The organism is Prochlorococcus sp. MIT2302 (genome assembly GCF_059772385.1).
In genome coordinates this window covers 1,861,438-1,918,144 of record NZ_CM186285.1, presented here as the reverse complement: position 1 = coordinate 1,918,144, position 56,707 = coordinate 1,861,438, and the positions used below count along the sequence as shown (strand labels likewise).

At 35.5% G+C, this 56,707-nt stretch carries 64 protein-coding genes and 2 tRNA genes (2 of these 66 running past the window's edge); 35 read left to right on the top strand and 31 right to left on the bottom strand.

Translation table 11 applies throughout. The features are described 5' to 3' along the window. The 3 genes from AC6EI2_RS11055 to AC6EI2_RS11045 all read right to left on the bottom strand — a co-directional run. Positions 1-1,280, bottom strand: the 5' portion of a protein-coding gene (locus AC6EI2_RS11055; protein WP_498462362.1) for a peptidoglycan D,D-transpeptidase FtsI family protein. 517 nt of this gene lie to the left of the window's left edge; 1,280 of the gene's 1,797 nt are visible here — the first part of the coding sequence; its start codon is at positions 1,278-1,280; the stop codon falls past the left edge of the window. An 8-nt stretch (positions 1,281-1,288) separates the two neighbouring features. After that, positions 1,289-1,699, bottom strand: a complete 411-nt coding sequence (locus AC6EI2_RS11050) for a hypothetical protein (protein ID WP_498462361.1) — start codon at positions 1,697-1,699, stop codon at positions 1,289-1,291. A 138-nt stretch (positions 1,700-1,837) separates the two neighbouring features. Then, the gene (locus AC6EI2_RS11045; RefSeq protein WP_498462360.1) at positions 1,838-3,184 is read right to left on the bottom strand and encodes a CPBP family intramembrane glutamic endopeptidase; all 1,347 of its coding nucleotides are present in this window, start codon (positions 3,182-3,184) and stop codon (positions 1,838-1,840) included. Between the two features lie 109 nt (positions 3,185-3,293). Between AC6EI2_RS11045 and AC6EI2_RS11040 the strand changes: the two genes are divergently transcribed. After that, the gene (locus AC6EI2_RS11040) at positions 3,294-4,622 is read left to right on the top strand and encodes a histidine phosphatase family protein (protein WP_498462359.1); all 1,329 of its coding nucleotides are present in this window, start codon (positions 3,294-3,296) and stop codon (positions 4,620-4,622) included. Positions 4,623-4,625: 3 nt separating this feature from the next. Continuing rightward, on the top strand, positions 4,626-5,900 hold the full coding sequence (locus tag AC6EI2_RS11035; RefSeq protein WP_498462358.1) for an amidohydrolase family protein: 1,275 nt from the start codon (positions 4,626-4,628) through the stop codon (positions 5,898-5,900). Here AC6EI2_RS11035 and lepB read toward each other — a convergent pair. The 5 genes from lepB to AC6EI2_RS11010 form a co-directional block, all read right to left on the bottom strand. Further along, the gene (gene lepB / locus AC6EI2_RS11030; RefSeq protein ID WP_498462357.1) at positions 5,875-6,567 is read right to left on the bottom strand and encodes a signal peptidase I; all 693 of its coding nucleotides are present in this window, start codon (positions 6,565-6,567) and stop codon (positions 5,875-5,877) included. The genes AC6EI2_RS11035 and lepB overlap by 26 nt on opposite strands. 82 nt (positions 6,568-6,649) lie before the next feature. Next, positions 6,650-6,997 carry a Spx/MgsR family RNA polymerase-binding regulatory protein gene (locus AC6EI2_RS11025; protein ID WP_498462356.1) on the bottom strand — a complete coding sequence of 116 codons (348 nt, stop codon included), beginning with the start codon at positions 6,995-6,997 and terminating at the stop codon, positions 6,650-6,652. Between the two features lie 52 nt (positions 6,998-7,049). Further along, entirely contained in the window at positions 7,050-7,577 is a 528-nt protein-coding gene (locus AC6EI2_RS11020) for an inorganic diphosphatase (RefSeq protein ID WP_498462355.1), read from the bottom strand. Next, positions 7,564-7,812 carry a hypothetical protein gene (locus tag AC6EI2_RS11015; RefSeq protein WP_498462354.1) on the bottom strand — a complete coding sequence of 83 codons (249 nt, stop codon included), beginning with the start codon at positions 7,810-7,812 and terminating at the stop codon, positions 7,564-7,566. The genes AC6EI2_RS11020 and AC6EI2_RS11015 overlap by 14 nt, the downstream gene beginning before the upstream one ends. Positions 7,813-7,911: 99 nt before the next feature. Then, positions 7,912-8,373 carry a DUF8631 domain-containing protein gene (locus AC6EI2_RS11010; protein ID WP_498462353.1) on the bottom strand — a complete coding sequence of 154 codons (462 nt, stop codon included), beginning with the start codon at positions 8,371-8,373 and terminating at the stop codon, positions 7,912-7,914. A 172-nt stretch (positions 8,374-8,545) separates the two neighbouring features. Here AC6EI2_RS11010 and AC6EI2_RS11005 point away from each other — a divergent pair, with 172 nt between their 5' ends. The 4 genes from AC6EI2_RS11005 to AC6EI2_RS10990 all read left to right on the top strand — a co-directional run bounded on the left by AC6EI2_RS11005 (position 8,546) and on the right by AC6EI2_RS10990 (position 13,275). Continuing rightward, on the top strand, positions 8,546-10,336 hold the full coding sequence (locus AC6EI2_RS11005; protein ID WP_498462352.1) for a proline--tRNA ligase: 1,791 nt from the start codon (positions 8,546-8,548) through the stop codon (positions 10,334-10,336). Between the two features lie 46 nt (positions 10,337-10,382). Continuing rightward, positions 10,383-10,817 carry a photosystem II protein Psb27 gene (psb27, locus tag AC6EI2_RS11000; protein ID WP_498462351.1) on the top strand — a complete coding sequence of 145 codons (435 nt, stop codon included), beginning with the start codon at positions 10,383-10,385 and terminating at the stop codon, positions 10,815-10,817. Between the two features lie 95 nt (positions 10,818-10,912). Further along, on the top strand, positions 10,913-12,226 hold the full coding sequence (locus tag AC6EI2_RS10995; protein ID WP_498462350.1) for an adenylosuccinate synthase: 1,314 nt from the start codon (positions 10,913-10,915) through the stop codon (positions 12,224-12,226). 41 nt (positions 12,227-12,267) lie between these two features. After that, positions 12,268-13,275, top strand: coding sequence for an adenosine kinase (locus AC6EI2_RS10990; RefSeq protein ID WP_498462349.1), 1,008 nt, complete (start codon positions 12,268-12,270; stop codon positions 13,273-13,275). Positions 13,276-13,286: 11 nt separating this feature from the next. Here the strand turns inward: AC6EI2_RS10990 and cutA are convergent, their stop codons facing one another. Beyond that, positions 13,287-13,610: a divalent-cation tolerance protein CutA gene (gene cutA, locus AC6EI2_RS10985; protein ID WP_498462348.1), complete on the bottom strand. Its 324-nt coding sequence runs from the start codon at positions 13,608-13,610 to the stop codon at positions 13,287-13,289. A 16-nt stretch (positions 13,611-13,626) separates the two neighbouring features. Continuing rightward, on the bottom strand, positions 13,627-14,439 hold the full coding sequence (locus AC6EI2_RS10980; protein ID WP_498462347.1) for a precorrin-6A/cobalt-precorrin-6A reductase: 813 nt from the start codon (positions 14,437-14,439) through the stop codon (positions 13,627-13,629). A 30-nt stretch (positions 14,440-14,469) separates the two neighbouring features. On the opposite strand from AC6EI2_RS10980, the gene AC6EI2_RS10975 reads away from it, so the two are divergent. Further along, positions 14,470-14,904, top strand: a complete 435-nt coding sequence (locus AC6EI2_RS10975; protein ID WP_498462346.1) for a single-stranded DNA-binding protein — start codon at positions 14,470-14,472, stop codon at positions 14,902-14,904. A 3-nt stretch (positions 14,905-14,907) separates the two neighbouring features. Here the strand turns inward: AC6EI2_RS10975 and AC6EI2_RS10970 are convergent, their stop codons facing one another. Next, entirely contained in the window at positions 14,908-15,099 is a 192-nt protein-coding gene (locus AC6EI2_RS10970) for a DUF8666 family protein (protein ID WP_498462345.1), read from the bottom strand. 53 nt (positions 15,100-15,152) lie between these two features. Between AC6EI2_RS10970 and AC6EI2_RS10965 the strand changes: the two genes are divergently transcribed. Genes AC6EI2_RS10965 through AC6EI2_RS10955 form a run of 3 tightly spaced genes read left to right on the top strand, consistent with a single transcriptional unit; the run spans position 15,153 to position 17,715 of the window. Next, positions 15,153-15,716, top strand: coding sequence for a DUF2854 domain-containing protein (locus AC6EI2_RS10965; protein ID WP_498462344.1), 564 nt, complete (start codon positions 15,153-15,155; stop codon positions 15,714-15,716). Then, positions 15,709-16,623 (top strand): acetylglutamate kinase, encoded by a 915-nt coding sequence (argB, locus tag AC6EI2_RS10960; RefSeq protein WP_498462343.1) that lies wholly within the window; start codon positions 15,709-15,711, stop codon positions 16,621-16,623. The genes AC6EI2_RS10965 and argB overlap by 8 nt, the downstream gene beginning before the upstream one ends. Continuing rightward, positions 16,624-17,715 (top strand): DUF3153 domain-containing protein, encoded by a 1,092-nt coding sequence (locus AC6EI2_RS10955; RefSeq protein ID WP_498462342.1) that lies wholly within the window; start codon positions 16,624-16,626, stop codon positions 17,713-17,715. A gap of 13 nt (positions 17,716-17,728) precedes the next feature. Here the strand turns inward: AC6EI2_RS10955 and priA are convergent, their stop codons facing one another. Next, a complete protein-coding gene (gene priA, locus AC6EI2_RS10950) occupies positions 17,729-19,972 on the bottom strand; it encodes a replication restart helicase PriA (RefSeq protein ID WP_498462341.1) in 2,244 nt (747 codons plus the stop codon). A gap of 414 nt (positions 19,973-20,386) precedes the next feature. Here priA and rpoD point away from each other — a divergent pair, with 414 nt between their 5' ends. Both rpoD and hemC read left to right on the top strand, forming a co-directional pair. Next, positions 20,387-21,649, top strand: a complete 1,263-nt coding sequence (rpoD, locus tag AC6EI2_RS10945) for an RNA polymerase sigma factor RpoD (protein ID WP_498462340.1) — start codon at positions 20,387-20,389, stop codon at positions 21,647-21,649. A 160-nt stretch (positions 21,650-21,809) separates the two neighbouring features. Further along, complete coding sequence (gene hemC / locus AC6EI2_RS10940) at positions 21,810-22,757, top strand: hydroxymethylbilane synthase (RefSeq protein ID WP_498462339.1); 948 nt, start codon at positions 21,810-21,812, stop codon at positions 22,755-22,757. Between the two features lie 13 nt (positions 22,758-22,770). On the opposite strand, the gene AC6EI2_RS10935 is transcribed toward hemC, so the two are convergent. Together AC6EI2_RS10935 and AC6EI2_RS10930 are read right to left on the bottom strand one after the other, a co-directional pair. Further along, positions 22,771-23,358 carry an inorganic diphosphatase gene (locus AC6EI2_RS10935; protein ID WP_498462338.1) on the bottom strand — a complete coding sequence of 196 codons (588 nt, stop codon included), beginning with the start codon at positions 23,356-23,358 and terminating at the stop codon, positions 22,771-22,773. 112 nt (positions 23,359-23,470) lie between these two features. Next, positions 23,471-25,000: a carboxypeptidase M32 gene (locus AC6EI2_RS10930; RefSeq protein ID WP_498462337.1), complete on the bottom strand. Its 1,530-nt coding sequence runs from the start codon at positions 24,998-25,000 to the stop codon at positions 23,471-23,473. 234 nt (positions 25,001-25,234) lie between these two features. On the opposite strand from AC6EI2_RS10930, the gene AC6EI2_RS10925 reads away from it, so the two are divergent. The 4 genes from AC6EI2_RS10925 to AC6EI2_RS10910 are packed head-to-tail and all read left to right on the top strand — an operon-like array spanning position 25,235 to position 28,690. Beyond that, complete coding sequence (locus tag AC6EI2_RS10925; protein ID WP_498462336.1) at positions 25,235-25,696, top strand: secondary thiamine-phosphate synthase enzyme YjbQ; 462 nt, start codon at positions 25,235-25,237, stop codon at positions 25,694-25,696. Positions 25,697-25,715: 19 nt separating this feature from the next. Beyond that, positions 25,716-26,003, top strand: a complete 288-nt coding sequence (locus AC6EI2_RS10920; protein WP_498462335.1) for a 4a-hydroxytetrahydrobiopterin dehydratase — start codon at positions 25,716-25,718, stop codon at positions 26,001-26,003. Between the two features lie 25 nt (positions 26,004-26,028). Next, complete coding sequence (locus AC6EI2_RS10915; protein ID WP_498462334.1) at positions 26,029-27,075, top strand: CobW family GTP-binding protein; 1,047 nt, start codon at positions 26,029-26,031, stop codon at positions 27,073-27,075. A gap of 55 nt (positions 27,076-27,130) precedes the next feature. Further along, the gene (locus tag AC6EI2_RS10910; protein ID WP_498463494.1) at positions 27,131-28,690 is read left to right on the top strand and encodes an ABC transporter permease; all 1,560 of its coding nucleotides are present in this window, start codon (positions 27,131-27,133) and stop codon (positions 28,688-28,690) included. A 9-nt stretch (positions 28,691-28,699) separates the two neighbouring features. On the opposite strand, the gene AC6EI2_RS10905 is transcribed toward AC6EI2_RS10910, so the two are convergent. The 4 genes from AC6EI2_RS10905 to AC6EI2_RS10890 form a co-directional block, all read right to left on the bottom strand. Then, positions 28,700-29,668 (bottom strand): lysylphosphatidylglycerol synthase transmembrane domain-containing protein, encoded by a 969-nt coding sequence (locus AC6EI2_RS10905; RefSeq protein ID WP_498462333.1) that lies wholly within the window; start codon positions 29,666-29,668, stop codon positions 28,700-28,702. After that, complete coding sequence (gene larC / locus AC6EI2_RS10900; RefSeq protein ID WP_498462332.1) at positions 29,668-30,894, bottom strand: nickel pincer cofactor biosynthesis protein LarC; 1,227 nt, start codon at positions 30,892-30,894, stop codon at positions 29,668-29,670. The genes AC6EI2_RS10905 and larC overlap by 1 nt, the downstream gene beginning before the upstream one ends. A gap of 46 nt (positions 30,895-30,940) precedes the next feature. After that, entirely contained in the window at positions 30,941-31,588 is a 648-nt protein-coding gene (gene patR / locus AC6EI2_RS10895; protein WP_498462331.1) for a heterocyst master regulator PatR, read from the bottom strand. Between the two features lie 70 nt (positions 31,589-31,658). Beyond that, positions 31,659-31,994: a hypothetical protein gene (locus tag AC6EI2_RS10890; RefSeq protein ID WP_498462330.1), complete on the bottom strand. Its 336-nt coding sequence runs from the start codon at positions 31,992-31,994 to the stop codon at positions 31,659-31,661. A 58-nt stretch (positions 31,995-32,052) separates the two neighbouring features. Here AC6EI2_RS10890 and xth point away from each other — a divergent pair, with 58 nt between their 5' ends. Then, positions 32,053-32,880 carry an exodeoxyribonuclease III gene (xth, locus tag AC6EI2_RS10885; protein ID WP_498462329.1) on the top strand — a complete coding sequence of 276 codons (828 nt, stop codon included), beginning with the start codon at positions 32,053-32,055 and terminating at the stop codon, positions 32,878-32,880. A 331-nt stretch (positions 32,881-33,211) separates the two neighbouring features. Next, positions 33,212-34,447, top strand: a complete 1,236-nt coding sequence (gene hemL / locus AC6EI2_RS10880; RefSeq protein ID WP_498463493.1) for a glutamate-1-semialdehyde 2,1-aminomutase — start codon at positions 33,212-33,214, stop codon at positions 34,445-34,447. A gap of 58 nt (positions 34,448-34,505) precedes the next feature. Here hemL and AC6EI2_RS10875 read toward each other — a convergent pair whose 3' ends face one another. The 5 genes from AC6EI2_RS10875 to AC6EI2_RS10855 form a co-directional block, all read right to left on the bottom strand. Further along, the gene (locus AC6EI2_RS10875) at positions 34,506-35,312 is read right to left on the bottom strand and encodes a prohibitin family protein (protein WP_498462328.1); all 807 of its coding nucleotides are present in this window, start codon (positions 35,310-35,312) and stop codon (positions 34,506-34,508) included. Between the two features lie 136 nt (positions 35,313-35,448). Then, positions 35,449-35,643, bottom strand: coding sequence for a DUF8662 family protein (locus tag AC6EI2_RS10870; protein WP_498462327.1), 195 nt, complete (start codon positions 35,641-35,643; stop codon positions 35,449-35,451). A 42-nt stretch (positions 35,644-35,685) separates the two neighbouring features. Next, positions 35,686-36,183 carry a YajQ family cyclic di-GMP-binding protein gene (locus AC6EI2_RS10865; RefSeq protein WP_498462326.1) on the bottom strand — a complete coding sequence of 166 codons (498 nt, stop codon included), beginning with the start codon at positions 36,181-36,183 and terminating at the stop codon, positions 35,686-35,688. 122 nt (positions 36,184-36,305) lie between these two features. Next, positions 36,306-36,824: a DNA recombination-mediator protein A gene (locus AC6EI2_RS10860; RefSeq protein WP_498462325.1), complete on the bottom strand. Its 519-nt coding sequence runs from the start codon at positions 36,822-36,824 to the stop codon at positions 36,306-36,308. A 39-nt stretch (positions 36,825-36,863) separates the two neighbouring features. Beyond that, positions 36,864-37,955: a phosphotransacetylase family protein gene (locus tag AC6EI2_RS10855; protein ID WP_498462324.1), complete on the bottom strand. Its 1,092-nt coding sequence runs from the start codon at positions 37,953-37,955 to the stop codon at positions 36,864-36,866. 186 nt (positions 37,956-38,141) lie between these two features. Here AC6EI2_RS10855 and AC6EI2_RS10850 point away from each other — a divergent pair, with 186 nt between their 5' ends. Then, entirely contained in the window at positions 38,142-38,852 is a 711-nt protein-coding gene (locus AC6EI2_RS10850) for an SDR family oxidoreductase (RefSeq protein ID WP_498462323.1), read from the top strand. Positions 38,853-38,871: 19 nt separating this feature from the next. Here AC6EI2_RS10850 and map read toward each other — a convergent pair whose 3' ends face one another. Further along, entirely contained in the window at positions 38,872-39,711 is an 840-nt protein-coding gene (map, locus tag AC6EI2_RS10845; protein WP_498462322.1) for a type I methionyl aminopeptidase, read from the bottom strand. Between the two features lie 301 nt (positions 39,712-40,012). Between map and rplS the strand changes: the two genes are divergently transcribed. From rplS to gltX, 5 genes are all read left to right on the top strand, one after another. Further along, entirely contained in the window at positions 40,013-40,501 is a 489-nt protein-coding gene (gene rplS, locus AC6EI2_RS10840) for a 50S ribosomal protein L19 (protein WP_498462321.1), read from the top strand. 60 nt (positions 40,502-40,561) lie between these two features. Beyond that, a tRNA-Trp gene (locus AC6EI2_RS10835) sits at positions 40,562-40,634 on the top strand. A 35-nt stretch (positions 40,635-40,669) separates the two neighbouring features. Next, entirely contained in the window at positions 40,670-40,858 is a 189-nt protein-coding gene (locus AC6EI2_RS10830; protein ID WP_006043540.1) for an SH3 domain-containing protein, read from the top strand. Positions 40,859-41,060: 202 nt separating this feature from the next. Continuing rightward, positions 41,061-41,134 (top strand) — tRNA-Asp (locus AC6EI2_RS10825). A gap of 21 nt (positions 41,135-41,155) precedes the next feature. Next, entirely contained in the window at positions 41,156-42,586 is a 1,431-nt protein-coding gene (gene gltX / locus AC6EI2_RS10820) for a glutamate--tRNA ligase (protein ID WP_498462320.1), read from the top strand. On the opposite strand, the gene AC6EI2_RS10815 is transcribed toward gltX, so the two are convergent. From AC6EI2_RS10815 to tsaD, 4 genes are all read right to left on the bottom strand, one after another. Continuing rightward, positions 42,542-43,786 carry a cation:proton antiporter gene (locus AC6EI2_RS10815; RefSeq protein ID WP_498462319.1) on the bottom strand — a complete coding sequence of 415 codons (1,245 nt, stop codon included), beginning with the start codon at positions 43,784-43,786 and terminating at the stop codon, positions 42,542-42,544. The two genes, gltX and AC6EI2_RS10815, sit on opposite strands and share 45 nt — an antisense overlap. A gap of 163 nt (positions 43,787-43,949) precedes the next feature. Further along, positions 43,950-44,417 (bottom strand): DUF1643 domain-containing protein, encoded by a 468-nt coding sequence (locus AC6EI2_RS10810; protein WP_498462318.1) that lies wholly within the window; start codon positions 44,415-44,417, stop codon positions 43,950-43,952. 104 nt (positions 44,418-44,521) lie between these two features. Further along, entirely contained in the window at positions 44,522-44,704 is a 183-nt protein-coding gene (locus AC6EI2_RS10805; protein WP_498462317.1) for a high light inducible protein, read from the bottom strand. 29 nt (positions 44,705-44,733) lie between these two features. Next, entirely contained in the window at positions 44,734-45,804 is a 1,071-nt protein-coding gene (tsaD, locus tag AC6EI2_RS10800) for a tRNA (adenosine(37)-N6)-threonylcarbamoyltransferase complex transferase subunit TsaD (RefSeq protein ID WP_498462316.1), read from the bottom strand. Between the two features lie 73 nt (positions 45,805-45,877). Between tsaD and AC6EI2_RS10795 the strand changes: the two genes are divergently transcribed. Together AC6EI2_RS10795 and psaJ are read left to right on the top strand one after the other, a co-directional pair. After that, on the top strand, positions 45,878-46,435 hold the full coding sequence (locus tag AC6EI2_RS10795) for a Photosystem I reaction center subunit III (RefSeq protein ID WP_498462315.1): 558 nt from the start codon (positions 45,878-45,880) through the stop codon (positions 46,433-46,435). 43 nt (positions 46,436-46,478) lie between these two features. Continuing rightward, positions 46,479-46,616 carry a photosystem I reaction center subunit IX gene (gene psaJ, locus AC6EI2_RS10790; RefSeq protein ID WP_498462314.1) on the top strand — a complete coding sequence of 46 codons (138 nt, stop codon included), beginning with the start codon at positions 46,479-46,481 and terminating at the stop codon, positions 46,614-46,616. A gap of 17 nt (positions 46,617-46,633) precedes the next feature. Here psaJ and gmk read toward each other — a convergent pair whose 3' ends face one another. After that, a complete protein-coding gene (gene gmk, locus AC6EI2_RS10785; RefSeq protein WP_498462313.1) occupies positions 46,634-47,194 on the bottom strand; it encodes a guanylate kinase in 561 nt (186 codons plus the stop codon). A 68-nt stretch (positions 47,195-47,262) separates the two neighbouring features. Between gmk and AC6EI2_RS10780 the strand changes: the two genes are divergently transcribed. From AC6EI2_RS10780 to tatC, 3 genes are all read left to right on the top strand, one after another. Further along, a complete protein-coding gene (locus AC6EI2_RS10780) occupies positions 47,263-48,966 on the top strand; it encodes an Rqc2 family fibronectin-binding protein (protein WP_498462312.1) in 1,704 nt (567 codons plus the stop codon). A 42-nt stretch (positions 48,967-49,008) separates the two neighbouring features. Then, positions 49,009-49,260: a hypothetical protein gene (locus AC6EI2_RS10775; protein ID WP_498462311.1), complete on the top strand. Its 252-nt coding sequence runs from the start codon at positions 49,009-49,011 to the stop codon at positions 49,258-49,260. 227 nt (positions 49,261-49,487) lie between these two features. Further along, the gene (gene tatC / locus AC6EI2_RS10770; RefSeq protein WP_498462310.1) at positions 49,488-50,207 is read left to right on the top strand and encodes a twin-arginine translocase subunit TatC; all 720 of its coding nucleotides are present in this window, start codon (positions 49,488-49,490) and stop codon (positions 50,205-50,207) included. Here tatC and AC6EI2_RS10765 read toward each other — a convergent pair. Beyond that, on the bottom strand, positions 50,173-50,535 hold the full coding sequence (locus AC6EI2_RS10765) for a DUF3067 family protein (protein ID WP_498462309.1): 363 nt from the start codon (positions 50,533-50,535) through the stop codon (positions 50,173-50,175). The genes tatC and AC6EI2_RS10765 overlap by 35 nt on opposite strands. 83 nt (positions 50,536-50,618) lie before the next feature. Here AC6EI2_RS10765 and petC point away from each other — a divergent pair, with 83 nt between their 5' ends. From petC to AC6EI2_RS10740, 5 genes are all read left to right on the top strand, one after another. Then, positions 50,619-51,155 (top strand): cytochrome b6-f complex iron-sulfur subunit, encoded by a 537-nt coding sequence (gene petC, locus AC6EI2_RS10760; protein ID WP_498462308.1) that lies wholly within the window; start codon positions 50,619-50,621, stop codon positions 51,153-51,155. 7 nt (positions 51,156-51,162) lie between these two features. After that, a complete protein-coding gene (gene petA / locus AC6EI2_RS10755; RefSeq protein WP_498462307.1) occupies positions 51,163-52,128 on the top strand; it encodes a cytochrome f in 966 nt (321 codons plus the stop codon). Between the two features lie 13 nt (positions 52,129-52,141). Further along, positions 52,142-53,053 (top strand): prolipoprotein diacylglyceryl transferase, encoded by a 912-nt coding sequence (gene lgt / locus AC6EI2_RS10750; protein ID WP_498462306.1) that lies wholly within the window; start codon positions 52,142-52,144, stop codon positions 53,051-53,053. Beyond that, complete coding sequence (gene cobM / locus AC6EI2_RS10745; protein WP_498462305.1) at positions 53,050-53,802, top strand: precorrin-4 C(11)-methyltransferase; 753 nt, start codon at positions 53,050-53,052, stop codon at positions 53,800-53,802. The genes lgt and cobM overlap by 4 nt, the downstream gene beginning before the upstream one ends. A gap of 120 nt (positions 53,803-53,922) precedes the next feature. Next, positions 53,923-54,423 (top strand): helix-turn-helix domain-containing protein, encoded by a 501-nt coding sequence (locus tag AC6EI2_RS10740; RefSeq protein WP_498462304.1) that lies wholly within the window; start codon positions 53,923-53,925, stop codon positions 54,421-54,423. 6 nt (positions 54,424-54,429) lie between these two features. On the opposite strand, the gene AC6EI2_RS10735 is transcribed toward AC6EI2_RS10740, so the two are convergent. Next, positions 54,430-56,064, bottom strand: coding sequence for a Ppx/GppA phosphatase family protein (locus AC6EI2_RS10735; protein ID WP_498462303.1), 1,635 nt, complete (start codon positions 56,062-56,064; stop codon positions 54,430-54,432). Between the two features lie 109 nt (positions 56,065-56,173). Here AC6EI2_RS10735 and AC6EI2_RS10730 point away from each other — a divergent pair, with 109 nt between their 5' ends. Next, on the top strand, positions 56,174-56,707 hold the 5' portion of the coding sequence (locus tag AC6EI2_RS10730) for a 4-hydroxybenzoate polyprenyltransferase (protein ID WP_498463492.1). 333 nt of this gene lie beyond the right edge of the window; only the first 534 of its 867 coding nucleotides appear in the window; the start codon lies at positions 56,174-56,176; its stop codon lies beyond the right edge, outside the window.

Sequence of the window (56,707 nt, the reverse complement as noted above, 5' to 3'; positions counted from 1 at the left end):
GCTACTGCAGGCTCTATAGGGTGATTTACAAAAATCTGCTTTGATTTTATTTGGCCACCTACTGCACCTGGAAGATCAGTTTCTGGGATTTCATCTATCCCTAATCGCCTTAACCATTGCCAGTAATTATTTGCATTCAATTTATTCATAATCTTAACCATAGCGACATTGCTTGAGACTTGTAACACCTCAGGATAAGTGAGTATTCCATTAGGTTTTCGATTCCAATTCGAGAGAGGCCATCCTCCGACCGTAATTAGACCATCATCATTTACTTCTCCATTGGGAGTTATAACTCCCTCTTCCAATGCCAAGGCTAAGTTGATGGGCTTAAAGGTAGACCCAGGTTCAAATAATTCTTGCACAGACCACTCTTTAAAAAGAGATGGCGAATAGTCCCAATACTTATTGGGATCATAAGTTGGGGTTGAAGCCAATGCTAAAAGTTCTCCCGTATTAATATCCATTACGATTACTACGCCTTTTTTTGCATTCCACTCCTTTACTTGCTTGCTTATTTCTTTAACTGCTACTTCTTGGAGCCTTACATCTAAGGTTAACTGGAGATTCAATTGGTCCTCATCAAATACGCCACGCTGAACTCCTACAGGCAAAGGTGTTCCATCAGCTCCTCTCCTGATTACACTCGCCTTTTCAAGACGTTTAAGATCTCTATCTAAACTTAATTCGAGTCCAGCCTGGGGCCTTCTATCTAAATCCAAAAAACCAACCACATTCGCAAAAAGTGATCCATGAGGATAAAGCCTTTGAGGATAAACCTCCAAATCAATACCACTTATTCCAAGTTTCTTAATTGCATTAGCCTGCTCTTGTGTTATCCCCTCTGCAAGTTTTACCCCTGAAGAATAATTTCCTAATTTATTTAAAATCTCATCAACACTTTTGGATAGTGGAATAGAAAGAATTTTTGCTACTTCAACTGGCTTCCGAATGGTCCCATATGAATCACCAGGAAAATTAAAATATCTGGGATGAGCCCAAATCTTAAAACGCTTCTCATCTATTGCGACAAGCTTTCCATTCCTATCAAAAATAGATCGACGTGTTCCTAGAGGGTTCTTTTGTTCCGTTTGAACTTCGCGTGCCAGTGCTCTTAATTGATCAGCCTGAAATAGTTGAAGCCAACCTACTCTTAAAAAAAGGCCGCCAAGTCCAAAGCATAATAAAGCAAATACAATCCTAAACCTTGACTGAGATAGAGGTGAAAGAGTTTTCGCTTTAAAGGTCTTTCGCTTTTTTCTAGAATTAATTTTTCTCATCGAAATTTTTAATAACCTGACTTCATTGGGAAAGCAGATATTTGTGCTAATAATCTAGTTTTTAATGTTTTATCGAATGATTTCTTGGTTTTTAGTGTTTTTGGTCTATCTACATATATTAGATCTTCTGCTTTAGTAGGAACTAAATCTCTAGACAACTTTTGATTTTTCAATAGGTAGCCTTCAATAATTGAAGTTGATTCCAATATCCTTCGGTTCAAGTCTCTGGTTTTCTCAAGTTTAGTAAAAGACTTAGTCCATAAATATTGAGAGTGCAGAGCTACTGAAGACATGATCGCCACTGTTGTGAGTATTCCTATCAATGCACCATCTAAAGCGATATGAAGAGCAGCTTGAACTGGAAATTTTCTTTGAACCTGCTTAGATGAAAAAACACTGTTTAACAATCCTTGGGGCAACTTCTTTTTTTGAAATTGTCCTACTTTTCGTTTATATAGAGTACGACTAACCAAATCAAATTTCGAAAGTAATCCAAGTCAAACACCTTGATCAAGCAACTGCAAGAGCTGAAATAATGATGTTTTATTTATTTAATATCAAGCTACTAATAATAAGCTAATAAAAGTGACTCCATTCCAAAGAGAATGCATAAGAGCACAAGGGAACAACCTTCCGGAACTCAATCTCATTAAACCGAGACCAATTCCTAAAACAAATAAAGGAGGTAATTCTCCTACACTTAAATGAGCTAAAGCAAAGATTAAGGCACTCAATAAAACACCGCTGATTTTGCCAACTTTGGATACCAATACAGGCAGAAGAATACCTCTAAAAACTAATTCTTCAAAAACAGGAGCCAAAACAACCGTTGTAATCAAAAGTAAAAACAATGGAAAAATTTCATCACTGCTTAAAACAAGTTCCAACAAAGGATTACTGCCACCTTGATCACCTATAATCTCATTCATTAGCCACCCAATAAATAGCACTAAAGGCATAATCATTAACCATCCACTTATAGATTTAGAAAGTCCTTCTTTAATAGGTTTGATCTTCCATTGCAACCATCCTCCATCTATTCCCGTGGGAACTAGACCCATTAATTGATATCGAATAATAATTAAAGGACCTATAGTCATTGAACAGTAACCAATAAATACTCTTAAAGATTGTTTTAATGGAGAGGATAAATTGTTAAATAATAAATCAGTTATTGGTATTACTAGTGCAGGAAAAACAACTTCACCTATCACAACGAAACCACCAGAAATAAGTAGAATCATATCTAGGAATGATAAAGGTGGAGCTATAATTTCTGGCCAGGGAGTATTTTTATTTCTTAAAAAAATAAAAGCATACCTAACTAGTAATATACTCCCTACAAAGGAAGAAAAAAGTGGTAAAATTTGTGAAGTTAAAAGTCTTGTAGCAGCAACCGAGTTATATTTTTTATCAATACATTCTCCATCAGAGAATCCGAGAGTAGAGCATGAAATTTGGTAAAGTAAAGGGTCTAATTTAATCTCATCAAATTCAGGAAATTTATTTACTTCTTTTCCTTCTTGTCTATCCAATGTATAGGTTCGAACAGTTTCAAAGTTTTTATCCTTAAAATTTTTCATCAGGATTAATTTTTGCTCATCTTCAGACTCTTCCAGCATTGCCAATAACAGCCTCTGCCTATCCTCAAGTTGTTCTAAAGGAATCTCTCGAAGAGCTTGATATAGTTTTTCTTGAGGTTCTGACCCTAAAAATACATTTTGTATTTTTTCAGGTATGGATGAAGAAGCTGAAACTGCCATCTCAGTTTGCATCAATGAAATCTTTGGAGCGACGGAAGGTCGCTCAAAGCTTTCTTGCAAACCTTGCCGCCATATCAGAATAGTTAAAAGTAATGAAAATAGAGCTACAACCCATTTCCACCAAGTTTTGGCTTGTCTCATAAAATTAATTTGTGACGACTGACATGGAGAAAGACTTCTATCTTTACCAAAAGAACATTAGATTGCCTTCATGGCTAATACCATAATTATTTAGAAGACACTTTATTTAATGACATTGCGTCTAATTTTTGTCCGTCATGGATTGAGTAGTTTTAACAAGGAAGGGCGTATTCAAGGAAGAAACGACCTTTCAAAATTAACTAAAGAAGGTCAATTACAAGCAGAGGCTGCTGGAAAAACAATTTCCTCTATTCCAATAGATGCAATTTATAGTTCCCCTCTGCAAAGAGCCTCAGAAACCACAAAAATCATTATCGAACAAAACCAAAGTGAGCTTCAAGCAATTTATACGGACGAACTATTAGAGGTTGACCTTGGGCCTTGGAGCGGTTTAACAAAAAATGAAATAAAAAAAGACTTTCCACAAGAGCTTTCCGTTTGGCAAAAAGAGCCAAAAGAACTAACCATTAATAAAGACGACGGTACAAAGTTTCAGCCAATTAAAGAACTCTTATATCAAGCTGAACATTTTTTAAAATACTTATTTCATACCTATTCAGGCTCTAATAAAACTATTTTGATAGTTGCCCATAATGCAATTCTCAGATGCTTGATACTGAAATTAATTAATGAGCCATCAAAAGGGTTTAGAAGATTGAAGTTAGACAATACCTCAATCTCCATTTGTAATATTACTTTTAATAATTGGGAAGATAGACAAGTCCAAATTCAATGTCTCAATAATATCGCTCATTTACACCCTAAAATTCCCAAAAAAGGTAGAAAAAGAAGAATTATTTTAGTCAGGCATGGTGAAACAGATTGGAATAAACAGGGAAGATTCCAAGGACAAATTGATATTCCCTTAAATCAAAATGGTAAATTTCAAGCCAAGGCGGCGAGCGAATTTTTAAAAAATAATATTATACAAAAAGCTTTTAGTAGTTCGCTATCAAGACCAAAAGAAACAGCGCAGATAATTCTAAATGAACATCCCGGAGTCGAAATTTCTCTCAAAGATAGCCTCAAAGAGATCGGTCACGGTAAATGGGAAGGGAAGTTGGAGTCTGAGATCAGTTCCGACTGGCCAGATCTTCTTAAAACATGGAAAACCTCTCCTGAAAAAGTTCAAATGCCAGATGGAGAAAACATAACCGAAGTCTCAATAAGATCAATTAGTGGTTGGAATGAGATCTGCAAAGATCTAAAGGACGAAGAAACTGCATTAGTTGTGGCTCATGATGCAGTTAACAAAACGATTCTTTGTCATCTTTTAGGATTGATGCCATCAAAAATTTGGATGATAAAACAAGGTAATGGTGGCATTACAGTCATTGATCTCTCAGAAGAAGAAGGCCAACCAGCTCAAATCACCTGCCTAAATATCACTTCACATTTGGGAGGGATTATCGACTCAACCGCTGCCGGGGCACTGTAATTTATGACTAGTAGCTATTTCTTTGAAAATATTCAAATCCTTGAACAGGCTGGATCTTCTTTAAAAAGAGAACCAGTTTTAATCAAAGATGGTGTGATTAAAGCATTCGGCAAAAAGGCTCTTCAAAATGCAAAACTTTTAGGAATCAAGCCTCGGCAAGCCAAAAATATGCTTTTAGCCCCTTGTCTTGTTGATCCTCATTCATTTTTGGAATCTCCTTTTAATGGTAAAGAAGAAAATATCTACACACTTATAGAAAAAGCAACATTCTCTGGTTATGGCCAGTTAGGTATCCTCCCTAGAGGTGATTTATGGAGAGATCACATTGAGTCAATCATTTCTTTAAAGGCTATCAAAAGTGAGGTTTTAATACACTTATGGGGAGGCTTTAGTCTTAGTGGAAAGGGAGTTAACTTTTCAAAACATTCTGAGATACTACAAAATGGAGCCATTGGGTTAAGTGATGACGATTTCATGCCACCTATAGAGCTTCTTAAGCAAGGTTTTTCAATTGGAGAGATGAAAAAATCCCCTGTGCTTCTTGCACCAAGAGATAAATCACTGCAAGCAGGAGGAATGTCTAGACAAAGTGTATATACTCTTAGAGCAGGCTGGCCTCTTGATCCTGTTGAAAGCGAAACCATCCCTCTAGTCCAATTACTTGAACTTCATAAGCAATATCCTGAAATTTCACTAAGGCTAATGAACATTTCAACAGCTGAGGGCGTTGCAATACTTAAGAATGCACCCTCAAAGCCAATGGCAACTATTTTTTGGTGGCATTTAGTCAATGACAACTCAAGTCTTTCTCCTTTTGATATTGGATGGAGTGTAACGCCTTCGTTAGGATCCCCCATAGATAGAGCCTCACTCATAGAGGGTTTAGAGGAGAATGTTTTAGCTGCAATATCTGTTCACTCCACTCCCACAGATGACTCCGAGACCAAATTACCTGCAAATAAAAGGAAAAAAGGGATCAGTTGCCATAACCTTGTTCTACCCTTGCTTTGGGATCAATTAGTTAGAAAGTCAGGATGGAAAGTGGAGAAATTATGGGAGAAAATTAGCTTTGGGCCCTCTAAATTCTTGAACCAAGCTGAGGAAAAATTAAGTTTAAATAGTAACCGTTGGTTATTATTTGACCCCGACAAAGAATGGTACCAATCTAATGAAGAAAAAATTTTAACTACAGCAACTAATCAGCCGCTAAAAGACAAAAAAATATTAGGGAAAGTTATAGATTGTGGGCTTATTAATCAAGCTTGCCAAAACGACTAACAGGCCAAAAACGCCAGGTTGCTTTTCCAATTATTTCTGTCTGGGGTAAGAACCCCCCTGCTGGCCAAAAACGACTATCCCAGCTATTAGCTCTGTTATCGCCCAAAACAAACACATGTCCTTTGGGAACAGTTGTAGCAATGGAGCGACATATATTAAATATAGGTTTGCTTGGGCAGAAGGATTCAACATATGGTTCGTTGATTGATCTACTATTCAAAACAATTTCTCCCTTACCATTAATCAAAAGACGATCTCCTCCTACAGCAACAACCCTTTTGATATATGCATCACAAGCACGATCAGAGAGAGTGGGTATCCAGGAAATCAATGGGAAGGTCCTTAATGAGCATTCAAATTTAGACGGAAGTTGTTTCTTTCTCTTAGATATCAATATCTCATCAAAGGAATATGGTGAGTTAAAAACTACAATTTCTCCTCGGGAAGGAGACCGTTTGCGCAAAGAAAGTTTTTCAATAATTAGTCGATCATTCACTTTCAATCCTGGCAGCATCGAGCCCGAGGGTATATATCTAGCTTCTGCTATAAAATGACGAATACCTACATATAAAAGAAAAGTTAAAGAGATAGGTCCCCAAGTATCAAAAAAGGTGTACCACCAACAATTTTTAGTTTCCTTGCTGGAGTCTGAATTGTTATGTTGCACTTGTTTCTCAAAAATAAATATATAGTTTACTTTATTTGTAAAGACTACTTGTTTTCAGTCAATGAAAGTCCTCATGTGAATTTCAAAGTAATTTTTCAGCCCACTTTTCTTCTTTGAATCCTACTAAAAAGCATTTACTGGACTTATATAAAAATGGTCTCTTTATTAATCTAGGTTCCATACAAAGTTGATCAAACAATTCATTATCAGTCATTTTTTTAACAACATCCGAACCAATAGAGCGATATATAACCCCACTTGTATTTATAAGATATTTTCTATCACCGTATATTTCACTTGCTGAGATAAGCATTTCTTTAGACGGGGGGGTTTTTAAAAGATCAATTAACTCAAAGGCAATTTCATTGTTATTAAGCCACTTAATCGCTCTGCGACATGTTGAGCATGAGGAGTAACTAAATAATTGCAAGTTTTAAAGGCGTGTTAAAAACTATTTTATAGAGATAATAAATCTAAAATAGTTATTTACGTGTCATATCAGATTGATGTGCTTCTATGCAGCTGTTTAATAAGTCTTCAACAGCATTGTAGTCTCTCCATCCGTCTATTTCGATTACCCTTCCTTCTAAACTTTTGTAAGTTCTAAAAAACTCAGCAACATCCTCCAATTGGTTCTGAGCTATTTGCTTGATAGTATTGATCCCTCTTTGTCTTGGATCTGCAGTAGGTACACATAAAAGTTTGCCATCGTAAGCCCCGGAATCATGCATATCAAGAACTCCTATAGGTCTTGCCTTTATCAAGCAACCTGCAAAAGTTGGTTCTTCCATAACGACCATTGCATCAAGGGGTGCTCCATCCTCAGCAAGAGTATTTGGAATAAATCCATAATCAAATGGATATCTCACTGAAGAGTGCAAAACTCTATCAAGAGCCATAATCCCTGCAGAGCTGAAATATTCGTATTTATTTCTACTGCCAGCAGGAATCTCGACAACAAGATTTACTAATCCAGGCGAGGGTGATGGAGGCAGGTCACTCAGGTCCATTTTGATTTATTGAGGCCGGTAAGCTTTCCGTTGTTTCTGGTCTTTCACTAATGACAGCAAGTAATGGTATTCCAAGCATTACAAATACTATTGCTAAACCAATTAAAGATGTTGAGGTGCTATTAAAACTATAAGGATCTTCATCATTAGAAGATAATTGATCTGTTTCTTTTTTTAGCAATGGAGGATCTAGCACAGAAGATTGCTTGTCAATTAAATGTGGTTCTAAATCCATTTAAAATTAAGAATAGATAAACCATTAGTCAAATGTGAGAAAATCAATTAAAAGAAAAAAATTTAAATTATATAGATATTATCCCACATCTAAGAATAACTAAGCAGCCTTTCTATCAGTATCCTGTAAATGATTCGAAATAGCATGATTATTATCAGATTGTCCATCAAGTTTATTTCTTATCAATCTCAACTCATCAAGTATTGCATTTAAAATATTTTGAGTTTCGGATGATGGCGAATTAAATATTTCTACAGTTACTTCTTTAATTCTGAGTATCTCTTTTGCAAATCTAGCAACTTCATTGGGATGAAAAAGCAATTGATCTTTTTGATCACTTCTAAATTCAGTATTTAGTTTTCTAGGATTAAATGGAGGGTTTAAATTTCTAGTATCAGTGTTTGTATATCTATATACAGAAGCTCTAGATCTATTTAATGTTTTCTGGACTTCATCAATAGTCAACAATGAATCACTTGGGGTAGAAGCTGTATTAAATCCTTTACCAAAAGACTCCTCTGATCTTCCATTGGTTCCTGAATTTACTGACCCGTTAAACATTGCGAAAGAAAGCTTCTAAAAAACATGAGAGGAAGTTAGCAGAGGAATCAAATTAACACCATGTACATTTAGACACTTTTAAAAAACAACATGATTCCCGCACAATTAATATGGATATTCTTACGGCCATCGCTCAAAGTACTAGTCTCGTAAAGATTTAAATTTTAGGCTTATGCGCGTCTCCCGCCTAATGCTGATCACTCTAAGAGACGTCCCTGCAGAAGCCGATATAATCTCACATCAGTTATTGATAAGAGGCGGTTTCATTAAACGCTTAGCTGGAGGTATTTATACTTACATGCCATTGCTATGGAGGGTTATAAAAAAAATAAGCTTCATTGTTGAAGAAGAGTTATCGGCGAAAGGTTGCCTTCAAGCTCTTCTCCCTCAACTTCAGCCATCGGAAATATGGGAAAAAAGCGGAAGGTGGAAATCATACACAGAAGGAGAAGGTATTATGTTTAGCCTTAAAGATAGACAAGGCAAAGAATTTGGACTGGGACCAACTCATGAGGAAGTAATTACTCAAATAATTTCTCAAACTATTCACTCCTATAAGCAATTACCAATCAATATATTCCAAATTCAAACAAAATTTAGAGATGAAATAAGGCCAAGATTTGGATTAATGAGAAGTAGAGAATTCATTATGAAGGATGCTTATTCCTTTCATGAAAATGAGGGTGATCTTCAATCCACTTATTCTGAGATGAAAAATGCCTATCAAAATATATTTACTAAATGTGGTCTAGATTTTGTTTGTGTCGATGCCGATAGTGGGGCTATCGGAGGTGCAGCATCTCAAGAATTCATGGTTACGGCAGAATCTGGAGAAGATTTAATTTTAATAAGTTCTGACGGTAAATATGGGGCCAATCAAGAAAAAGCTGTATCCATGATCGAAAAAGGAGAGTTATTAGAACTAAATAAACCATCTATAATTAAGACCCCTAATCAAAAAACCATAGAGGAATTGTGCAACCACAACAATTTCCATCCAAGTCAAATTATAAAAGTATTATTTTATCTGGCGACATGTGACGATGAAAAGCAATATCCAGTGCTAGTTAGTATTAGGGGGGATCAAGAAGTAAATGATATTAAACTTTTAAACGAAATATCTAAAAACCTACAACAAAATGTACTAGAGATTAAAATCATTTCAAATGAAGATATACAAACGCAAAGTATAACTAATATTCCATTCGGATTTATAGGACCTGATCTTAGTGACAAGTTATTATCTAAAGCAGAAAGGTGGGAAAGAAAATTTATAAGAATTTCTGACAATTCCATACAAGATCTTAAAAGTTTTATATGTGGAAATAATATCAAAGACGAACATAAAATATTTTATAACTGGGATTTAATTAATACTCAACAGCTGATATGTGATATAAGAAAAGCAAAACCAGGAGACACGTGTATCCATGATAATACACAAACATTAAAAGAATGTAGAGGCATAGAAATAGGTCATATATTTCAATTAGGAACAAAGTATTCAAAATCATTAAATGCTACTTTCACTAACGATGAAGGTATAGAGGAACACTTTTGGATGGGGTGCTATGGAATTGGTATATCCAGGCTAGCGCAAGCTGCAGTAGAGCAAAATCACGATGATTCAGGTATTATTTGGCCAGTATCAATTGCCCCATTTGAAGTAATAATAATTATTGCCAATATGAAAAATACCGAACAAACATGCTTAGCAGAAGAGATCTATCAAAAATTAATAAAAAATCGAGTTGATGCTTTACTTGACGATAGGAACGAGAGAGCTGGCATAAAGTTTAAAGACGCAGACCTTATTGGTATCCCGTGGAGAATTGTTGTTGGTAGAGAAGCCAGTTCTGGACTAGTCGAGTTACACAACAGAAGAACTAAAACTACCGAGTCATTAGATTTAAATACGGTTTTTAAAAAACTTTCTGAAGAATTAAATACTAAAAAACAATAAATTCAGCCCAAAGGACTCTAGAGTCTTAGTTAACTGCAAAAAAAAAATGATTTCGGCCTTTCATCACCTCTCCATCAGGTTGGTGAGGGCAGCTTTGGCTATCTGCCTTGGCTTCTGCCTCATATTCTTCCAATTCGCCTCAGAAGTAAATGCAGCTAAAACACTCATGACTGGCGATTTTGCTAAAGATACTATTTCAGTCTCTTCGGTTCTAAAGGAGACCATAACTTTACCAAAAGAAGATAAAGGCCTGTCAGAGGAAGAAAAAGAAGCTGTTTTTCTAATAAGCGATTACATTTCAAGATATAGGAATCGGTCTCAAGTAAATACGTCCACGACCTTCACAACAATGCAAACTGCGTTAAATGCTTTATCAGGTCATTACAAAACTTTCGCGAATAGACCAGTACCCGAAAAGCTCAAAGAAAGATTAAATAAAGAACTTTCTAAAGCAGAGAAATTGGTACTTAGAGAAGATTAAAGATAAACTTTAATTCATTTCTTTGACTCAGGGTATGGCTATCTGCAAATGTTATCTCTTCTAAAGTAAATCGGTTTCGAGCCGAATTTTCTTCCTTGGCAAATGTTGTAGTCATAGGAGCGCAATGGGGTGATGAAGGCAAAGGCAAAATCACCGATTTGCTCAGCCGCTCCGCAGATGTAGTTGTTCGCTATCAAGGTGGTGTTAATGCCGGTCATACAATTGTTGTAGAGGATAAAGTCCTTAAATTGCATTTAATACCCTCTGGGATTTTGTATCAAGATACGATTTGTCTTATTGGATCGGGAACGGTTGTTGATCCAAAAGTGATGATTAAAGAAATAAAAATGCTTAAAGATAACGAAATTGATATCTCAGGGCTAAAACTAGCCTCAACAGCTCATGTAACGATGCCCTATCATCGTCTTCTAGACATGGCGATGGAGAAAACAAGAGGTCTCCAAAAAATTGGTACTACTGGTAGGGGAATCGGACCAACTTATGCCGACAAGTCACAAAGGAATGGAATCAGAATTATTGATCTACTGAGCAGAGAAAAACTTCAAGAAAGATTAAAGGTCCCGTTAGCAGAAAAGAATGGTCTCCTCCAAAAGATTTACGGAATTGAGCCATTAATCACTGATGAAATAGTTGAAGAGTATCTTGATTATGGGAAACAGCTAGAAAAACATATTGTTGACTGCAATAGAACAATTCATCAAGCAGCAAGAAAGAAGAAAAATATCTTATTCGAGGGAGCTCAAGGAACTCTTTTAGATCTTGATCATGGGACCTACCCTTATGTAACTTCCTCTAATCCCGTATCAGGAGGCGCCTGCATTGGTGCAGGAGTGGGTCCTACTCTCATAGACAGAGTTATTGGTGTAGCCAAAGCATATACAACCAGAGTTGGAGAGGGGCCCTTCCCAACCGAATTGCAAGGAAGTATTAATGATCAGCTTTGTAATAGAGGTGGTGAATTTGGAACAACCACTGGACGAAGGAGAAGATGTGGCTGGTTTGATGGGGTAATTGGTAAATATGCAGTTGAGGTGAATGGATTGGATTGTCTTGCTATCACTAAATTAGACGTTTTAGATGAACTTGATGAAATTCATGTTTGTGTCGCTTATGAATTAGATGGCACAAGAATTGATTATTTCCCAAGTAGTGTTGAAGATTTTGAAAAATGCACCCCCATTTTTAAAAAGCTTTCTGGCTGGAAAAGTTCTACGGAGAATTGCCGAAGCCTAGAGGACCTACCTCCTGCTGCAATGAGTTACTTGCGGTTCCTGGCTGAACTAATGGAAGTCCCCATAGCAATAGTTTCGCTGGGAGCTAATAGAGATCAAACAATTGTTATTGAGGACCCTATTCACGGACCAAAAAGAGCTCTTTTAAATTCTTAGGGAGCGAGTAATAATGCACTTATGTTTTTCAAATTTACTTGATGACCAATAAGACAAATAATCCCTCTCTTGACATAGTAGGTATTGGCAATGCAATTGTAGACGTATTAACAACTACAGACGATTCTCTCCTTGAAAGACTGTCTCTCAAAAAAGGGTCAATGACATTGATTGATGAAAATAAAGCTAAAGAACTTTATGAAATTACTACTAATAGAATTCAGAGATCAGGAGGCTCTGTTGCAAATTCATTGGCATGCATAGCGGAATTAGGGGGGAGGGCAGCCTTCATTGGAAGGGTCAGGAATGACAACCTAGGAGAAATCTTTACGGAAGAGATATCAAAAACTGGGACCATTTTCAAAACGCCCACATCATCCATTGGTCCGTCTACTGCAAGGTGCATTATTTTTATCACTCCCGATGCTCAGAGAACGATGTGCACTTATTTGGGCGCATCAGTTTTATTAGAACCTAATGATCTGGATCTCTCAGCAGTCAAGAAGGCAAAAATACTATATTTAGAGGGGTACCTTTGGGACAACTCAGCCGCCAAAAGGGCATTTATCAAAGCTGCAGAAATAGCTAAAAATTCAGGTCGAAAGGTTGCCTTATCCCTTTCTGATTCATTTTGTGTGATTAGACACCGCGAAAGTTTTGTAAAACTAGTGGCAGACTATGTAGATATTTTATTTGCCAATGAAGATGAAATAACAACTTTATATAAAACATCTTCTTTAAATGCAGCCATTGAGAAATTGAAAAACAAATGTGACCTTGCGGCAATCACAATTGGGAAAAAAGGATCAATTCTAATTTCAAATGGCAAAGAAAGAAATATAGATCCTTTCATTTTCGGGAAGGCTATTGATACCACAGGTGCAGGAGATCTTTATGCTGGAGGCTTCTTAAAAGGGCTTGCAGATGGTCTAGAGCCAGAAATATCTGCAAAAATTGGATCTATTTGTGCAGGACACATAGTTACACAATTAGGATCTAGATCAAATACTAATCTTTTACAATTAGTTAGCTCAAATCTGGAAAAATAAATATTTAAGACTCAAATAGAATTCACCCAATTATGAAATTTATTATTGGCTGAAACAGGGAAATAAATTATTTCTGGCACATCGTAACTGTGACAATCAGAGATCTTACCAATAACTTTATTTACATTTTCCTCTCTACACTTAATCAATAATTGTACCTCTTTTGCCTGAACAATATCACCTTCCCACCAAAAATGTGATTCGATATTTTTAAAAGTCACACAAGGTATTAATTTCTCGCTCAAGAGTAAATTAGCTATTTTAGTCGCATTTTTTTTATCTGCCTCAGTAGTTATAATTAAATAAAGTTTTTGATTAAAATCAGATAAGGACATGATCTCTAAATTCTTATTACTCCATATTAATAGATTTTAATCTTTTAATTAATTTTTCATAACTATCTATTGAATTAATAGATTTAAATTTAAAAGGTCTTTCCAACAACCAAAGATTGATACTCATACTTGAACAAATTTCTTGCCATAAGATTTCATTTTTCCCTCCTGATTGCCTGCAAACGACTCCATCAATATTCCATTTCCTAATAAGTGCTTTCTCAATTTTCCCATCACTAGAAACAGAAGGGTTTAATACCGCAAAATTTCCTTCTGGAATTGATGAAGACAAAGTCATTTTTATACTTTCTGGATTAGCTAAAACTCTTGCATAAACTTCAGCTCCTGAATCCCTTACAATAGTTAGTGCTTCTTTGAGATGTCTTACACCTACAGCGAGCAAAATAGATTTATTAGTTAGTTCATAATTTCCCAAATCAGTAAATTTTTTTATTAAAAATGCATTTAAAATATTATCAATAGCCCTTTCATACCTTATGAAAGGTTGATCTAGTTTTCTACAAACTTTTGAGATTGCCCCTGTAATGTTTATAGCGAACGGATGAGTCAGATCAATGACACAATCAAATCCATTGTGATTAACTCTTGCTTTTAATATGACATCCTGTATCTCTTGCTCAGTAGTCAAGGCCCCAACCAATATTTCCTCTAAGTTTAATTTTTCATAGGGAATTGAGGCTCTATCTGAAACAACGCTCACAGTAATTTTCCAGCCTTCTTTCAATAAAGACTTAGCAAAAATATGACCTTCGACTGTTCCTGTTAACAACCAAAGATGAGACTGGCATTTTTCCCTTGTATCAATCAAGATAAACCACAATAGCTAAAGGAAAAAAAAATGAACCATTGCATGCTTGAGGTCCTGGTAAAAAAAGCCCCAACAGTTCGTTTTACCCAAGACAACAAAACTCCGCTAGCTGAATTAGAAGTTGAATTTGACAGTCTCCGTGCTGACGACCCTGCCTGCGCACTAAAAGTAGTTGGCTGGGGAAAATTAGCAGAAGAACTTCAAAACACAGTTCAAGTCAATTCTAGATTAGTAATCGAAGGACGCCTAAGAATGAATACTGTTCCTCGACCGGATGGAACTAAAGAGAAGCGAGCTGAGTTTACTCTTTCAAGAATTCACCCTTTTTCTTCTAGTCCAAATGTTTCAGCACCTTCTAAAACTCAACAGAACCTACAAAGCGATTCCGCAAATTCTTTAAATAACGAAGGGGTTAAATGGGACAGTTCGCCGTTAGTACCAGATACTGATGACATTCCATTTTGAAAATCAACAATTTTCTTCAATGTATTCTGTAGCCCTAGTTAAAAGCTGACCTAATTCTCTCTCCAAAGCGGCCAGATCAGGTCTAAATTCAGGCCAGGTACCTCTATCTAATTGTTCAAGGATCCACGCTCTATCCTTGTTTAATTTCTCAACAAGTTCAGTTAATTCAGAAAATTGTTTTTGGTGTGAGGCCATGAGACTGTCTCCTGAAAACCCATCTGACCCAGATTTTAGCCAAAATTACACTCATGAATAAACTTCTTTCACCGGCAAGCCTCATCACCATAGGAGGAGCATCCCTTTCTCTAATTGGATTAACAGCCTATTTCACTGATGCAACAAATCTCAGTGTACCAACTTTCTTTTATGGAGTACCTATATTCCTTATAGGTATATCATTGAAAACCACGGAAGTTCCCCCTGCCCTAAGAGTAGTTCCTGCATCAAAGTTTGCATCAGAAAGAGATAAAGCTCCTGAAGAGCTAGGAAAACTAGTGAAAGATGTGACCAGATGGCGCTATGGTCAATCTTGCCAGCTTGAAGCATCTCTAAGAGTATTAAAGCTTTGGGATATAGACACTCCTCCCCAACTTAAAGAAGTAGAAGAATTGGTCAAAGATGGTAATTATGGAATACGAATGAGATTTGAAATGGCTGCTGTATCTTTAGAAAGATGGAATGCTCAAAAAGAGCGTTTAGGAAGATTCTTTGCTAAGGGTTTGCGGGCTGAACTATTTTGCCCCACACCCGGTGAATTAGATTTAACCCTACTTCCGCAAAAACAAGAAGAAAATCCACAAGAAAATGAATAAAGAAGAGCAACAAGCTAAATCCAGTAAGAATTCCAATAAAACTTTTTCCGACAAAGATTCAATACGAGTCTCTGTCTTAAGCGAGGCGCTTCCTTATATTCAGCGTTTTGAAAATAAAAGGATCGTAGTCAAATATGGTGGCTCAGCAATGACAGACAAAACTCTTCAAAATGCAGTTTTTAGAGATCTAGCTCTTCTTTCGTCTGTTGGCGTACAAATAGTAGTCATTCACGGGGGAGGACCAGAAATAAACCAATGGTTGGAAAAATTAGGAATAATGCCTGTTTTCCATGATGGTTTGCGAATTACTGATCCAAAGACCATGGATGTGGTAGAAATGGTTCTTGCTGGAAGAGTAAATAAGCAGATAGTAGGCGGAATCAACAATCACGGAAGCCTAGCTGTCGGGCTATGTGGAATAGATGGTGGACTTGTTGAGGCAAGAACGCTTGGAGACGGAAGTCATGGTCTTGTGGGAGAAGTTGCGAAAGTAAATATAAAGATACTTAGCCCTCTTCTTGAAGAAGGATACATCCCAGTCATTTCTAGTGTTGCAAACTCTTCTGATGGTAGATCACACAATATTAATGCTGATACTGTTTCTGGAGAGCTTGCGGCAGCACTTGGTGCAGAAAAATTAATCCTTCTAACAGATACTCCTGGCATCTTAAGGAATGAAAATGATCCTTCTTCCTTAATAGAAAAGATACGTCTATCGGAAGCCAGAGAATTAATTGATAGAGGGATAGTAAAATCAGGTATGAAACCAAAAGTTGAATGTTGTATTCGTTCTCTTGCCCAAGGGGTAAAGGCTGCTCATATCATTGACGGACGAACTCCTCACGCACTTCTACTAGAACTTTTCACTGATGCAGGTATTGGAACAATGGTTACGGGTAGAGGTTAAATGCCTGATATAGCTTCAGTTATAAAAGCTGCTGAAGCGGCCCTAGATAAAGGTGACTATGGTTTTTGCATAAAAATAGTTAATCCTCTACTCCTAGAATGCAAAGCAGAGACAGCAATAGGAGGACAGCTTAGACTAATTATAGTTACTGCCTACATGGGCAAAGGTGATGAACAAAAAGCGATTAATGTTTGCCAAACATTAATTCATAACAAAAAAGAAAGTGTCCGTCAACAAGCCAAACAGCTTTTATCAATACTCGAAGCCCCACAATTACCAAGGCCTTCAAACTGGTCGGTAGAAATACCAAAAATAGAGATGGAGCCATCTCTAAAATCGTCATTTAAAAGAGCGAAAAAGAAGAAAGAGAAAATTTACCATCCTCCAACTGGTACGACGAAAAATTTAGACTTTGGATTTTCAATAACAGCTTTATTAATTATTTTATTATTAACTTTTCTTCTTAGTGGTTGCGTCAACATGTCAACCAACTTGAGTATTACTGGTCCTGATCGACTCAAGTTTTCACTTGATATAGATAGCAATTCTGGTAAATTAATTCCATGGCAGATGGAATTTGAAGATAATCTTGCAAAAAAAAATAGCATTTTAAGACTCCATACTAAGGAAGGAACACAGCATTTTGAATCACCAACTATTCGTTTTGAAGAAGCAAATAAATTACTTCAACAAATAGCTTCAGTAGCCGCGAAAACTAGCGGGTTCAATATAAATAAACCTGAAATAATTACAAACAACAAAAACTGGTTAATTGGCACAAGTCAAAATTTTAAAATTTATTTTGATTTAAAAGAAATCCCAAAAATCCCTGGATTAAAAATAAACATAATCATTAACGACGTTGGTAATAAAAATAATTTCAGGACCAAACCTCTTGAAACCAGTTTTAAGGAAGGCTCAGCATTCTTACCTCTTGAGATTGGTGAGATTAACCAACTTGAAATTTCAAATTGGGAATGGAACCAAATTTCAATTGGGATTATCGTGATAATTGCTTTAACTTTACTGAGCCTATCCCTACAAAGATTCCGCCTCCAAATGGGTTTCGGTTTCCCAGAACTACCACCTTAATCAAGATAAAAACTCATAATTGTATCGGATCAGGATCAATAGAAAGATTTACTCCTTTTGGTAAATCTTTCCATAATTCAGGTCCATAGGCAAGTGGGATCTGACTTGATTGAGGACCGTACAAAAGAAGTTGCCAACGGCTTTTACCTGCAACTCTCTCAACCAATGAAGGTGCTGGGCCGACCAATTTCCAACCTTTTTGACTACAAGCATGATTGATTTTTGATAAGACATGAAATGCTCCCTTTGATGTCAACTCAGAAGATTCGCCAGAGAACCTTAACAAGCAGGCCCGACTGTATGGAACCATCGCAGCTTCTCTTCTGGTCTTTTCTTCTTTCTTCAAAAATTCTTCGTACCTTCCGTCAATCAAATGACGAATAACAGGATGTTCAGGACAATAAGTTTGCACTACAACCTTCCCAGGCTTCTCGCCACGTCCAGCACGACCAGCCAATTGCATAAAAAGTTGAAGAGTTTCTTCAGTAGCCATTAAATCAGGGCGATGCAATAAACCATCTGCCGCCAGGACAACGGCTAGAGTTACTTTTGGTAAATCCATACCCTTAGAGAGCATCTGAGTGCCAACCAAGATATCGGCGTCACCATTAGCGAATCTTTCTAACAACAATCTATGACCATCACGGCCTCTAGTTGTATCCCTATCAAACCTTAGTAGACTTATACCCTCAAGTTCTCTTTCTAGATGATCCATAACTCTTTGTGTCCCGGTACCAAACGGTTTAAAAGCATTTGAGCCACATTCTCCACATTTATTACTAATGCTCGAACGAAAGTCACACCAATGACAACGTAGCCATTCAATCCCATCTTTCGAACGATGTACAGTTAGCGCAACATCACAATGAGGACATTGAACAACCTCTCCACAACTACGGCAACTTAAAAAACTACTATATCCACGCCTAGGGACTAGAATGATGGCTTGATTGCCACTCTCTTTTGTCTTCAAAAGCTGTTGTTTTAGATATCTACTAATCAAACTTCGATTTCCAATAGCTAATTCCTCCCGCATATCTACAATATTGACAGTTGGCACTTTACGATTCAAAATCCGTTGGCTTAATTTTGCAACAACCACATTGCCATTGGGTTTTATATTTTTCCAAACATTTAGAGAGGGAGTTGCAGTTCCAAGTATTACTTTGGCTCCAATTCTTTTTGCCCGATGAATTGCCAGCTCTCTTGCATGGTAGCAAGGCATGGGAGATTGTTGCTTATAAGAGCTATCATGTTCTTCATCAAGCACGATCAATCCTAAGTTCGATAATGGTAAAAAGACAGCTGAGCGAGTACCTATGAATACACTTGGTTTTGTAGTCTGTAAAGATCTCTTCCATGCATGAATTTTCTCACCATTAGAACAATTACTATGGTACTCAAAAACATTTAATCCAAATCTTTTTCGAAAGCGATCAACCAATTGTGGCACCAAACCAATTTCAGGCGTGAGTACAAGACAATGTCTACTTTCAGACAACTCAAGAGCTACAGTTTGTAGGTATACTTCTGTCTTACCAGATCCAGTAACACCCCAAAGCAATAGAACTGATCCATTTGGAAGAGACTCATATTTTTCTTTTGCTGATTTTTGCTCTAAAGTTAGTAGTTGAGGGGCCTCAATATTCACCTTCATCTTTTCATTGGAGTCTTCAGCAGCAAAAGTATTTGAGAGAAACAGACGTTTTTCTCTTTCTCCGCAACCAGCCGAAACAAAATTTCTAATCAATAAAGAAGAAAACCCTTCAGCCTCTAAGTCTTTTTGCCATTTCCCTCCTCCATTTGTAAGTAAAATTTTCTTTAACTCAACCTGTCTGGGAGATATCTTTCCCTGATGATTCTTGTTCGCCAATTTCACCCACCAAAGTTTTTTAGGTCTATTCGATAGTTTTGACCTTCCCAACCAACCAGGAGGTAACGCGGTCTTAAGCATCTGGAAATCACTTACATACAATTCACGAGCCATTTCCTCTAACCACTCTCTCCATTCTTTTTTGATAGCTGCTTTTTGAACTAATGTTTCCACATTATTGAATGAAATATTTTCAGAGTTTCCTTTTGAATTAGTTATGCTTTTTTCCATCTTATTAACTACCAGCCCTTGCATGCTTCGCCCTTTCAAACGCACTGTTACGACATCGCCCAAATCAATTCCTAAATTATTTCCATCCCGATAAGAGAAACATCGTCCTTCACGACCTACATGCAACCAAATATCAAATATAAAAGGATTCATATCATTATTTAATACTTGCCGACTTCAGGAATTTTTTCTACCATTGGATTGTGAACAGCTTTAAAGCTGTTGTGGAACTTGCAAAATTCCACCCAGAGGGAAGACTAGAAGCTTTGTCAAGAATAGGAAAAATCCAATTCTTAGATAAGCCGGTCTGAGAAATCCCCTGACATCCTTGCTTATACATTTTCATTCCTCAACAAAACATCCTTCATAATTTGCAAGTCCAAATTGATGTCATGTGATTTTTCGCAAGATTTGTCACGATTGAGGACATTCTCAAATTAGAGTGTTTTTGTTCAATTTTTAAAAATTAAATAGTTTTTCCTGAAATATCATCTCTAGGAGATTCCACCATTTTTCGGGTAATAACCTGAGCTCTGCAACAGACCACAAAAACATCCGGAAAAAATCATGTTAAAGGAAAAAAAGACATCTAAAAATATTTCTCTTAATCAGGAAAGTAACAACAATTCCAAAAAAATTAAAAAAACAGCCGCTAAAGTAAACGTGACTAAAGAAACTCAAACTCTTCCTCAAGAATCTTCAAATGATCTAAAAATTGATTTAGATCTAGAGGCTGATAAATTAATTGCTGAAGCAAATAAAGTACCTGAAGCAGATATAGAACTTGATGATGATGACGATAATGCCTCAGTTCTATCTAGTGCTCAAGAAGCAGCAGCCAAAGCTTTAGCAAGTATCAAAATTGGTCCAAAGGGTGTTTATACAGAAGATTCGATTAGGGTTTATTTACAAGAAATTGGTCGTATAAGACTTCTCAGGCCTGATGAAGAAATCGAGTTAGCAAGAAAGATAGCTGATCTTCTTCAATTAGAGGAAGAAGCCGCGCAATTTGAAAGTGAGAATGGACATTTCCCATCAGTAAAAGAATGGGCAGCTCTTGCAGAGATGCCATTAACTCGCTTTCGACGGCGATTAATGCTTGGTAGACGAGCAAAAGAAAAAATGGTGCAATCGAACCTGCGATTAGTAGTTTCGATTGCAAAAAAATATATGAATAGAGGATTATCTTTTCAAGATCTTATCCAAGAAGGAAGTCTTGGTCTCATTCGTGCAGCTGAGAAATTTGACCATGAGAAAGGATATAAATTTTCAACTTACGCTACCTGGTGGATCAGACAGGCTATTACCAGAGCAATTGCAGATCAAAGCAGAACAATTCGTTTGCCTGTGCATTTATATGAAACAATTTCTCGAATAAAAAAAACCACTAAAGTTTTAAGTCAAGAGTTTGGAAGGAAGCCAACCGAAGAAGAAATCGCCGAAAGCATGGAAATGACAATTGAGAAACTTAGATTTATAGCCAAAAGTGCCCAACTACCCATTTCTTTAGAGACACCTATTGGGAAAGAAGAAGATTCTAGACTTGGTGATTTCATTGAAGCAGATATAGAAAATCCTGAACAAGATGTAGCAAAAACCCTACTAAGAGAGGATTTGGAGGGTGTTCTTGCTACATTAAGTCCTAGAGAAAGAGATGTTCTAAGACTTCGTTATGGCTTAGATGATGGGAGAATGAAAACCCTTGAAGAAATTGGACAGATTTTTGATGTAACTAGAGAGAGGATAAGACAGATAGAGGCTAAGGCTCTCAGAAAACTCCGTCATCCAAATAGAAACGGGGTACTCAAAGAATATATCAAGCTAAACTAAAATAATAAAACCATAAACTTTACATTTCTGAGCGATTACTAAGCCTAGAATTTGCTATTTGGTAAATCTCATTTCACATTAACCTTATTAAATTATTTTCCAAGAATTTTAATTTGGTAAGGTTGACTGCTTAAGGTAAAGAAATAGAAAATATTTGCTAATGACACTAGACCAACTGCGCATCGCCTCTCGCCGAAGCCAGCTGGCCATGGTTCAGACGAATTGGGTACGAGATGAACTCCAAAAGGCCCATCCTGATCTTGCTATCACTATTGAAGCAATGGCTACGCAGGGTGACAAAATACTTGATGTAGCCTTAGCAAAAATAGGAGATAAAGGTCTGTTCACTAAAGAACTTGAAGCTCAAATGCTTGTTGGTCGTGCCGATATTGCAGTCCACTCACTGAAAGATTTACCTACCAACCTTCCAGAGGGATTAATTCTTGGCTGCATAACAGAAAGGGAAGACCCTTCGGATGCGTTAGTCGTTAATGAAAAAAATCAAATTTACAAACTAGAAACTCTGCCAGAAGGATCTGTGGTAGGGACTAGCTCCTTAAGAAGACTTGCTCAATTGCGATACCATTATCCAAGTCTTGTTTTCAAAGATGTACGAGGAAATGTCATAACACGATTAGAGAAGCTTGACTCAGGAGAATATGACTGCCTAATCTTGGCTGCTGCTGGATTACAAAGACTTGGTTTTGCTAATCGAATACATCAATTAATACCAACAGATATTTCACTTCATGCTGTTGGTCAAGGAGCCCTTGGCATTGAATGTGTAAATGGTCAACAAGAGGTGCTAAATATTTTAAAAACACTTGAGCACGAATCAACATCTAAAAGATGTTTAGCAGAAAGGTCGTTCCTCAGAGAACTTGAAGGAGGATGTCAAGTTCCAATAGGCGTTAGAACTGAAATCAACAACAATGAATTAACTCTTGAGGGTATGGTTGCAAGCTTAGATGGAAAAAAATTAATTAGAGATATAAAAAAAGGGTCGAAAAGCTCTGCGGAGGAAATCGGAATAGAATTAGCTAATGAACTAAAAGGGCGTGGTGCTGGTGAAATATTAGAAGAAATATTCAAATCTGCACGTGCCTAAATAATTGAAAAATTTAATTAATTAATTTAGGGTCTATTTCAGATAAGTAACGCTCCTCGCAGGATTTAATAATCTGAACTGCTTTTTCTACATCAAAGAAACCATTTACAGTACAAGTTCCAGGTTTTTTTAGATCCTTATAATGCTCCCAATAATAAGTTGTTTCTTTGATCCAATGCTTCCCTAATTGTTCAAAGCTTTTTATGTGATCCATCCTCTTGTCATCAGCTATTACACCAATTACTTTGTCGTCAACTTCACCCCCATCATCAAAGGTCATAATGCCTATTATCCTTGCCTCAACAATTGAACCTGGGATCAACGGTTCAGTAACACCAACAATTTCAATATCTAATGGGTCACCATCTTCATCCCATGTCCTTGGGAGACATCCATAAGCAAAAGGATAGGCTAGGGACGAATATCCAACTCTATCAAGCTTTAAATGCCCAGTTTCAGTAATAAGTTCGTATTTATTTATGGTATTTGAATTTAATTCAACAATTGTATTGACTCTAAGTTCAGATTCATTGGCAAACGCAGGTAATACATGAAGCAGATTAGGCATTGATCTGCTAGGTGCTTGGTCAAGGTTAGCCATAGTATTTATTTATGTTCCTACATCGTAAATCAAAGAAGTAAATGTAAATGTGGTTCTGGTACATAATTTAGAAAAGTTTCAACAAAAAAATATGCAAAACTAAATTTTTATTTTATTCAGAGATTTTAGAAAGCTTTTCAAGTTTATTGTCTAAGTATTCAAGAAAATAATTTGGCGATAATGTCGTTCCTGAGACCTTTTCTACAAGTTCCTCGGAATCCAAACTTCTCCCATGATGATGAACATTTCTGCGAAGCCAATCCAATATTTTACTGATTTCCTTAGATGCAATTATATTTTCAATTTTTCCTAAATCTTCCTCCAGAGTTTTTGTTAGCTGAGCGCTAATAAGATGACCCAGCAAATAAGAAGGAAAATAACCAAACATCCCTTCACTCCAGTGAACATCTTGCAAGCATCCCTCAGTATCATTTTCAGGCGAAACACCTAAAAGGTTCCTATACCTTTTATTCCATTCATTGGGCAGGTCCTCTACAGAAAGCCCTCTCTCGAGAAGATCAATTTCCAAGTCAGTCCTAATCATTATGTGCAACCCATAACTAAGCTCATCTGCCTCTACTCGATTCAACCCTGGAATAAATGGATTTAGATTGATCCATAAATCATTCCCAGAGTGAATTGGAGCACCTGCATTCTCAAAATGATGCCAAAAAGACTTTGCAAATGAAAAGCTCCTAGCAATTCTATTTTCCCAAAATAAAGATTGACTCTCATGAACACCCATAGAGGTTGCTTGACCTAAAGGCCATGCAAACCATTGGTGACTTTGCGATGGTAACCCTTGTTCATACAGAGAATGTCCCCACTCATGTGCGGTAGCCAATAAGCAAGAAAGTGGCTGACCTTTAACTATTCGCGTCGTAATTCGATAATCATCTGGGCCCAAAGTTATAGAGAATGGATGAGGCGACTTGGCTATAGCTGTATTAGAAGGATCCCTAGACCAATCATTTAAAAGTATCTGACAGAGCTTTTCTTGATCGCTAATTGCTAAATCCCATTTCTTACTTTTTTTACTTGTTATTGTCGCAGCCTTCTGAATCAATTCGGGCAATCTTTTTTTTAAAGGTTCAAATAGTTCGCTTACACGATTAATCGTTAAGTTCGGTTCAAAAGGTTGGGCAAGTGTCTCCCAGCAACTTCTTTCTTCACCGAGCTGATTGGATTGTTCTGTTCGTAATAAAATTAATTTCTTGAGAGCTGGAGAAAAGCTTTTGAAATCATTATTTTTCTTGGCTTCCTGCCAAAACATATAACCTTCAGACTTTGCTGTTGCGAGCTCAACAACCAACTTCGGATCCAAACTTTTTTGTCTATTGAAATCTTGCTCAAGCAATTCAATATTTCTAAACCGATCTGTAATTTGTTGTGAATCAAAATCGTCTTTTTCTTTTAAATTTTGAAGTTCGAATTTTGCTTCTTTTATTAAAAGTTCGAACTGTTCAGAACTTTGTCTTGCATGAAGTTGCTTAGCCAAAAGACTTAATTGCTCTCCTCTCCAGGTCGAGCCAGCAATAGGCATGGATGTATTTTGATCCCAATAGAGAGTGTTTTGTATGGATCCCAATAACTGCGTATCCTTTAGGTAATCACCCAAAAGCTGCCAAGCAGACTTTGACAAAGTATTCCATTTGATATTTATTTAATCCTAATATCAAATTGATGAAAACAGATCCGTATTTGGTCAATTTAAAATAATTTAAATCATAATTTCTGATTTAAATTATTTATTCATGATTTGAAGATAAAAAATATATCTTTTTTTAATCAGCTCGAATTCAAAATACTTTATACTTAATAGAAAAGAACAAACCTGATAATATTTCATATAGTTTGCTTATACAGTTTATTAGGAATGGAACAGATTTTATCAACATTAGATTTCGAGACGAATGGACAAGGATTCACTGACATCACACAAGACATTAATCATTGGATCCAATGTAAAAAGTTTCAAAAAGGAATACTTCTTATTTTTTTAAAGCATACAAGCTGTAGTTTAATTATAAATGAAAATGCGGATATTAATGTTCTCAAAGACCTATCAGCATACATGCAAGCTATTGTCCCAGAGGAGGGATTTTATCCAAATAACAGAACCAGTCAAAAAATAAAATATCTTCATTCAGAAGAGGGATTAGACGATATGCCTGCTCATATCAGAACAATGCTTACTTCAAATAATTTAAACTTCAGTGTTGTGAATGGTAAATTAGAAATAGGTTTATGGCAAGCAATCTATATTTGGGAACATAGAACATCAAATAAATCAAGATCATTACAATTGCATGCTATTGGTGATTTTGATTTAAATTAAAATTAAATAAAAAAAACTCATGGTTTCCTTATTAGAGAAAAATCAACTAGATTACTTTATAAAAAACAATCCTTCTTGGATAATATATAACAATACGATAAAGAAAGAATTTAATTTCGATAATTTTATAGATGCTTTTGGCTTTATGAGCAAGGTCGCTCTTTTATCTGAAAAGATGGATCATCACCCAGATTGGCAAAATACATATAATAAAGTTAAGATCAATCTAACTACTCACGATAAAGGCGGTATTACCATTAACGACATAAAGCTTGCTGAGTCTATTGATAAATTAATCACCCCCTAACGCATCATTAATTACTATTATTAAAATGAAAACAACTAAAACAGATGATAAAAACAATACAGTCTCAAAAACCAATATTCCGATTACAATTATATCAGGATTTTTAGGTTCAGGAAAAACAACTTTATTAAATCATATTCTTACTAATCAGCAAGGTATAAAAACAGCTGTTTTAGTTAATGAATTTGGTGAGATAGGAATTGATAATGAGTTAATAATTAAAACTGAAGAAGAAATGATAGAGCTAAATAATGGATGTATTTGTTGTTCTATAAACGGCGAGTTAGTAGAAGCAATAGAAAAGTTAATTAATGCCAACAAGAGCCTAGATTATATTATAATTGAAACTACAGGATTAGCAGATCCTCTTCCAGTTGCTATGACATTACTTGGAAGTGATTTAAGAGATCAAACAAGACTAGACTCTATTATAACTTTAATAGATGCTGAGAACTTTAATGATGTCGCTTTCGAAAGTTCCATAGGAAGATCCCAAGTAATTTATGGTGATATATTACTTCTTAACAAATGTGACTTAGTAAATAATAAAGACATAGAAAATACCATAGATAAGTTAAAAGAAATAAAGAATGATGTGAGGATTTTAAAAAGTATTAAAGGAAATATTCCTCTAAATCTATTATTAAGTGTAGGTCTATTCGAAACTGATCTTATAAATCAAGAAGAATCATATCATGAAAACTCTCATGAACATGAACATGGACATGGACATGGACATGGACATGGACATGGACATGGACATGTTCACTCAGAAGAAGATAATAAAATTGAAGATTTTCTTTCTGTTTGTTTTCAAACTAAAGAACCTTTATCTCTTAGAAAATTCCAATATTTTCTAGATAATCAATTAAAAAGTAATGTTTTTAGGGCTAAGGGTATACTTTGGTTCAGAGAAAGCGAAAGAAGACATGTCTTCCACCTCGCAGGCAAGAGAATTTCCATTGATGATAGTGATTGGGGAGAAGAAAGAAAGAATCAAATTGTCTTTATTGGTAAAAAATTAGACAAATTGAAAATGCTCTCTCAATTAAAGGCATGTATTGACAAATAATCAAAAAATACCAACTTAAAAAGATAAATTGAACAACATCAAATCCACTTTAAAAATCTTAAAAAAAGAGAAAGGCATAAACTTTATCTATAAACTAATCGGATTGAGAAATAGTCGCTATATATTAAAGTTCTTAGTAGTCCTATTAACATTTTTTGTTTTATTGCCGTTATTCACCCTCGCAGGAGAGGCTTTATACGGTATTAAAAAAGGATCTATCTATTTGACGATAAACAATATTAATGAAATTAAAGGAACACTATTATTATTGATTTTTTCTCTAACTCTAGGAGGATTTTTAGGAGTAACTAATGGTTGGATTTTAGCCAATTGCCATTTCAAAGGGCGAAAAATTCTTAGAATTTGCCAGCTAATTCCTTTCGCAACTCCAGCTTATCTTTTAGCCGCTACATTCATTGACCTCGGCAGCATAAATTCCATCAGAATAACCGGATTGTTTTGGGGGGTATTAATAATGGCATTCACAACCTATCCATATGTATTTCTACTATGTTCTGAAAGTTTTGAGAAAGGTGGTAGAAAACAAATTGAGGCATGCAGAACCCTTGGGATAGGTCCTTGGAAAAGTTTTTTTAGAGTATCTCTGCCAATAGCTCTTCCCTCAATCACTGCTGGGTTAGCTTTAATGGCGATGGAAATCATAAATGAATTAGGTGCCGTTCAACTTTTAAATATTCCAAGTATTTCTGCTGGAATACTTGAGAGCTGGGTAGAGGAGGGTGAGCCCTCAGGTGCCATTGCTCTTGCCTTATTTGCTCTGATTATAGTTTTTCTATTAGTTGCAATTGAACGTAAATCAAGAGAGAGAAGTAAGCGATGGACAGACGGAGTAAGTAATGGAGACTCACCAAAATGGGAATTAAAAGGCATGAATTTATTACTTGCTCAAGTTATAACCTTTACTCCTCCAATAATTACATTAGGTATTCCAATTACATGGGCAACAATAAATATTGATCAGATGAATCAGGGCTTCAATACAGATCTAATTGGATTAACTATTAGGAGCTTTAGCTTAGCCTTGGCTGTTTCACTAGTAACGATATTCATATCGTTGATTTTATCAATTTCTAAGAGATGGCATAATCAAAAATGGCTAAATATATTGACCTTTTTATCCAGTATTGGCTATGCAATCCCTGGCTCTGTTCTAGCTCTTGCTCTTCTTTCCTTTAAAGGAAGTATTTGGCAAATAAATATACTAAGCTTACTGATATGGGGTTATAGCATTAGATTCCTAGCTGTTTCTAAAGGTGGTCTTGATGCTGGTTTTGAGAGGATTTCACCAAATATAGATAATGCAGCAATAAATCTTGGGAAGAACTGGTCAGATGTCCTCCTCAAAATACATCTACCACTTCTTAAAGGACCAATGTTGGTGGGTATCCTTCTTGTCTTTGTGGACACCATAAAAGAATTGCCTTTAACTTTTATTTTAAGACCTTTCGATTTTGATACTCTTTCAGTACGAATATTCCAATATGCCGGTGATGAGAGAGTGGCAGAATCTATTTTACCTTCATTGATAATAATTTGCTTGGGATTAATAGCCTCTTTAGCCTTAATACCCAGTCTAAACAACAGAAATGATTAACTCAGATATTTAAACTTTAAATAATCTTTTAACAGGGTAAACTAAAGCTGCAAGTATATCAGAAATTGTTGAAACAAGGCGATAGCAAAGCAATGCAGCTATCAGAGGTGCTTCTGGCAAATGTGATGAGCCAAGGCTAAATAGAATTACAGATTCAAACACTCCTAAACCTCCCGGGGCTGCTGGGATTATAAGGCCAGTAATCCATGCAAAAGAAAAGTAAGATATTAATTCACCATAAGAAATAAATGTCCCAATAGAGAATGCATTTATACAACATAAGAAGCCCAGGAAGCGAAAAAGAACAAATATAGTCTCCACTAACATTGGCTTATAGGGATAAAAAATCTTTCTTGTATTATTTTGATTATTTTGTGCTAATTTTATATCTTTAATATTATCATTATTATTAAAAATTTTTGCCTTCATTAGCTTCAATTTTTTGACTACAAACTGTCTAAATGCAGGCAAAAAAATGAGAGTGGTTGACCAGCAAAGTATATAAATAGCAATATTAAAACCTCTAAAAGGTATAAAAATAAAGCCTGCAACTAGCATTAAAATTGGCTCTAATAAAATAGATTCAATTGATTTTTCTTTAGAAAGCTCTAAACGCAAGTTATGATATCTAGATACAAAATGCCATATTCCACCTGGCAAATATTTATATATGTTTGTAGCTAAAAATAATTTTATAATATTCAACTTATATATATTACAGCCAATATTATCGATTAAAAGCTTCCATGCATAAGCATTAATAATTAAACTTAAAAAGCTAAATAAAAGCCCCCATATTAGCCATAATATTTTTTGACTAGTAATTGTTAGATTAGATAAAGACTCGGAATTTCCATATATTGAATTCCCAAGAAATACAAAGCAAATAAATGTTACTAAAAGTTTAATATTAATTTTAGATAATATCCAAAATATAAAACTGTTTATTTCAAGTTGAACCTTTTTCAAATTAAGCATCAATTCGACTGATCATCTAACTCAAGAAATTCTGATAATTCTAAAAATAATCTTTGGCGAATCTCTTCTATACCAATTCCTGTATCCAAAGATATTTTAGTCAAATCATCATGTTCTATTTTTATTGAAGTCTTGGCATTTGGCCTCATAATTTGTTTAACATTAACTTCCCCAAATTTAGTTTTGTAGCACAGTTTTCGTCTTGGAAGTATCCAGCGACTAATCTTATTTTCTCTTATTCCAATTGTTGTACTATATTTAAACCAAACTTCCCTGATTAAAGTTTGATGTTTTGGGTAGATAATAGCTTTTATGCATATACCTTTTCTATTTTTTTTCATATCAACCGGATAACAAATCACATCTATAGCACCAGCAGCTCTTAATCTTCCTATTAAAATTGCAATATCTTCTGGGGTAGAGTCATCGATCCAAGCCTCCTGACAAATTATGGTCTCATATGCAGGCTTATCATTATTTTCTTTATAAGCCTGGTGCGAATCTATTAGCAGAACCCGTAAAAAATTAGGTCTAGAAAGATTTTTACTGCCTAAACCAATACCAATCTTTTTAATGATTATATTATCTGGGCATCCTAATTTATCTACAAAGGTTGCCATCAATGCAATACCAGTGGGTGTTGTTATTTCACCAAGATATTCATCGTCTAACAAAATCAACGGGATTTTGAATTGTTTAGCTATCTCTAAAACTGTTGGGACTGGAACTGGCAAAGGGCCATGCAAAGTAGATACAATTCCTTTCCCAGAAGGTGGACTTGAAAAATAAATATTGTCTGGTTTTAAAAAATCTATAGCCGAACATACATTAACAATATCAACGATGGAACAAATTGAACCTAGTTCGTGAAAATGAACATCTGTAATTTGATTCCCATGAACAATTCCTTCTGCCTCGGCAAGAATTTCGAAAACCCTAATAGATTTTCTTTTCACATAATCATTCAAATTTGAATCAAGAAGTAGGTTTTTAATATCATTAAAACTTCTAGATAATTCTTTAAATTCACTTTCATTTCTTATGCAGACAATTCCTCTAAATCCGTTACTATCTCCTTGATTAAATTTTAATTTATAATTTTTATCTATTTTTAAACTTGCTAAGTTATTCAAAAAAAGAGAGTACGGAACACCTAAATCTAATAATGCTGATGCAAGCATATCTCCAGATATTCCAAGACAACAATCAATAAAAATAGATTTCATTTATGAGTATATTTATACACGGAATACATTTTTATAAATCAAAAAACTAATTTTTGTTGTCAAGTCTTTTTCTATTTTTATTATCCATATTTTGTTGAAGAAGTGGAGCTATAATTTGAAAATCCTCAACCAAAAGTTGATAGTCAAAACGACGAACATCAAGGCTAATAAAATGTTTTAAATATTTGATAGGTACTTCACCTTTAAGATTGAGCTTAAAAGGAATAGCTTTCTTTTTTTGATTTCTTGGCTTTTGACGGATTTTTACCACTAAATCCTTATCTTCTGGCTTAGTAAAAACCAATTCTCCTCTGATTGAGAAGTAATCATCACCTTCCAATAAATCATCAGAATCAGCTTTAGAAATTGAAGCTTCATTCAATTCATCTTTCTCATTAAGTTCTTTTTTTAAAGTGCTTGGTTCCCAAATACCTGTGATTTGTAAATGAAGATTTTTATTATTCCTACATCTTGGATATACAACCCACAGGTGAGGTTTTTCTAGAGAGACATGATTACGGATCAACGTTATAACTCTTCCAAGCAGGACTGAATCTATTTCATTACCTTCAGTATCAATGAGATTACCACGAGTAAAATTGTCATCATCTTGGGGCTTGTAAATACCTCTAACAATTCCAATTGCTCTGTATTGCAATGGATCAGTGACCAAGGGGATTGGGTGGTTCTGCATCTATTTAATAAATTGCCCATTAATGACCATTCTTAAATTTACCAAAATCCCTACAAATACTATTCTAATTTTATTCATTTGGGACATTTTCATAATGTGACTGATCAAATGCCTTCAGAGCTTCATCGAGTGCATCAGATGGAGTTGTTGCATCATCCATAGCCTCTGATTGCTTTAGACGATTCATCAAATCGAATGGATCGATAGGCAAACCTTGATCAATTTGACTTTCTGCATCAAAAGTATTGTAAATATTTCTTTTCTCATCGATTGAATAATTTTTTACTTCTGAAATTTTTGTAATTTTTAAAGAGGAAATAACTCGCCCGGCAGTAATTAAAATTGGTGTTAAGAAAACGAAGGTCAAAAATAATTGACGATGAATAATACTTCGAGTTTGATTCAAAACTTAACTTTGGTCTAAATTTACATGATAATAACTTAAGTAATAGAAATTTTAAGTCTTGCTTATCGCAACATGGAATGTAAATTCTATTCGTTCAAGAATAGATCATGTAAAAGAGTGGCTCATCAAAAACAACGTTGACATTCTTTGTTTACAAGAAACAAAAACAGAAGATCAATTTTTTCCAGTTGAAATTTTTTCAAATCTTGGATATGAGGTATCTATCTCTGGGCAAAAGTCTTATAATGGAGTAGCAATTATAAGTAAATTCCCGATTAGTGATGCACGGCTTGGTTTTGATACGGTAATTTCAGACTACAAAGATTTAGCTTTCCTAAGTCAGCAAAAAAGAATTATAAGCGCTGAAATAAATGATATTAGAATTATAAATGTATATGTTCCAAATGGATCATCATTAGATTCAGATAAATTTATTTATAAAGAAAAATGGATAAAAGGATTACATGCTTACCTTAGAAAAATAAATTTAAGTCATACACCTATATGTTTATTAGGAGACTTTAATATTGCTCCTGAAGATAAAGATATACACACACCAAGTAATTTTGAGGAATCAATTATGGCTTCTTCTAAAGAGAGAAAATTACTTAAAGATGCTTTAGGAGAAGAATTAGAAGATGTTTTTAGAATTTTTGAGCCCGGAGGAAAAAATTGGTCTTGGTGGGATTATCGCCATTCAGCCTGGGAAAGAGACAAAGGTTGGCGAATCGATCATATTTACTTAACAGAAGATATTCTTAGTTGTGCCAATAGTTGCTGGATAGATAAAGAACCAAGATCCAGAGAGAAGCCAAGTGACCATGCACCTGTAGTTGTCGATATCAGCTGGCCTCCAACAGAAATTGAAAATGAATTTTTCTTTTAAAAAAATTAGATTATTTTCTATTTTCATATCATCACAGAATTAACAAATCAAATATTTACAATTCGCAAAAAAATATTTTTTTCAAAGGGCATCGCCTCTTAAGAAGTCAGTCTGCAACTTGTTTTTAGGATCAAGCTCAACAAGAAAAATAACTCCTTAAAAGATTAAAAAAAAATAACCAGATGCTGAACAGATTCAAAAATTTAGACGAATCAGTCACTTTTAGGCCATTATGGCGGACTGTGTTTATGAGCTCATTAGCTGAGGTGCTGTGACAGACGCGTTGAACACAAAAAGATCTGAAGAAATTTTTGGCTCTGCCAAAAATTTAATGCCTGGTGGAGTCAGTTCACCTGTAAGAGCTTTCAAATCTGTTGAAGGGGATCCAATCGTTTTTGATCGAGTTAAAGGTCCCTATGCTTGGGATGTTGATGGAAACAGATACATCGACTATGTGGGTAGCTGGGGCCCAGCTATTTGTGGCCATGCTCATCCTGAGGTGATTGCGGCCCTTCAAGAAACACTGGAAAAAGGAACTAGCTTTGGCGCACCTTGTGTTCTTGAAAACCAACTCGCTGAAATGGTTATAGATGCCGTACCAAGCGTTGAAATGGTCCGCTTTGTAAATAGTGGCACGGAAGCATGTATGGCTGTTCTTCGTTTAATGAGGGCCTTCACCGGAAGAGATAAAGTTATCAAATTTGAGGGTTGCTATCACGGACATGCAGACATGTTTTTAGTGAAGGCAGGCTCAGGTGTAGCAACACTCGGTCTACCAGACTCACCGGGTGTCCCAAGAAGTACTACTGCTAATACTCTTACTGCTCCTTATAACGATCTTGAAGCAGTAAAAGAACTATTTGCTGAAAACCCTGATGCAATATCTGGAGTCATACTGGAGCCAGTTGTAGGGAATGCAGGCTTCATAACACCTGAACCAGGATTCTTAGAAGGATTGAGAGAGGTAACTCAAGAGAACGGGGCTCTTTTAGTTTTTGATGAAGTAATGACTGGTTTTCGAATCAGCTACGGAGGAGCACAGGAGCGTTTTGGAGTTACTCCTGATTTAACAACTATGGGCAAAGTAATCGGAGGAGGTCTTCCAGTAGGCGCTTATGGGGGACGCAAAGAAATCATGTCTATGGTTTCCCCTTCTGGTCCGATGTATCAAGCAGGTACTTTAAGCGGAAATCCTCTTGCCATGACAGCAGGTATTAAAACTCTTGAACTGCTCAAACAAGAAGGAACATACGAAAAATTAGAAGCCATTACAAAAAAACTTTTGGATGGAATCCTCACTGCTGCAAAAGAATCAAATATTCCAATTCATGGTCAGAGCATTAGCGCTATGTTTGGTTTTTATCTATGTGAAGGCCCTGTTCGGAACTTTGAGGAAGCTAAATCTGCTGATACTGAACGATTCGGTAAAATTCATAGAATGATGCTTGAGAAGGGTTTTTATTTAGCTCCAAGTGCATTTGAAGCTGGATTTACATCATTAGCTCACTCTGAAGATGATATAAACGCGACAATAAAAGCTTTTCAAGAAAGTTTTTCTGAAATCTAATAAAAAAAGTCCAATTAAAGGGATCTTTAATTGGACTTTTTTTATTAGGTTCTAATTACTATCTATTTTTTCCTCCTACAATAACTGGAACATTTCCTGAAGTACTGCCAGGCAAAGATGGAACAACTTGTGTCTCACCATTCCATTTATCTAAAAATAGTTTAAAAAGAACTTGATCATCAAGACTTTTATTTAATGTGTCATACCTGAGAGCTTCTTGCTCAGCGATTTTCACCTCAGTTTGAGCTCTCAATAGTTTTTGCTCAGCAATTTGTTTTTCTTCAATTGCTGCTCGATACTCATCTGCAATTGTTAAACCCGTTAAATCAAGAGATTGGACATCTACATAGTCAAACTTATTAAGCTCTTCCGCCACAGTTTTTTCTACTAATTCTGAGATATCACTCCAGGAACTTGCAATAGTTACTAATTCATACTTTGAGAAAACTGACTTAAGTGCTTTCAAAAGTGATGGTTGGATAATCCTATTGTAAATCTCTCTATCGTTGTAAGAAATTGTTTTGAATACTCTTCCAGCTTCGCTAGGTTTTAAAGCATACTTCACAGTTGCAGTTGCAGAAATAACCTGCAAGTCTTTAGTTAATGAATCAAACTTCTCAGGTCTAACCTGAGTCTGAACATTAAAAGGATAAGTATTTTGGACAAAAGGTACTTTGAAATTCAGACCAGGCTTACGAGATCCGCCACTCACTTTTCCTAATGTTGTCACAACTGAAACCTGCCCAGCAGGAACAACAAAAAATGATTGAGTAAGAAGTAAAAAGCCAGTAAAGGAGAGGACTAGTAGAAGAGTTGTTGTGCCACCAGGTCCATTCGGAGTCACATTACGAAATGGAGTTGTCATAAAAAAACTTGTCTATAGTGATTTTATGTTGATTTAGAGAATATTGTGAAGTTTGTTAGATAGAAAAAATAATCAACTTATTGTTTTAATTGATCAAGAAGAGTTCTTGTATGAATAAAAGCTCCATTTTCTTTACTTAAATCATCTCTTTTGCTGTTCTTAAAACCTCCAAATAAAGTTCTTCATCAATCTCTCTAATATCATATTCTGTAGGCATCATCCCGTGCTTATGTTCATGAACAATCATCCAACATGATCTTTCCAATTCTTTTTTTGACATGCCAGAAAATTCAAGTGATTTCTTAGCAAGTTTTTGTATAGTTTTTTCCATACCGAAGAATCATAAAAATCAAAGTTTTAATTTATCATTTTACTATCTATAATTTTCAAATTGAAGAGCTATTTCCAGATCCTCTTCCTGTTTCTTGAGTAAATTAATTGCGGTTTGCAAATCATCCTTATTTTTACCAGTTATTCTCAAACTTTCTCCTTGTATTGAAGCAGAAACTTTCTTTATATTATCTCGAACTAACTTACTTAGTCTCTTTGCAATTTCTTGAGACAATCCTCTTCTTAATAGAACATTTTGCGATACCATATTTCCACCAATTATTTCAATCTTTTGGAAATCGAAAATTTTTAATGATAAATTTCTTTTCGTAGCCTTCTGCAATAAAATATCCTTTACAGATTGAATCGTCATCTCACTAATAGAAACAATAGATAATTCATTTTCTTTAAGATCTATCTTAGTCTTTGAATCTTTAAGATCATATCTTTGATCGACTTCTCTTCTCAATTGATCAATAGCATTTACTAATTCCTGGTGATCAAATTCTGAGACTACATCAAAAGAATAAGAAGAAGGCATAAAACTTCAATTTGTTACCACCATTTTATTATCTAAAAGAGATATTGCTTGTAAATATATTTAAAAGATATTTTGAAGGCTTAAAAAATAACTATAAATAAATCATTATCTTTGATTTTAAATTAATCAAAAAACATAAGGCTGACAATCTTTCCCATATCTTCAGCACTATGACAACTACTCAATAATGTTTCACTGTCATGAAATGCGAAACAAATCAATTGATCACATCTATTAATGATTTCTTGATTACAAAGACTACTTGCCATTGGCAAAGGTAAATCATTATTTTCTTCTTTTTCTATTAAATGTAAAACGCTCCTAAGAAGATCCTTTACCTCTGCAGTCTGCCTATCGAGAGATTGAGGCAATAGAACAGTTAAGAGAGAGGGGTTAATATCTAAAACGGCTCTAATTACTGCCGCATTGACCCCTTGTGAACCTGATGTAATTATCGAATGTCCCTCCTGAGCCAAAGACCGTGCTATTAATTCGACTATGTGAATCGAAACAACTGGCACATGCCTACTCCCTAAAAAAGCAATCCTTCTTTTTCCCTCGTTTTTTAGCAAGGCCAATTCCTGAGCGAGAGTATCAACTCGTCCCAATGCAGGAAGATCGAGTGATCGACTCAAGGACATCCTAATTCAGATAATTTAAAGGTAGCACTATTCATGAAGTCAAAAAGAAATTCCTAAAGTTTTAAAGATTCGATCAAGGTCACAATGTTCTTGAACTAACCGAAAAGCATAAGTAGCTTTGACTGTTTCATGAAGACGAACATGACCAAATGCTTGCTCAATAACTTCAACTGTTGAGAGTGTATCTCTATCAACTTTTAGCAATGGAACATCTAACTCTTCGGATCTATTGATTAATTGTGGTAGTGGTTCACCAGCACCTGTCAAAATCAGACATTGAGTAGAGGCTTCCAAAGCTGCTAATTGGATATCCGTTCGATCAGCGCCAGTAACTACTGCCATATTACGCCTTCTTCGAAAAAATTCCATTGCCGAATTAACACTCATCGCACCTATGCTCAATGTTTCTACCATCAACTCAAGCCTGTCAGAGCAACAAACAACCCGAGCATTTAAACGTCTCACCAATTCTTCAACAGTGACACTCCTCAACAAAGGGGACCTAGGCATTACCCCAAAAACATCTAAACCTAGTGACTTAAGCGATGGAACTACATTATCTTTGATATCTTTAATTTGATCAGGGTTAACAGCATTTAAGATAACTCCACTTAAATAATCACCAAGTTGATTTTTAGCCTCCAACAAAGCTTCAACACTTCTACTATCTTGCCAAAAATGAGCGAGTATAACTTTAGCATTTAAACCTTTTGCAAGTTGACTGAGACTTAATCCATACAAGAGACCCTCATGCAAACTCCCTGCGGCCTCAAGAATATTAATATTATCACTAGAAGAATCGAGAGATAGCTTTAACTTATCAAATTCAATTCCAGGGTCTAAGCTCTTTGATTGAATTCTTTTACTAGCAGTGGAGGCACCCAAAAATTGAATCGAGGGAATTAAATTTTCGACAGACAGTTTTAAAGTCTCTCCAACAAACCTAACGTCATCATCAATCATCTCTTGAATGTCTCCTCCTTCAGAGACATTCAACTCAAGACTTGTCGCTAAGGGTTTACCAAATCTAACCAAATGATTTGAAGCGATTAAATTTCTTGCTATGCCAAGAACTAAGGCTGATTTACCACTAAATGGTTCACATGATCCAATTAGAAAGGTCTTGCTCATTAATTAAAGACCTGATGTGAGATTAATATCTTTATAAGTTTAGGCTTTTTGAGAAAGTTCTCAACACTTAATCTGAATAAAATTCTCATCAGACAAAAACTCTCCATCAACTCGTAATTTTTCGCAAGAGATACAATCAATACAACTCGATGAAAAGACTTGTACAAAAGCTCAAGGTTTAAGGGTTTGAAGATTGCCATAACTGGGGCAAATGGGAGTCTTGGCAGGTCTCTAATTGAAGAGCTGAAAGCACAAGGGGCGTATGTTGTTGGCTTAACTCATAACAAAAAAAACCATGAAAAATCTTTCAGGAAGAGACCAAACGAATGGATTTACTGGTCTTGCGGTAAAGAAGAAATACTTTCAAAAAGTCTTGCTAATATTGATATCTTGATACTTAATCATGGATTTAATCCAAAAGGAATGATTGATTCAAATGAAATAAATAAAGCCATAGAAATAAATTCACTCAGTCATTGGAGATTAATCGAAATATTTGAGGATTTAGCAATATCAAACACTGATTTAAATAAGTTCACTTCAAAGGAAATATGGGTAAACACATCAGAAGCAGAGATCCAAATAGCATTCAGTCCAGCATATGAAATAACAAAGCGTCTAATTGGCGAACTTGTAAGCCTAAAGAAAAGTAAATTATTAATGGAAAAAAGGTCTCAATTTATAATCAGGAAATTAATACTAGGTCCTTTTAAATCAAAATTAAATCCACAAGGAATTTTGAGTCCTGAATTTGTAGCAAAAAAAATAATTCAGAAAGCAGAAAAAGATAATTATTTAATCATAGTATCTCCCAATCCCATAACCTATTTATTAATGCCATTTGTTGAATTAATTAGAATATTGTATTCAAGATTTACAAAAAAAATATACTCCTAATGATTTCTTTCGAAGATAATCAATCTCCTCTATCAGTAAGTATTTCAAAACCGTTTTCCGTAACCAATACAGTATGCTCCCACTGAGCAGATAGATTCCCATCTTTAGTAATTACAGTCCAGCCATCTCGAAGGGTCTTACAGTATTTCGACCCAAAATTGATTATGGGTTCTACTGCAATAGTCATACCTTTTCTTAGACTGACATTTGGCAAATCATTAGTTCTAAAATTAAATACCGAAGGTTCTTCATGAAGATTCCTACCTACACCGTGACCTGTATAATCTTCAACAACACTGAAACCATTAGCTTTAACATAATCTTCAATCGCTCCTGCAATATCAAGAAGCTTATTTTGTGGTTTAATTTGTTTTATTCCAATTATCAAAGCTTCTTTAGCCACTCTACTTAGTTCAACTGCTTCGTCTGAAACATTTCCTACACAAATAGTTATACAACTATCTCCATGGTAACCATTATAAAAAGCGCCTGTATCTACTTTTAGCAAATCTCCATCATTAATAATTTTCTTCTTACTTGGTATTCCATGAACAACCTCGTTGTTTACGCTTGAACATATGCTACCTGGGAAGCCATGGTATCCTTTAAAACTTGGCGTGGCACCAAGATCTCTTATTCGTTTTTCCGCATATTTATCTAGATCTAAGGTAGACATTCCTGGTTTAACCAAATCTCTAATTTCACTTAGTACAGTTGCAACTATTTTGCTAGATTTACGCATAATTTCTATCTCTCTTGAAGACTTAATTTCAACTCCTCTCCTTTGTTTAATAACAGGACCATTATTGACAGGTATTTTTGAATTTGATGATGAAAGGAGATCAGAGAAAAGCTTCATTGTTTAAAGAAAAAGTAAAAACCACAAAAATTGACTTTTATTAACAAATTAATAATACGTAAATTATCAAATGGATAGGGACATTTTCATTAGAAAAATTCTTTTCTTTAATAAAATTTCTATATTAAACGAAAGGTTGAAAGACTCATTTTTTTTCTTTAACGATCAATCAATGGCTTAATAAATGCCAAATACGAAAATAATAAGAAGATTTGGATTAAAGAACCAATACATCAAAAATTTTAAATTTGAGAAACAAGCGGTTACAATATGAGTCCGGCCAAATCAAGAGTAATTGGTGATGTCAGTTGATTCTAAAGAACCCTCTACCGAAGAGGTACAAGTTGAAGTTGAATCAAGTACTCCAAAAGATTCTGGAGTAAAAAATGCTTCTGAAACAAAGCCTAAAGGAAAGAAAATTTCAATTAAGACTCTTTCTCCTGCAGCAATAATTAAAGCTTTTGAAGAAGAACAACAAACTAAAGATCTCCCCGATATTTATGTTGGTGATACTGTTCGTGTTGGAGTCCGCATAAGTGAAGGTAATAAAGAAAGAGTTCAGCCCTATGAAGGTGTTGTAATAGCAAAGCGACATGGCGGAATTCATCAAACAATCACAGTAAGACGCATTTTTCAAGGAATAGGCGTTGAAAGAATTTTTCTGGTTCACAGTCCTCAAGTTGCATCCATTAAGGTTGAACGCCGAGGTAAAGTAAGAAGAGCGAAGCTTTTCTATCTGCGTGAGCGAGTGGGCAAAGCCACACGCGTAAAGCAGCGCTTCGACCGCTGAGGTCTCGGCCTCCTCAATCAAAAGTCATTGGTTAACAATGACTTAAAGGGTATAGACAATGCGCCGTTAGTTCAGTTGGTAGAACGCAGGTCTCCAAAACCTGATGTCGGGGGTTCAAGTCCTCCACGGCGCGTTCGAAAACCCTTTTTGCAGTTACTTTTTTAAAGAATGGAGTTGGATCTTCAACCTGGCGATGTCGTAAAAGTTCTCGAGTCAGCCGCATTAGGCTGGGTCAGGGCTCGAGTTATTCGTGTAAAATCAGGTGGCCGTGTAGTAGTGCAAAGCGACCAAGGACGCGAGTTCACAGCTCGTGGTAATCAAGTTAGGCTGATAGAGCCTGCTGGTTTCCGTCCTTAAAAAATCATCTGATTTTTGGTTTTATTTCACTAGCGTCTTTCTCTTCAAAGGGATCTCGCTACATGAAAAATCATCTAAAAATAGTTCGAAAGTCAACAATATTAATCGTTGGTTGACTAGATGGCATTTATAGGATGATACTCTTTGGGTCAATAAAAAGGATTTCATTTGAAAGAAAGAATCCTTTTTAAAGCCTAAAACTGGGACCGTAGTTCAACTGGTTAGAGCACCGCCCTGTCACGGCGGAAGTTGCGGGTTCGAATCCCGTCGGTCCCGTATTTAAATCGAATTAGAGCATTGACAGTTAGGGTAAGACTGGCACCAAGTCCAACAGGAACACTTCATCTAGGAACGGCTAGAACAGCACTTTTTAATTGGCTATTTGCAAAAAAAAAAGGTGGCTCTTTTCTACTGAGAATAGAAGACACTGATACAGAAAGATCTAAAGAGGAATATATAAAAAATATCTATGAAGGTCTCCAATGGCTAGGGATAAACTGGGATGAATCCCCAACCATTCAAAGTGAGAGAATAAAAGAACATAAACAAATCATAGAGACTCTTCTCAATAAGGGGGTTGCCTATAAGTGTTACGCCTCAGAAGAGGAACTAGATGAAATGAGAGAATCTCAAAGGAGAAGTGGTTTAGCTCCTAAATACGATAATAGGCACAGAAATTTAACTCCAGAGCAAGAATCAAGATACATAGACGAGGGAAGAAAACCCGTTATCAGATTCAAAATCAATGATCAAAAATTAATTTCATGGAATGACTTAATTAGAGGTGAAATGACTTGGAGTGGTAAAGATTTAGGCGGTGACATGGTAATTGCGAGAAGAGCACCAGCAGATTTAATTGGTGACCCTTTGTACAATTTAGTTGTTGTAGCTGATGATTCAGCAATGAACATTTCCCATGTAATAAGGGGAGAAGATCATCTTGCGAATACAGCAAAGCAAATTCTTCTTTACGAAGCTCTAGATCTCAAAATTCCAATTTTCGCTCATACTCCTTTAATTCTTAATTCTGAAGGTAAAAAACTTTCAAAAAGAGATGGGGTTACTTCAATCTCTGAATTCAAGAAAATGGGTTACACATCTGAAGCAATGGCAAACTACATGACTCTTCTTGGCTGGTCTGTTCCAGAGGGGATTAATGAGAGATTCAAAATCTCAGAAATCTCAGAAATTTTCAGTTTTAAAAAGGTTAATAAAGCCTCAGCAAAATTCGATTGGGATAAATTGAACTGGCTAAACTCCCAAGTAATCCATGAAATGCCAGCCGAAACACTATTAGAAAATTTAAATCCTTTATTTAAAAAGAATGGATGGCACATCCCAAGTCAAGAATGGGGAATTCATCTCGTAGATTTAATTGGACCATCTATGGTTCTCATAAATGATGGAGTTGATCAAGCTAAACCTTTTTTTGAAGAGCCCAAATTAAATAATGACGGGAAGAAGCAATTGGAACTAAAAGAAGCAAAGGTAATTTTAAAGTTTGTTGTAGAAAAACTTGAAAGTTTAAATGCTTCACTAACTACCAAAGATGAAGCTCTTTCTTTAATCAATCAAGCTTCAAAAAGCTGCTCAGTGAAGAAAGGACTTGTGATGAAAAGTCTTCGAGCAGCACTTTTTGGAACTCTTAATGGGCCTGATTTAATTCAAAGCTGGGTTCTACTCTCAAGATTCAGTAAAGATAGAACCCGAATTAGTCGCTTCATTTAAATCTTTATCTTCATCTAATAAACCCAACATTTTTGCTAACGGTTGAGCTGTTAAACCTTGTATGCCAACTGTCATTAATATTGTCAAAAACACTAATCCCTGAAGTTTTCCAGCCCCTAAAACACCTGCCTGCTCCAATCTAATGGAAAACAAAGAAGCAACTGCTGCAGTAACTATTCCACGGGGAGCCAGCCAACCAAGAAACAATCTTTGTTTATTATCAAGAGGTAATCCATAGGTCGCTATCCATACAGCAATTGGTCTAACTACAATCATCAAAAAAAGCACGCAAGTGATACCTCCCCATCCCAAAGGGCTCAATTCCCCCCATGAGACATCTGCTGCCAACAAAGGGAAAAGCATAGTAATTGCTAACTGAGCTAATTCTCTAATTAATTTATCAAGTTCATTCGCCTCTGTAGAGGGCCTTTGTCCCACAACAAATCCTGCTGCAACAGATGCAGGCAATCCTGATTCAGGTAATAACCATTCGCATACTCCATAAAGCAAGAAGATGACACCAAGAGTTAGTTGCAACCTGATCCCGATATATGGTTCAGATCGTAAGCGTTTTAATCCCTCTGAAAGCAAAAGACCTGCAATTGATCCAAATAAAACTCCTCCTCCAAGCCTTGAAAGCAATCCAAAGAGTAGCTCTCTCCAGCCATGCAAATCACCAACAACAAGCTCTAACAACAAAAGTGCAAGCACTGCTCCAATAGGCTCGAGTATCAACCCTTCAGCTTCCAGAACATCACTTAGTGGTGATGAAAGTCGAATTTGTCGAACTAATGGAGTTACAACTGTTGGTCCGGTAGCAAGAACAATTGCACTGTAAACACCTGCTACTGACCAGCCAAGTCCAGAAAACCAATGAGCAGCAAAGAAGCCCGCTGCTAATGAAATGATTAATCTTATTGAAGAAATTCTTAAAACTATTGACTTGATAGCACCTCCAGGAAATCGAAGGTTTAAACCACCATCAAATAAAACAAGGCTTACTAGTAAACCTACTATTGTCTCCAAACCCTTTCCAAGATCTAATGGTTCAACTAATCCAAGACCTGATCTCCCTATCAACAAGCCAGATAGCAATAACAAAACAACCCCAGGAAGACCTGTTATGACTGATAACAGTCTTGCTCCAGCCCCAGAAAAAACTGTGATCCCCCAGAGTAAGCCAAGCCTCTCAGGAGTCATAAATAACTAGCAATGAAGGCATAAGAGGGTATCCATTAAATCTGCCTAAAAAAATAAATAAGTTAATAAGATAGTTTTAATTACATATTCTTCTACAATAGCAACACTTTGAATCCTTATATTGTTTATATATTCTAATTTAAAAAACACCTGACAAAACAATTTAAAATTTCTGGCCAAATGGTCTTAAAAATGATTCATTAGGCATATAAAGAGGATGCAAAGGGTTTCCTTTCTTACTTAGACCCAAACTTAATATACGTTTAGGACAATTATTTTCAGTGGACTTTAATTTTGAAATATGTTTAATCATTTCTAGTACCTCATGATCACGTCCATTTAATTGACCTTTATCACCCCAGCCCAGCCACAAATCACAATTAATATTTTTCTGCCAAAACTGTAATGTTGCTAGGGTAATTAAATCATTATTTCTGCCAATTGGATCTTTGCTTTTTGATAACTGTAAGGGAGACTTTGAAATTAATCCGAATAAATTTATTACATAAATATTCCTATAATTCCATCTTGAACAAAAATTAATTATCCTTGTGAGAGTCCTATCAGTCTTAGATGAATTAGCATTTGAAGGGTTTAAGCCGATAAAAACTACCGTCTTTTTACCAGTCAAAGACTCTCTTTTTAAGATCCATCGATAGTGACTGCATTTACTAAACAAGCAAAATGACAAAGAAACTTAACCCTAAATCATTACTATTAATTTAAATCATCTTTCTAGCTAGATAAAATCAAATTTGATCCTATAAGAATAGTAAATACAATAATCAAACCTGCAATAGCCATTCGACCATTCCATATTTCAGCTTGAGGAGTGAATCCTCTTTTCCAAGAATTAATTTCACTTGAGCTTGCAGGCCTAGTGGATTTATGTGTTTCATTTCCTTGATTTAAAGACATAAGAAAAAATTAAATCATCAAAGAATTAATTAAAAAGGAGGCTTGGAATCGTAAAGCAAATTAGATTTTTCTAGAGGCCATCGAGCTGAAACACCTAATTCCATTGAACTTTTGGTGCTATTTGAAGATAACCTTAACAAAGCTGCCGCCCCAATCATTGCAGCATTATCAGTACAAAATTCCATGGGGGCAAGCGCAACCTTAATTGAATTTTTAGATGCTTGAGAAATCATCATTTTCCTTAATCGCACATTTGCCGCAACCCCTCCAACCAAAACAAGAGAATTTAGACCTTGATCAAGAGCACAACGCAGACTCCTCTCGACTAAAACCTCAGCTACCACCTGTTCAAAGCTCGCAGCAATATCTTCTACTGGTAGTTTTTTGTTTTCCGACTTTAGCTTTTCTATCTGGCGAAAAACAGCAGTTTTCAAACCACTAAAAGAAAAGTCATATGGATAAAAACCACCGCCTGGCTTAGATACTCTACCTTTTGGAAATAAGAATTTTTTGGGATCTCCAGATTCAGCTTTTTTTTGAATAGCTGGCCCCCCTGGATAAGGTAGACCCAGAAGTCTAGCAACCTTATCAAAAGCTTCTCCAGCCGCATCATCATGACTTCTACCAAGACGTTGATACTTATGCTGAGCATCTACTTTGATTAATTCAGTATGACCTCCACTTACCAATAAGACTAGGAAAGGAGGTTGTGGATGATTTTCCGATAAATAAATTGATGAAAGATGGCCTTCCAAGTGATGTATTCCTAAAAATGGAATTTGATGCAAATTAGCTAAAGTTCTCGCCGTAATTGATCCAACTAAAAGTGAGCCTGATAATCCTGGAGTAACAGTTGCTGCTATCGCATCTATATCTTTTATCTGTAGTTTTGATTTTGCAAAAACTTTTTCAATTAAAAATGGAAGATTTTCCAAATGTCTTCTTGATGCAATTTCTGGAACCACGCCACCCCAATTGGCGTGTTCCTCAACTTGTGAAGCTATTTCATTAGCCAACAAATCAATTTTTCCTTTTTCATTAGAAACTAAAGCTGCCGCGGACTCGTCACAACTTGTTTCGAGGGATAAAATTATTGACATTTATCGCTAGTTATCCACTAAGTTTAATACTGAAATCCCATTAAAACAGGGCAACAGATAAAAATCTGAACTCATGAGTCGTCTTTTATCAATTCTGCTTTCAACATTCCTTTTCTTAGGAATAGCTCCAATAGCTAACGCTAGGCAAGGCCCAGCACTAAATGCTGACAGAGCTCCTACAGATTTTACAGCTTCTGCTCTAGTGCCTTGTTCTGAGAATGCCCGTTTCCAAGAAAGAGCAAGCGCAGCGACAACAGATCAGGCAATAAAAAGATTCGAAAGATACAGCAAAGCTCTATGTGGCGATGACGGACTTCCTCATTTAATAATTGGTCCTCCTCTTGAGCCCTGGGGTGCATGGTTTAACAGAGGTCATGAGGGAGATCTTCTCATCCCAGGAGTAATGTTCATTTACATAGCCGGAATTATTGGTTGGTCAGGAAGGGAATATGTAAGAGCTGTTAGAGGGAAAAAGAATGCTGCAGAATACGAGATTATTATAGATACCGATTTAGCTTGGCAATGCTTAAAAAGAGGGGCTGCCTGGCCTTTACAAGCCAATAGAGAGGGCAAGAATGGTGAGCTAAGAGAAAGAGACAATAATGTCACTCTTAATGGTCCAAGAGGATAAACAATTATTTATCAAATTAAAAATCACTTAAAAATTTTCAATCATGTTTCAATTATTCCGTACCAAATGGTTTAGATCCGCTCCAGTGGTAGCAACAATTTGGATCTTTATTACAGCAAGTATCATTGTTGAATTCAATAGATTTGTTCCTGACTTACTTTTCCACCCAATGTCTTTTTAAAATCTAATTAATTGGATTTAAGTTTTTAATCCCATTAAGCCTTCAATTTCCTTGAAGGCTTTTTCTATATCTTCATTGATAACTACTGCGTCAAACTCTTTTTTCGCAATAAGCTCTTTATTTGCTATTGCTAAACGATCCCTAATAGATTTTTCAGTCTCGGTTCCTCTCCCTCTAATTCTTTTTTCAAGTTCTGACAAATTTGGTGGTGCTAAAAATATTTGTAATGCCTCAGGAAAAGATTTTCGAATTTGTCGAGCACCCTCTAATTCAATTTCAAGAAGAACATTAGTTCCTTCTTCAATTTTTTCTTTAACTATTTTTTTGGGAGTTCCATATAAGTTGTTAGAGAATGAAGCCCATTCCAGAAAACCGTTTTTATCTATTATTTCTTGAAAATTTCTCTTTTCTAAGAAAAAATAATGCTCTCCCTCTACTTCTCCAGATCTTGGCTGGCGAGTAGTAGCAGAAATTGAAAGCCATACATCACTATGACTTTCGAGGATTTTCCTAACAATTGTTCCTTTACCTACCCCGCTTGGGCCAGTAATAACAGTAAGATTTCCTAAAGAAGACATAACTGAATGGTATCTAATTTACCTACCAAAGGTTAATTACATTATCTATTAAATTAAAAGGATGATAGATGAACAAAGTTCCAATTCAAATAATGGACTTAACAACCCTTAAAGCGGTTGTATTTGAACTTAGCCAAGATATAGTTCCAAGTCGATTTGAAAATGCACAGCAAATTGATTCAAATACTGTTCAATTAGGATTTAGAACCATTGAAAGACTCACATGGATAGAAATAAGTTGGCTTGCTGAATCCCCAAGGATTGTATCAATACCGCCTCCAATAAGATATGGTGAAAAAAGTACATTAGCGAAACAATTAAAACATTTATTAGTCAATTTAGCTTTAGTTGAAATAAAGCAAAATGGTTTCGAAAGAATAGTAAGGTTTAGATTTTCTAGTAGACCTGGGGAGGAAATAGAAAAAGAATTGGTAGTTGAACTCATGGGAAGGCACAGTAATATTTTACTTTTAGACAGAACAGGTAAAGTAATTACTCTTGGGAAAAAAATAAAAGAGAGTCAATCAAGATTAAGGCCAATAGGAACAGGAGATATCTATACTTCACCTCCACCTCTTAAAGGATTAACACCTGAATACTCTGAATCATTCTATTCATGGAAAAATAATATATGCTTAGTACCATCAACATTTAAGAATAGTCTTAAAGATACTTATCAAGGAATAAGTCCTGCTTTAACATTACAAATTGCAAGCAATAGTTATAACGATGCACTTAAAATAATAAATCAACCAGTAACAAGTATTGAATTAAAAACATGGAAAGCAATATATAAAAAATGGAAAAATTGGCTATTAGACATTGAGAATAATAATTTCACGATTAATTTCAAAGGCCCAACGGATTTCATTGTGTGGGGGCAAAGAAAATCAAATCATCAAGATACAAAAATAGGGCTAAAACTTAGTATCTATTATTCAAATAAGATCGCAGAAAGAAAAATAAAATCTATTAGAGAAAAACTAAAGCAAGATCTCGAGAAATCAAAAGTTGATGAAATAAGAAAACTAAATAATCAGGAATTCCTAGTTAAAAATATTTCTGAATATATAACAATGCAAAGCAAGGCAAGAAACCTTCTCACCTTACAACCTCCAACAAAAAAGCAAATAATTGAAGCTCAAACTCTGTTCAAAAAAGCTAAAAGAAAAAAAAGATCTAGGGATTCAATTTTAAATAGAATCGATTTCCACAAGAAAAAAATATCAGAGATTGAATGCTGTGAATCATTTCTTGATTCATTTCTATACGAAAAAAATGAGGATCTTAAAAACAAACTAGATTCAATTATTGAACTTAAAGAAGAAATAGAAGAATATGTTTGCATCAAAAAAAACAATTCTAAATTTAAATTAAATAAAAAGAAGGGAAGCTCATCAAACATAAAAGAGATCCAAAGTCCTAGCGGTCTAACAATTCAAATAGGATCTAACAACAGGCAAAACGAATTAATAAGTTTAAAGAAAGGGAAAAAAGGAGATATTTGGTTTCATGCTCAAGAAATACCCGGTAGCCACATTGTACTTAAATCATCAAATGGACTTGCAGATGAAAAAGATATTCAGTTAGCTGCTGACCTGGCTTCTTTTTGTAGCAGGGCCCGAGGTAGCAAGTTAGTTCCAATTATAATGACCCCAATTGAAAATCTACAACGAATTTCAGGAACCTTACCTGGAACGGTTAGCTATAGAGGAGGCATGGTGATTTGGGGCAAAGCAGAGCGAGCACAGAAATATTTCCACCACAAATGAACTTCAATGAATTAATATCAACTTCATTAGACAAGAAGAAAAATGATTGACTTTTTGCTGGGGACTCATGAATTTCTAGGCAATCATTCTTTCCCCGAATTTTTAATTGGATATGCATTTGGAGCAGCACTAATTATTGGGGCTCCAACAGTATTCCTTTTATTAGCATTTACCAGCGCTTTAATGAAAACCAATGGGAAAATGGGTGGCTACAAAGAATATGCTAGTTATGGTGAATCATCGCTGAATGATTGCCCTCCTTTCATATTGCCTGACCCAACAAAAACCAAATAAATTAATTTTCCCTTATGGACTAATAACCAAAAGTTTATATAATTAGTTTTTTTAAATATCTAGATAAAATTTATTACATGCTTGAAAACTCAATTTTCTACTAAAATAAGACTATTAACTAAATTAAACTGAATAGCTCCAACAAAAAAGAAAATATTTTTAAAGCTCCTCCTCCTATCAGGATAAAAGGGAAAGAGGGTTCAATTGAGCTATCTGATTCACTTGAGATGCCTTTAGTCGATCATCTCGAAGAACTTCGCCAAAGGATCCTAAAGAGTCTCATTGCAATTCTTCTATCTTCAGGTTTTTGCTTACTATTTGTTAGGAGACTTGTACAAGCATTAGAGATACCCGCAGGAAAAATACAATTTTTACAGGTAGCACCTGGAGAATTTTTATTTACTTCAATAAAAGTTGCAGGTTATGGCGGGCTTACTATTTCTCTCCCATTCATCCTTTACCAATTTTTAAAATTCATCTTTCCTGGTCTAACTAAAAAAGAGAAACTTCTCATAGCTCCCTCAGTTGCAGGTTCAGCAATTTTATTTTTCTTAGGAATTTTCTTTGCCTGGAAAGCTTTGATACCTGCAGCCTTGGGATTTTTAATAAGTTATGGTGCCGATGTTGTTGAGCCAATCTGGTCAATAGAAAAATATTTAGATTTTGTCCTTCTACTTATGCTTTCGACTGGGTTAGCCTTCCAGTTGCCTATTCTTCAATTCATTTTAGGTTTCTTTGAAATAATTTCTTGGAAAAAGATGTTATCTACATGGAGATTAGTTGTTATGGCCTCAGCCATCGCAGGAGCTGTTTTAACTCCATCAACTGATCCAATAACGATGCTTCTTCTATCAACATCGATAACTTTTTTGTTTTTTGTTGGAATTGGGTTAGTTGCTTTAACAACAAATCTCAAAGGACAAATTCATCCATCCTCGGATCCATAGGCAAAGGTAAAGTGATAGCTCTGCCTAGTCTTGGTTTTGCTTGAACATTTTTTAACCATTTCCTTACAAAATCAGATTGACCTGCTCGATTAATAATTTCTAAGGTTCGATTCAAATTTTCTTTATAGGTCTCTTCATCCAGCGGGAAAGATTGCTGTTCTAGGAACCCCCACATCATTTGTAAATAAATCCTGTCTCTTTTTACTAACAATCTCAAATCATATGTTACTCCCCAACGCCTTCTTAAGCACTGCATTACTTCTTCTGGCTCCAGTGGAGTTGAAGAAGAGGAATGACCAGAATTTGACCAATTAAATTCAAAACTCATTTCAAAACCTAGTCTTCGCGGAGATTAATAACCCTTTATGTGTCCATTCTGGTCTAATATCTACGTATAGGTGAACGTCTGTAATGACACAAATGACAACTGCAGATGTGCCCTCAATGGGCAGAAGGCAGTTCATGAATCTGCTTACCTTTGGAACGGTTACAGGGGTAGCTTTGGGAGCCTTATATCCAGTAGCCCAATATTTCACACCATATAGGGCAGGAGGCGGCAGCGGTGGAACGAATGCAAAGGATGAGCTAGGTAATAATGTAAGTGCAAGTGGTTGGTTAGCAACCCATCCAGTTGGTGATAGAAGCTTGGTGCAAGGACTTAAAGGTGATCCGACTTACCTTATAGTTGAAGGCGAGGATGCAATTACTAGTTACGGAATTAATGCGATTTGTACTCACCTAGGTTGTGTAGTTCCATGGAATAGCGGAGCAAATAAATACATGTGTCCATGTCATGGAAGCCAATACGATTCGACAGGGAAAGTAGTTAGAGGTCCAGCACCCTTATCTCTGGCAATAGCTCATGTTTCAGTTGAGGATGACCAAGTTCTCGTAAGTCAATGGACAGAAACTGATTTTCGAACTGGTACTGATCCTTGGTGGGGTTGATCAATAAATGAAAAAAAACTTCAATACTATTTCTAAAATCATGAGTCGTTCATTAAAACTTTTTCTCTTCTCTGTTTTTATTGGTTTTTCAATATTTATAGTTCCTCAACCAACTTGGGCATACCCTTTTTGGGCTCAACAAAAATTTGAAAATCCCAGAGAGGCAACGGGAAAAATTGTTTGTGCTAATTGTCATGTGGCAAGTATGCCTACAAGAGCTGAAGTGCCTCAGGCAGTTGCTGCTGATAGTGTTTTCAAAACAGTAGTAGAGATACCTTACAAAAAGGACTTGCAAGAGATTGGAGCTGATGGAAGCAAAGTTCCTCTCCAAGTTGGAGCAGTTGTAATGCTTCCAGATGGATTTAAGCTTGCTCCTCAAGAGAGATGGACTGATGAAATAAAAGAAGAGACACAAGGTGTTTACTTCACTCAATACAGCGAGGACCAAGAAAATATACTTTTAGTAGGTCCTTTACCTGGAGATCAAAACAGGGAAATTGTATTCCCTGTTTTATCTCCTGATCCAAGAAAAGACAAAAATTATAATTTTGGAAAGTATTCAATTCACGTAGGAGGGAATAGAGGAAGGGGGCAAGTTTATCCGACTGGTGAAAAAAGCAACAATAACTTATTCACTGCAACAAATTCAGGGACAATTACTTCAATAGAGACTAATGAAGATGGAACAAAAATAATTAATCTAAACAATGAAGAAGGCGAAAGTTTCACTGAAAATCTTCCTGCAGGGACTTCATTATTAATAAAAGAAGGTGACACTATTGAGAAAGGTGAAAGATTAACTGAAGACCCAAACGTTGGAGGTTTTGGTCAACTTGACAAAGAAATTGTTTTACAAAGTAAAGCAAGAGTTATTGGAATGATTATTTTCTTTATAGGAGTTGGGTTATCACAAATAATGCTTGTGCTTAAAAAGAAACAGGTAGAAAAAGTACAAGCTGCAGAAGGAATATAAATTCAAATAATTAATGGAGAATATATTAATAGCGCTTAGATCGCCTGGGCCGGAGTTGGTTCATTTAGGCCCTTTTTCATTGAGGTGGTACGGTTTGTTAATAGCTATTTCAGTTTTGGTAGGCCTTAATCTATCTGGTGAATTAGCAACCAGAAAAGGATTAAAAAAAAGTCTAATAAATGATTTACTCCCTATTTTAGTTCTGGCTTCAGTAATCGGTGCAAGAATTTATTATGTAGCATTTGAATGGAAAAACTACACAGGTAGAAATTTCTGGAGTTCAATTAATTTTCTCAATTTCAATATACCAATACCAACTGCTTTGGAGATATGGGGAGGAGGAATCGCGATTCATGGTGCTCTGATAATGGGCACATTATCTGTAATATTTTTTTGTCGTTGGCGTAAAGAATCTTTTTGGGATGTTATTGATGTTTTAGTTCCTTCAGTTGCATTAGGCCAAGCAATAGGTAGATGGGGAAATTTTTTTAATAACGAAGCTTTTGGAATTCCTACTAACTTACCCTGGAAATTATTTATACCTTATGAATTTAGACCTGAAATATTCTCTTCACAGACTTATTTTCACCCTACCTTTCTTTATGAATCATTGTGGAATATTTTTGTTTTTGGAACATTAATTTTTCTTTTTAAAAGGTCAAATAACAATGAACTTAGGTTACCCTCTGGCAGCCTAAGTTGCATTTATCTAATAAGCTACAGCTTAGGAAGAGTTTGGATAGAAGCCTTAAGAATAGACCCTCTCTGCTTAGGAGGAACAGCGCCTTTTTGCGAAGGCGGTGTACGAATGGCACAATTGATTAGCTTATTTTTAATGAGCTCTGGTTTGTGGGGAATATGGAGACTTTATATTTCAAAAAAAGCACTTCCCGATCCTTCATTAATTAATGGGAGAAAGAAATGAGTTCAATTTCAATTGTCGGAGCGGGGCCAGGTGCTTTAGACTTGATGACAATCAGGGCTCAAGAAAGGTTAAAAACAGCTGAGGTTTTAGTTTGGACAGACTCTCTAATTCCTATAGAAATAACAAAAATTGTTAAAGATGATTGTGAAAAAATAAAGACAAGTTCATTAACTCTTGAGGAGATCATTTCAATCTTAATTAAAAAGCACAGGGAAGGTAAAAAAATTGTTCGTTTGCATGATGGTGATCCTTGCTTGTATGGAGCAATATCAGAACAAATATGTAGATTAAATGATGAAGGTATTGAGGTAGAAATAGTTCCTGGATTAAGTGCCTATCAAGCAACAGCGGCAAAATTAGGATTCGAGCTAACAATTCCAGATTTAACACAAACAATAATACTCAGTAGAGCAGATGGCAGAACAGGTAAACCAGAGAAGGAAAGCCTTCAAAAGCTAGCATCTATTCAGTCTTCTTTATGTCTTTACCTAAGTGCAAGACATGTAGAAGAAGTTCAATCTATTCTTATAAAGTATTACCCTGCTAATACTCCTGTCGCTATTGCTTATAGAGTAACTTGGCCAGACGAATGGATAAAAGTTATACCTTTGACTGAAATGGCAAAAACCTCTAGAGAAAAAAAATTAATTAGAACAACGTTATATATAATTAGTCCAACATTAAAGCTAGCTAATCAAAGATCAAAACTTTATAGTCCCACACATTCTCATTTATTTAGGCCTAACTAAAGTGAAAGAAGTAATAAACCTATTTCATAAGTATTCAAAGATAAATTAAAATTATCTTTTCGAGATGTAAGACTTTACAAACCCTTTAGAATAAAATTAACAACAAAAATTTTTTTTTAATTGGAAAAAAGTGATGGCATCAAAAGCGATAAATCCTATATCGCAAATAAAAAATCTCCCTTACAAAAAGTTGGTGAATTCCTAAGGGAAGCAAGGCAAGGCAGAAATCTTTCAGTAGAGGATTTATCCTCATCACTTAGAATTGGGAAAGAGCAATTGGTCGCACTTGAAGAAGGTGATGAACAATCACTTCCTGAAAAGGTTTTTATAAGAGCAATGGTTCGACGGATAGCTGAGAAATTGAACTTAGATACAAGTTTTGTTCTTGATGAACTGAATGACAAGAAAAAAAATGTAGCGAAGCCGACTCCATTAATTAAAAAGAAAAATGCAAGGAAGAAAAAAAATTTCAGCCCATTTGTTTTTATGTTTTTGTCTGGATTCCTAGGATTATTTACTTCATTAATTGCACTAAAATACATACAAAGTTTTCAAAATGATTCAATTAATAATCCCCAGCAAAGTAATATCTTTTCATTGGAAAGAAAAACATATTTTTAAAGTATTTTAAAGTATATTTATATCAACATCTTTAACTTTTTTTACTAGTAAAAGTGCCTTCTTAAGACTCCATTTCTCAAGATCTAAATTCTGACCTAATTCATTAGGAATCAATTCTATATCAACTTTGTTATTGTTAGTTTTAATCACTATCTTTGATATCAAAGGTTCTGGTCTTCTATCCAAAGCGCATGAAAGGCGAAGAAGTAAAGACATTTCATTTACTAAGTTTTTATGTCTTTCATATATCAAAGATTGCCAAGATTCATGTCTTTTTTTAGGAAAACTTTTCCTGTGATACCTAGCAATAGCGGCGACCATCAAATGCTCAGCTTGAGAGTAACCCAAGAGCTCTCCATGCCTTATTAAATACCACGAATGCTTATGATAAGCTCCAATATTTATATGTTTACCACAGGCATGAAGCCTGGCTGCTGCCCACAAAAGATCTCTACCTTCACCATTATCATGATGCAAAACCCCTCGGGTCTTATCATAAAAAGTAAGAGCAAATTCCGAAACTCTTTTTGATCTTTTTGAGTTAACACCAAATCTTTTTGATTGATGTATGACTGTTCTTTCTCTTATTGACCCTTGAAAGCTCAACTGATCTTTTAAATAATTATTACGACACATCCAATCAACTACCAAACCTTCACGAAGAGCTCTTTCACTTAAAACAATCTCATTAACATTCACCATATTCATTATCGTTTGCAAAATCAAAGCCCCCGGGACAATAATCTCAGATCTTCTTTCACTTAATGAGGATAAATTACTCCTCTCAGAAGGTGTCATTTTTATTAATTGACTTACAATAATATCTAAATTTTTTTTGGAAATTTTATAACCTTGCAATTTTGACTGAATATGATTTTCTTTATTAGAGATTAATTCCCCAATAGCCATGGCAGTTCCACTAGTTGCCACTAAGACGGGTTTTTCTCCTACTTCAATTCTCTTAGATATCTTATCAATTGCTGACTCCATAGAGCCTCTAATAAATGACCTTAAAAATAATTCAGTCTGAGAAGATATCGGATCTTTTTTAATAAATTCTCTTTGTAATCGTACTGCTCCAATCTTTGTACTTGTTAATGCTCTTGCCTCAGATCTATCAGCAAGGATTAATTCTGTCGAACCTCCTCCAATATCAAGAACTAAATGGGGTTTATTCCCAAATTGCATCCCGGAAAGGACACCTAGATAGATCAATCTTGCTTCCTCTGCTCCGCTTATCAATTCAACATCTAAGCCTATCTTATTTTTTATCTCAGATATAAAGATTTTTCCATTTGGTGCTTCTCGTACCGCACTTGTAGCAGCAATAAGAAGGCTCTCAACTTTATAGCTTTCTGATAAGTCCTTAAATCTCTTTAATGTTGAGAATGCCCTAGTCATAGCAATGGATGTAAGTTCTCCATTGACAGGATCTCTCTCTCCAAGTCTTGTCGTTGATTTCTCAGCAAGTTCAATACTAAAAGTATTTAATTTTGGCTCAAGCTTTGCAATTAAGAGATGCGTTGAGTTAGTGCCAATATCTATTGTTGCTACACGGCATAACTCACTATCTTGATTCTCCCCAAGATCCAATTCGATAATATTCCGTTTAGAGGAATTATCTATTGAGTCACCTAACATATATTAGTAGGTTTAACCTCAATACTCTGACACTCTCAGCACCCCATTGAGAAGGCCTTATAAATGATTATCAATTTAAATTTTCGTGAGTAATCTTCTTACAAAAAAAATGAGATATTATTTTCAACTTCTTAGATGGAATAAACCCAGCGGAAGATTGATACTTCTAATTCCAGCTGGCTGGTCTCTTTGGTTAACCCCCTCAGCTCCCCCAACCATATTTATTTTGATATTGGTAATTTTAGGTGGATTATTTGTAAGTGGTGCTGGATGTATTGCAAATGATATTTGGGACAGACAATTTGACAAAAAGGTGAGGAGGACAAAAGAACGACCATTAGCTAATGGGAAGGTATCTCTTAAGGCAGCATGGATACTATTAATTTCAATGTTGTTTTTTAGTCTTATCGTAGTTCTATATATCCCGACAGAAAGTAGAAATTTATGCCTTCAACTTGCAACACTCTCATTACCTTTTATTCTTCTGTATCCATCAGCAAAAAGATGGTTTAAATTTCCCCAACTTATTCTCTCAATTTGCTGGGGGTTTTCAGTTCTGATTCCCTGGGCAGCAAGTGAATCCTCATTAGCAGGAGGGCTCCCATTGTTGTTTTGTTGGTTTGCAACAATATTTTGGACTTTT

Excerpts from the sequence above, each read along its gene's own strand:
- AC6EI2_RS11045 (WP_498462360.1), bottom strand. The coding sequence starts at position 3,184 with ATGAGACAAGCCAAAACTTGGTGGAAATGGGTTGTAGCTCTATTTTCA.
- AC6EI2_RS11040 (WP_498462359.1), top strand. The coding sequence starts at position 3,294 with ATGACATTGCGTCTAATTTTTGTCCGTCATGGATTGAGTAGTTTTAAC.
- AC6EI2_RS11035 (WP_498462358.1), top strand. The coding sequence starts at position 4,626 with ATGACTAGTAGCTATTTCTTTGAAAATATTCAAATCCTTGAACAGGCT.
- AC6EI2_RS11020 (WP_498462355.1), bottom strand. The coding sequence starts at position 7,577 with ATGGACCTGAGTGACCTGCCTCCATCACCCTCGCCTGGATTAGTAAAT.
- AC6EI2_RS11015 (WP_498462354.1), bottom strand. The coding sequence starts at position 7,812 with ATGGATTTAGAACCACATTTAATTGACAAGCAATCTTCTGTGCTAGAT.
- AC6EI2_RS11010 (WP_498462353.1), bottom strand. The coding sequence starts at position 8,373 with ATGTTTAACGGGTCAGTAAATTCAGGAACCAATGGAAGATCAGAGGAG.
- AC6EI2_RS11005 (WP_498462352.1), top strand. The coding sequence starts at position 8,546 with ATGCGCGTCTCCCGCCTAATGCTGATCACTCTAAGAGACGTCCCTGCA.
- psb27 (WP_498462351.1), top strand. The coding sequence starts at position 10,383 with ATGATTTCGGCCTTTCATCACCTCTCCATCAGGTTGGTGAGGGCAGCT.
- AC6EI2_RS10990 (WP_498462349.1), top strand. The coding sequence starts at position 12,268 with ATGACCAATAAGACAAATAATCCCTCTCTTGACATAGTAGGTATTGGC.
- cutA (WP_498462348.1), bottom strand. The coding sequence starts at position 13,610 with ATGTCCTTATCTGATTTTAATCAAAAACTTTATTTAATTATAACTACT.
- AC6EI2_RS10975 (WP_498462346.1), top strand. The coding sequence starts at position 14,470 with ATGAACCATTGCATGCTTGAGGTCCTGGTAAAAAAAGCCCCAACAGTT.
- AC6EI2_RS10970 (WP_498462345.1), bottom strand. The coding sequence starts at position 15,099 with ATGGCCTCACACCAAAAACAATTTTCTGAATTAACTGAACTTGTTGAG.
- AC6EI2_RS10965 (WP_498462344.1), top strand. The coding sequence starts at position 15,153 with ATGAATAAACTTCTTTCACCGGCAAGCCTCATCACCATAGGAGGAGCA.
- argB (WP_498462343.1), top strand. The coding sequence starts at position 15,709 with ATGAATAAAGAAGAGCAACAAGCTAAATCCAGTAAGAATTCCAATAAA.
- AC6EI2_RS10955 (WP_498462342.1), top strand. The coding sequence starts at position 16,624 with ATGCCTGATATAGCTTCAGTTATAAAAGCTGCTGAAGCGGCCCTAGAT.
- priA (WP_498462341.1), bottom strand. The coding sequence starts at position 19,972 with ATGAATCCTTTTATATTTGATATTTGGTTGCATGTAGGTCGTGAAGGA.
- rpoD (WP_498462340.1), top strand. The coding sequence starts at position 20,387 with ATGTTAAAGGAAAAAAAGACATCTAAAAATATTTCTCTTAATCAGGAA.
- hemC (WP_498462339.1), top strand. The coding sequence starts at position 21,810 with ATGACACTAGACCAACTGCGCATCGCCTCTCGCCGAAGCCAGCTGGCC.
- AC6EI2_RS10935 (WP_498462338.1), bottom strand. The coding sequence starts at position 23,358 with ATGGCTAACCTTGACCAAGCACCTAGCAGATCAATGCCTAATCTGCTT.
- AC6EI2_RS10925 (WP_498462336.1), top strand. The coding sequence starts at position 25,235 with ATGGAACAGATTTTATCAACATTAGATTTCGAGACGAATGGACAAGGA.
- AC6EI2_RS10920 (WP_498462335.1), top strand. The coding sequence starts at position 25,716 with ATGGTTTCCTTATTAGAGAAAAATCAACTAGATTACTTTATAAAAAAC.
- AC6EI2_RS10915 (WP_498462334.1), top strand. The coding sequence starts at position 26,029 with ATGAAAACAACTAAAACAGATGATAAAAACAATACAGTCTCAAAAACC.
- AC6EI2_RS10905 (WP_498462333.1), bottom strand. The coding sequence starts at position 29,668 with ATGCTTAATTTGAAAAAGGTTCAACTTGAAATAAACAGTTTTATATTT.
- larC (WP_498462332.1), bottom strand. The coding sequence starts at position 30,894 with ATGAAATCTATTTTTATTGATTGTTGTCTTGGAATATCTGGAGATATG.
- patR (WP_498462331.1), bottom strand. The coding sequence starts at position 31,588 with ATGCAGAACCACCCAATCCCCTTGGTCACTGATCCATTGCAATACAGA.
- hemL (WP_498463493.1), top strand. The coding sequence starts at position 33,212 with ATGCCTGGTGGAGTCAGTTCACCTGTAAGAGCTTTCAAATCTGTTGAA.
- AC6EI2_RS10875 (WP_498462328.1), bottom strand. The coding sequence starts at position 35,312 with ATGACAACTCCATTTCGTAATGTGACTCCGAATGGACCTGGTGGCACA.
- AC6EI2_RS10870 (WP_498462327.1), bottom strand. The coding sequence starts at position 35,643 with ATGGAAAAAACTATACAAAAACTTGCTAAGAAATCACTTGAATTTTCT.
- AC6EI2_RS10865 (WP_498462326.1), bottom strand. The coding sequence starts at position 36,183 with ATGCCTTCTTCTTATTCTTTTGATGTAGTCTCAGAATTTGATCACCAG.
- AC6EI2_RS10860 (WP_498462325.1), bottom strand. The coding sequence starts at position 36,824 with ATGTCCTTGAGTCGATCACTCGATCTTCCTGCATTGGGACGAGTTGAT.
- AC6EI2_RS10855 (WP_498462324.1), bottom strand. The coding sequence starts at position 37,955 with ATGAGCAAGACCTTTCTAATTGGATCATGTGAACCATTTAGTGGTAAA.
- map (WP_498462322.1), bottom strand. The coding sequence starts at position 39,711 with ATGAAGCTTTTCTCTGATCTCCTTTCATCATCAAATTCAAAAATACCT.
- rplS (WP_498462321.1), top strand. The coding sequence starts at position 40,013 with ATGTCAGTTGATTCTAAAGAACCCTCTACCGAAGAGGTACAAGTTGAA.
- AC6EI2_RS10830 (WP_006043540.1), top strand. The coding sequence starts at position 40,670 with ATGGAGTTGGATCTTCAACCTGGCGATGTCGTAAAAGTTCTCGAGTCA.
- AC6EI2_RS10815 (WP_498462319.1), bottom strand. The coding sequence starts at position 43,786 with ATGACTCCTGAGAGGCTTGGCTTACTCTGGGGGATCACAGTTTTTTCT.
- AC6EI2_RS10805 (WP_498462317.1), bottom strand. The coding sequence starts at position 44,704 with ATGTCTTTAAATCAAGGAAATGAAACACATAAATCCACTAGGCCTGCA.
- tsaD (WP_498462316.1), bottom strand. The coding sequence starts at position 45,804 with ATGTCAATAATTTTATCCCTCGAAACAAGTTGTGACGAGTCCGCGGCA.
- AC6EI2_RS10795 (WP_498462315.1), top strand. The coding sequence starts at position 45,878 with ATGAGTCGTCTTTTATCAATTCTGCTTTCAACATTCCTTTTCTTAGGA.
- psaJ (WP_498462314.1), top strand. The coding sequence starts at position 46,479 with ATGTTTCAATTATTCCGTACCAAATGGTTTAGATCCGCTCCAGTGGTA.
- gmk (WP_498462313.1), bottom strand. The coding sequence starts at position 47,194 with ATGTCTTCTTTAGGAAATCTTACTGTTATTACTGGCCCAAGCGGGGTA.
- AC6EI2_RS10780 (WP_498462312.1), top strand. The coding sequence starts at position 47,263 with ATGAACAAAGTTCCAATTCAAATAATGGACTTAACAACCCTTAAAGCG.
- AC6EI2_RS10775 (WP_498462311.1), top strand. The coding sequence starts at position 49,009 with ATGATTGACTTTTTGCTGGGGACTCATGAATTTCTAGGCAATCATTCT.
- tatC (WP_498462310.1), top strand. The coding sequence starts at position 49,488 with ATGCCTTTAGTCGATCATCTCGAAGAACTTCGCCAAAGGATCCTAAAG.
- AC6EI2_RS10765 (WP_498462309.1), bottom strand. The coding sequence starts at position 50,535 with ATGAGTTTTGAATTTAATTGGTCAAATTCTGGTCATTCCTCTTCTTCA.
- petC (WP_498462308.1), top strand. The coding sequence starts at position 50,619 with ATGACACAAATGACAACTGCAGATGTGCCCTCAATGGGCAGAAGGCAG.
- petA (WP_498462307.1), top strand. The coding sequence starts at position 51,163 with ATGAAAAAAAACTTCAATACTATTTCTAAAATCATGAGTCGTTCATTA.
- lgt (WP_498462306.1), top strand. The coding sequence starts at position 52,142 with ATGGAGAATATATTAATAGCGCTTAGATCGCCTGGGCCGGAGTTGGTT.
- cobM (WP_498462305.1), top strand. The coding sequence starts at position 53,050 with ATGAGTTCAATTTCAATTGTCGGAGCGGGGCCAGGTGCTTTAGACTTG.
- AC6EI2_RS10735 (WP_498462303.1), bottom strand. The coding sequence starts at position 56,064 with ATGTTAGGTGACTCAATAGATAATTCCTCTAAACGGAATATTATCGAA.